This is a genomic window from Marinobacter sp. es.048, from assembly GCF_900188435.1.
Classification (GTDB): domain Bacteria; phylum Pseudomonadota; class Gammaproteobacteria; order Pseudomonadales; family Oleiphilaceae; genus Marinobacter.
On record NZ_FYFA01000002.1, the window covers coordinates 1610304 to 1667974 of the forward strand.

Annotated in this window: 53 protein-coding genes (1 of these 53 only partly in view); 27 read left to right on the forward strand and 26 right to left on the reverse strand. The window is 59.5% G+C overall.

Features of this window, described 5'->3' with window-relative positions:
• Window positions 1–106 precede the first annotated feature (106 nt).
• The gene (gene tcdA / locus CFT65_RS18555) at window positions 107–898 is read left to right on the forward strand and encodes a tRNA cyclic N6-threonylcarbamoyladenosine(37) synthase TcdA (RefSeq protein WP_088829485.1); all 792 of its coding nucleotides are present in this window, start codon (window positions 107–109) and stop codon (window positions 896–898) included.
• 21 nt (window positions 899–919) lie between these two features.
• On the forward strand, window positions 920–2797 hold the full coding sequence (locus CFT65_RS18560; protein ID WP_088829486.1) for a cation:proton antiporter: 1878 nt from the start codon (window positions 920–922) through the stop codon (window positions 2795–2797).
• Here CFT65_RS18560 and CFT65_RS18565 read toward each other — a convergent pair.
• The 4 genes from CFT65_RS18565 to CFT65_RS18580 all read right to left on the reverse strand — a co-directional run bounded on the left by CFT65_RS18565 (window position 2783) and on the right by CFT65_RS18580 (window position 6292).
• On the reverse strand, window positions 2783–3766 hold the full coding sequence (locus CFT65_RS18565) for an NADP-dependent oxidoreductase (protein WP_088829487.1): 984 nt from the start codon (window positions 3764–3766) through the stop codon (window positions 2783–2785). The genes CFT65_RS18560 and CFT65_RS18565 overlap by 15 nt on opposite strands.
• A gap of 81 nt (window positions 3767–3847) precedes the next feature.
• The gene (locus CFT65_RS18570) at window positions 3848–4309 is read right to left on the reverse strand and encodes an acyl-CoA thioesterase (protein ID WP_088829488.1); all 462 of its coding nucleotides are present in this window, start codon (window positions 4307–4309) and stop codon (window positions 3848–3850) included.
• On the reverse strand, window positions 4309–5394 hold the full coding sequence (locus tag CFT65_RS18575) for an SMP-30/gluconolactonase/LRE family protein (RefSeq protein WP_088829489.1): 1086 nt from the start codon (window positions 5392–5394) through the stop codon (window positions 4309–4311). Before CFT65_RS18575 ends, CFT65_RS18570 begins: the two co-directional genes overlap by 1 nt.
• A gap of 100 nt (window positions 5395–5494) precedes the next feature.
• A complete protein-coding gene (locus tag CFT65_RS18580) occupies window positions 5495–6292 on the reverse strand; it encodes an alpha/beta fold hydrolase (RefSeq protein ID WP_088829490.1) in 798 nt (265 codons plus the stop codon).
• A gap of 398 nt (window positions 6293–6690) precedes the next feature.
• Here CFT65_RS18580 and CFT65_RS18585 point away from each other — a divergent pair, with 398 nt between their 5' ends.
• The 3 genes from CFT65_RS18585 to CFT65_RS18595 all read left to right on the forward strand — a co-directional run bounded on the left by CFT65_RS18585 (window position 6691) and on the right by CFT65_RS18595 (window position 9964).
• Window positions 6691–7773 carry an AraC family transcriptional regulator gene (locus CFT65_RS18585; protein ID WP_088829491.1) on the forward strand — a complete coding sequence of 361 codons (1083 nt, stop codon included), beginning with the start codon at window positions 6691–6693 and terminating at the stop codon, window positions 7771–7773.
• Window positions 7773–9203 (forward strand): cardiolipin synthase, encoded by a 1431-nt coding sequence (gene cls / locus CFT65_RS18590; protein WP_088829492.1) that lies wholly within the window; start codon window positions 7773–7775, stop codon window positions 9201–9203. Before CFT65_RS18585 ends, cls begins: the two co-directional genes overlap by 1 nt.
• Before the next feature lie 83 nt (window positions 9204–9286).
• The gene (locus CFT65_RS18595; RefSeq protein ID WP_088829493.1) at window positions 9287–9964 is read left to right on the forward strand and encodes a GntR family transcriptional regulator; all 678 of its coding nucleotides are present in this window, start codon (window positions 9287–9289) and stop codon (window positions 9962–9964) included.
• Between the two features lie 6 nt (window positions 9965–9970).
• Here the strand turns inward: CFT65_RS18595 and CFT65_RS18600 are convergent, their stop codons facing one another.
• Together CFT65_RS18600 and CFT65_RS18605 are read right to left on the reverse strand one after the other, a co-directional pair.
• Window positions 9971–12187 (reverse strand): patatin-like phospholipase family protein, encoded by a 2217-nt coding sequence (locus tag CFT65_RS18600; RefSeq protein ID WP_088829494.1) that lies wholly within the window; start codon window positions 12185–12187, stop codon window positions 9971–9973.
• A 7-nt stretch (window positions 12188–12194) separates the two neighbouring features.
• Window positions 12195–12800 carry a hypothetical protein gene (locus CFT65_RS18605; RefSeq protein WP_088829495.1) on the reverse strand — a complete coding sequence of 202 codons (606 nt, stop codon included), beginning with the start codon at window positions 12798–12800 and terminating at the stop codon, window positions 12195–12197.
• Window positions 12801–13018: 218 nt separating this feature from the next.
• On the opposite strand from CFT65_RS18605, the gene CFT65_RS18610 reads away from it, so the two are divergent.
• Complete coding sequence (locus CFT65_RS18610; protein WP_088829496.1) at window positions 13019–13384, forward strand: hypothetical protein; 366 nt, start codon at window positions 13019–13021, stop codon at window positions 13382–13384.
• A 13-nt stretch (window positions 13385–13397) separates the two neighbouring features.
• On the opposite strand, the gene CFT65_RS18615 is transcribed toward CFT65_RS18610, so the two are convergent.
• Window positions 13398–16199 carry an ATP-binding protein gene (locus CFT65_RS18615; RefSeq protein ID WP_088829497.1) on the reverse strand — a complete coding sequence of 934 codons (2802 nt, stop codon included), beginning with the start codon at window positions 16197–16199 and terminating at the stop codon, window positions 13398–13400.
• Window positions 16200–16288: 89 nt separating this feature from the next.
• Here CFT65_RS18615 and CFT65_RS18620 point away from each other — a divergent pair, with 89 nt between their 5' ends.
• Window positions 16289–16522 carry a DUF2789 domain-containing protein gene (locus CFT65_RS18620; RefSeq protein ID WP_008173223.1) on the forward strand — a complete coding sequence of 78 codons (234 nt, stop codon included), beginning with the start codon at window positions 16289–16291 and terminating at the stop codon, window positions 16520–16522.
• On the opposite strand, the gene CFT65_RS18625 is transcribed toward CFT65_RS18620, so the two are convergent.
• The 7 genes from CFT65_RS18625 to CFT65_RS18655 all read right to left on the reverse strand — a co-directional run bounded on the left by CFT65_RS18625 (window position 16516) and on the right by CFT65_RS18655 (window position 25109).
• Window positions 16516–18009 (reverse strand): GGDEF domain-containing protein, encoded by a 1494-nt coding sequence (locus CFT65_RS18625; protein WP_088829498.1) that lies wholly within the window; start codon window positions 18007–18009, stop codon window positions 16516–16518. The two genes, CFT65_RS18620 and CFT65_RS18625, sit on opposite strands and share 7 nt — an antisense overlap.
• Before the next feature lie 68 nt (window positions 18010–18077).
• Complete coding sequence (gene xerC, locus CFT65_RS18630) at window positions 18078–19010, reverse strand: tyrosine recombinase XerC (RefSeq protein ID WP_088829622.1); 933 nt, start codon at window positions 19008–19010, stop codon at window positions 18078–18080.
• 28 nt (window positions 19011–19038) lie between these two features.
• Window positions 19039–19785, reverse strand: a complete 747-nt coding sequence (locus CFT65_RS18635; RefSeq protein ID WP_088829499.1) for a DUF484 family protein — start codon at window positions 19783–19785, stop codon at window positions 19039–19041.
• Window positions 19786–19801: 16 nt separating this feature from the next.
• A complete protein-coding gene (dapF, locus tag CFT65_RS18640; protein ID WP_088829500.1) occupies window positions 19802–20716 on the reverse strand; it encodes a diaminopimelate epimerase in 915 nt (304 codons plus the stop codon).
• 14 nt (window positions 20717–20730) lie between these two features.
• Complete coding sequence (lysA, locus tag CFT65_RS18645) at window positions 20731–21981, reverse strand: diaminopimelate decarboxylase (protein ID WP_088829501.1); 1251 nt, start codon at window positions 21979–21981, stop codon at window positions 20731–20733.
• Window positions 21982–22022: 41 nt separating this feature from the next.
• Complete coding sequence (gene lptM, locus CFT65_RS18650; RefSeq protein WP_228705891.1) at window positions 22023–22184, reverse strand: LPS translocon maturation chaperone LptM; 162 nt, start codon at window positions 22182–22184, stop codon at window positions 22023–22025.
• A 66-nt stretch (window positions 22185–22250) separates the two neighbouring features.
• Entirely contained in the window at window positions 22251–25109 is a 2859-nt protein-coding gene (locus CFT65_RS18655; protein WP_088829503.1) for a class I adenylate cyclase, read from the reverse strand.
• Window positions 25110–25218: 109 nt separating this feature from the next.
• Here CFT65_RS18655 and CFT65_RS19370 point away from each other — a divergent pair, with 109 nt between their 5' ends.
• The 3 genes from CFT65_RS19370 to CFT65_RS19380 all read left to right on the forward strand — a co-directional run bounded on the left by CFT65_RS19370 (window position 25219) and on the right by CFT65_RS19380 (window position 26239).
• A complete protein-coding gene (locus tag CFT65_RS19370) occupies window positions 25219–25410 on the forward strand; it encodes a hypothetical protein (protein ID WP_228705892.1) in 192 nt (63 codons plus the stop codon).
• A 207-nt stretch (window positions 25411–25617) separates the two neighbouring features.
• Window positions 25618–25788: a hypothetical protein gene (locus tag CFT65_RS19375; protein WP_228705893.1), complete on the forward strand. Its 171-nt coding sequence runs from the start codon at window positions 25618–25620 to the stop codon at window positions 25786–25788.
• A 16-nt stretch (window positions 25789–25804) separates the two neighbouring features.
• On the forward strand, window positions 25805–26239 hold the full coding sequence (locus CFT65_RS19380) for an EAL domain-containing protein (protein WP_416376659.1): 435 nt from the start codon (window positions 25805–25807) through the stop codon (window positions 26237–26239).
• A 27-nt stretch (window positions 26240–26266) separates the two neighbouring features.
• Here the strand turns inward: CFT65_RS19380 and argH are convergent, their stop codons facing one another.
• The gene (gene argH, locus CFT65_RS18665) at window positions 26267–27676 is read right to left on the reverse strand and encodes an argininosuccinate lyase (RefSeq protein WP_088829504.1); all 1410 of its coding nucleotides are present in this window, start codon (window positions 27674–27676) and stop codon (window positions 26267–26269) included.
• A 119-nt stretch (window positions 27677–27795) separates the two neighbouring features.
• On the opposite strand from argH, the gene CFT65_RS18670 reads away from it, so the two are divergent.
• The 6 genes from CFT65_RS18670 (at window position 27796) to CFT65_RS18695 (ending at window position 33805) form a co-directional block, all read left to right on the forward strand.
• On the forward strand, window positions 27796–28836 hold the full coding sequence (locus CFT65_RS18670) for a sensor histidine kinase (RefSeq protein ID WP_088829505.1): 1041 nt from the start codon (window positions 27796–27798) through the stop codon (window positions 28834–28836).
• 29 nt (window positions 28837–28865) lie between these two features.
• Window positions 28866–29615 (forward strand): LytR/AlgR family response regulator transcription factor, encoded by a 750-nt coding sequence (locus tag CFT65_RS18675; RefSeq protein ID WP_088829506.1) that lies wholly within the window; start codon window positions 28866–28868, stop codon window positions 29613–29615.
• A 93-nt stretch (window positions 29616–29708) separates the two neighbouring features.
• Window positions 29709–30650, forward strand: coding sequence for a hydroxymethylbilane synthase (gene hemC / locus CFT65_RS18680; protein WP_088829507.1), 942 nt, complete (start codon window positions 29709–29711; stop codon window positions 30648–30650).
• Complete coding sequence (locus CFT65_RS18685; protein ID WP_088829508.1) at window positions 30631–31440, forward strand: uroporphyrinogen-III synthase; 810 nt, start codon at window positions 30631–30633, stop codon at window positions 31438–31440. The genes hemC and CFT65_RS18685 overlap by 20 nt, the downstream gene beginning before the upstream one ends.
• An 8-nt stretch (window positions 31441–31448) precedes the next feature.
• On the forward strand, window positions 31449–32567 hold the full coding sequence (locus tag CFT65_RS18690; RefSeq protein WP_088829509.1) for a uroporphyrinogen-III C-methyltransferase: 1119 nt from the start codon (window positions 31449–31451) through the stop codon (window positions 32565–32567).
• Window positions 32564–33805: a heme biosynthesis HemY N-terminal domain-containing protein gene (locus CFT65_RS18695; protein WP_088829510.1), complete on the forward strand. Its 1242-nt coding sequence runs from the start codon at window positions 32564–32566 to the stop codon at window positions 33803–33805. The genes CFT65_RS18690 and CFT65_RS18695 overlap by 4 nt, the downstream gene beginning before the upstream one ends.
• Window position 33806: 1 nt before the next feature.
• On the opposite strand, the gene CFT65_RS18700 is transcribed toward CFT65_RS18695, so the two are convergent.
• The 3 genes from CFT65_RS18700 to rho form a co-directional block, all read right to left on the reverse strand.
• Window positions 33807–34841, reverse strand: a complete 1035-nt coding sequence (locus CFT65_RS18700) for a 2Fe-2S iron-sulfur cluster-binding protein (RefSeq protein WP_172408511.1) — start codon at window positions 34839–34841, stop codon at window positions 33807–33809.
• Window positions 34813–36300, reverse strand: a complete 1488-nt coding sequence (gene ubiD / locus CFT65_RS18705) for a 4-hydroxy-3-polyprenylbenzoate decarboxylase (RefSeq protein ID WP_088829512.1) — start codon at window positions 36298–36300, stop codon at window positions 34813–34815. Before ubiD ends, CFT65_RS18700 begins: the two co-directional genes overlap by 29 nt.
• Window positions 36301–36546: 246 nt before the next feature.
• Window positions 36547–37809: a transcription termination factor Rho gene (gene rho, locus CFT65_RS18710; RefSeq protein WP_088829513.1), complete on the reverse strand. Its 1263-nt coding sequence runs from the start codon at window positions 37807–37809 to the stop codon at window positions 36547–36549.
• A 364-nt stretch (window positions 37810–38173) separates the two neighbouring features.
• On the opposite strand from rho, the gene moaB reads away from it, so the two are divergent.
• Genes moaB through CFT65_RS18730 form a run of 4 tightly spaced genes read left to right on the forward strand, consistent with a single transcriptional unit; the run spans window position 38174 to window position 40705 of the window.
• Window positions 38174–38746 (forward strand): molybdenum cofactor biosynthesis protein B, encoded by a 573-nt coding sequence (gene moaB / locus CFT65_RS18715; protein ID WP_088829514.1) that lies wholly within the window; start codon window positions 38174–38176, stop codon window positions 38744–38746.
• Window positions 38747–38779: 33 nt separating this feature from the next.
• The gene (gene glp, locus CFT65_RS18720; protein WP_088829515.1) at window positions 38780–39994 is read left to right on the forward strand and encodes a gephyrin-like molybdotransferase Glp; all 1215 of its coding nucleotides are present in this window, start codon (window positions 38780–38782) and stop codon (window positions 39992–39994) included.
• A 2-nt stretch (window positions 39995–39996) separates the two neighbouring features.
• Entirely contained in the window at window positions 39997–40257 is a 261-nt protein-coding gene (locus tag CFT65_RS18725) for a MoaD/ThiS family protein (RefSeq protein WP_088829516.1), read from the forward strand.
• A gap of 1 nt (window position 40258) precedes the next feature.
• Window positions 40259–40705: a molybdenum cofactor biosynthesis protein MoaE gene (locus CFT65_RS18730; RefSeq protein WP_088829517.1), complete on the forward strand. Its 447-nt coding sequence runs from the start codon at window positions 40259–40261 to the stop codon at window positions 40703–40705.
• Between the two features lie 63 nt (window positions 40706–40768).
• On the opposite strand, the gene trxA is transcribed toward CFT65_RS18730, so the two are convergent.
• Window positions 40769–41095, reverse strand: coding sequence for a thioredoxin TrxA (gene trxA / locus CFT65_RS18735; RefSeq protein ID WP_008169901.1), 327 nt, complete (start codon window positions 41093–41095; stop codon window positions 40769–40771).
• A gap of 301 nt (window positions 41096–41396) precedes the next feature.
• On the opposite strand from trxA, the gene ppx reads away from it, so the two are divergent.
• A complete protein-coding gene (gene ppx / locus CFT65_RS18740) occupies window positions 41397–42923 on the forward strand; it encodes an exopolyphosphatase (protein WP_088829518.1) in 1527 nt (508 codons plus the stop codon).
• 6 nt (window positions 42924–42929) lie between these two features.
• Here the strand turns inward: ppx and CFT65_RS18745 are convergent, their stop codons facing one another.
• Window positions 42930–44873, reverse strand: a complete 1944-nt coding sequence (locus CFT65_RS18745; RefSeq protein WP_088829519.1) for an ATP-binding cassette domain-containing protein — start codon at window positions 44871–44873, stop codon at window positions 42930–42932.
• Between the two features lie 46 nt (window positions 44874–44919).
• On the opposite strand from CFT65_RS18745, the gene CFT65_RS18750 reads away from it, so the two are divergent.
• From CFT65_RS18750 to CFT65_RS18760, 3 genes are all read left to right on the forward strand, one after another.
• On the forward strand, window positions 44920–45477 hold the full coding sequence (locus tag CFT65_RS18750) for a TIGR02444 family protein (RefSeq protein WP_088829520.1): 558 nt from the start codon (window positions 44920–44922) through the stop codon (window positions 45475–45477).
• Complete coding sequence (locus tag CFT65_RS18755; protein ID WP_088829521.1) at window positions 45474–45860, forward strand: DUF4124 domain-containing protein; 387 nt, start codon at window positions 45474–45476, stop codon at window positions 45858–45860. The genes CFT65_RS18750 and CFT65_RS18755 overlap by 4 nt, the downstream gene beginning before the upstream one ends.
• A 124-nt stretch (window positions 45861–45984) precedes the next feature.
• Window positions 45985–46701, forward strand: a complete 717-nt coding sequence (locus tag CFT65_RS18760; protein WP_088829522.1) for an FKBP-type peptidyl-prolyl cis-trans isomerase — start codon at window positions 45985–45987, stop codon at window positions 46699–46701.
• 90 nt (window positions 46702–46791) lie between these two features.
• On the opposite strand, the gene rsd is transcribed toward CFT65_RS18760, so the two are convergent.
• Both rsd and CFT65_RS18770 read right to left on the reverse strand, forming a co-directional pair.
• Window positions 46792–47271: a sigma D regulator gene (gene rsd, locus CFT65_RS18765; protein ID WP_088829523.1), complete on the reverse strand. Its 480-nt coding sequence runs from the start codon at window positions 47269–47271 to the stop codon at window positions 46792–46794.
• Between the two features lie 100 nt (window positions 47272–47371).
• The gene (locus tag CFT65_RS18770) at window positions 47372–47878 is read right to left on the reverse strand and encodes a disulfide bond formation protein B (protein ID WP_172408512.1); all 507 of its coding nucleotides are present in this window, start codon (window positions 47876–47878) and stop codon (window positions 47372–47374) included.
• A 93-nt stretch (window positions 47879–47971) separates the two neighbouring features.
• Here CFT65_RS18770 and CFT65_RS18775 point away from each other — a divergent pair, with 93 nt between their 5' ends.
• On the forward strand, window positions 47972–48421 hold the full coding sequence (locus CFT65_RS18775) for a flagellar basal body-associated FliL family protein (RefSeq protein ID WP_088829525.1): 450 nt from the start codon (window positions 47972–47974) through the stop codon (window positions 48419–48421).
• Window positions 48422–48441: 20 nt separating this feature from the next.
• Here CFT65_RS18775 and rmf read toward each other — a convergent pair whose 3' ends face one another.
• The 4 genes from rmf to CFT65_RS18795 form a co-directional block, all read right to left on the reverse strand.
• Window positions 48442–48657: a ribosome modulation factor gene (rmf, locus tag CFT65_RS18780; protein ID WP_088829526.1), complete on the reverse strand. Its 216-nt coding sequence runs from the start codon at window positions 48655–48657 to the stop codon at window positions 48442–48444.
• A 127-nt stretch (window positions 48658–48784) separates the two neighbouring features.
• Window positions 48785–50338 (reverse strand): glutamate--cysteine ligase, encoded by a 1554-nt coding sequence (gene gshA / locus CFT65_RS18785; protein ID WP_088829527.1) that lies wholly within the window; start codon window positions 50336–50338, stop codon window positions 48785–48787.
• A 67-nt stretch (window positions 50339–50405) separates the two neighbouring features.
• Window positions 50406–52745 carry a Tex family protein gene (locus CFT65_RS18790; protein WP_088829528.1) on the reverse strand — a complete coding sequence of 780 codons (2340 nt, stop codon included), beginning with the start codon at window positions 52743–52745 and terminating at the stop codon, window positions 50406–50408.
• Between the two features lie 49 nt (window positions 52746–52794).
• Window positions 52795–54531, reverse strand: coding sequence for a putative bifunctional diguanylate cyclase/phosphodiesterase (locus tag CFT65_RS18795; protein WP_088829529.1), 1737 nt, complete (start codon window positions 54529–54531; stop codon window positions 52795–52797).
• Window positions 54532–54674: 143 nt separating this feature from the next.
• Between CFT65_RS18795 and rep the strand changes: the two genes are divergently transcribed.
• Window positions 54675–56693, forward strand: a complete 2019-nt coding sequence (gene rep / locus CFT65_RS18800) for a DNA helicase Rep (RefSeq protein WP_088829530.1) — start codon at window positions 54675–54677, stop codon at window positions 56691–56693.
• 104 nt (window positions 56694–56797) lie between these two features.
• Window positions 56798–57671, forward strand: the beginning of a protein-coding gene (locus CFT65_RS18805; RefSeq protein WP_088829531.1) for a galactose oxidase-like domain-containing protein. Its footprint extends 1379 nt past the window's final position; only the first 874 of its 2253 coding nucleotides appear in the window; the start codon lies at window positions 56798–56800; the stop codon falls past the right edge of the window.

Consider the following 57671-nt stretch of genomic DNA (forward strand, 5'->3'; position numbering starts at 1 on the left):
TCTGCGTGGCTTTTTTTATGGCCGTTTTTCTGTCTGTGCGGTCACTGGGTTACAATTGCGCTCTTTGATTTTGTACGGCTTTTGAAAGGACCAACACGGGGACACCATGAACGCCGACGATTACGCTTTCCGCTTTGGCGGCATCGAACGACTCTACGGGCGCCGGGCCCTGGAAGCCTTTCGTCACGCCAATATTGCCGTGGTCGGTCTTGGCGGGGTCGGGTCCTGGGCCGCTGAAGCCCTGGCCCGAAGCGGCGTTGGTACCATCACCCTGATCGACATGGACGATGTCTGTGTGTCCAACACCAACCGGCAGCTCCATGCTCTCGAAGGTCAGTACGGGCGCACTAAAACCGACGCCATGGCTGATCGGCTGCGGGCCATCAACCCGGACGCAGACATTCGGGTACATTTCGGTTTTCTGACCACCAAAAATGTCAGCGAACTTATCAACGACGGCATGACCGGCGTCATCGACGCCATCGACAGCGTCAAGGCCAAGGCCGCACTGATTGCCCACTGCCAGCGCCGGAAAATTCCGCTGGTGTCTGCCGGTGGCGCGGGGGGACAGATCGATCCTACCCAGATCCAGGTGGCCGACCTCAGCAAGACCACCCAGGACCCACTATTGGCCAAGGTTCGAAACCTGCTGCGGCGGGAATACAGCTTTTCAAGGAATCCAAAGCGTCGCTTTGGCATTGAGGCCGTATACTCCCTCGAGCAGCTGACGTATCCTGCCGGAGACGGGGAAGTGTGCCATCAAAAACCTGCCACCGACGGCCCGGTGCGCCTGGATTGCGCCTCCGGATTTGGCGCCGCCAGCCCGGTGACCGCCAGCTTCGGTTTATTTGCGGCTTCCCGAGTCCTGAACCGGATTGCCCGGCGCGCCAACCAATAGATCAACGGACCTGAGACCATTATGCCTGTCAGCACTGTCCTGCTTCTTGCCAGCATTGGCGTTTTATCACTGTTCTGTCAGTGGCTTGCCTGGCGCGTGCGTATGCCAGCCATCCTGTTCCTGTTGGCGGGTGGTATTGCAGCCGGGCCTGTCCTGGGTTTTCTGGCCCCGGAAGTGGTGTTTGGTGACCTGTTATTTCCGGTCATATCCCTGGCCGTTGCCATTATACTGTTTGAAGGCAGCTTGACCCTGCGTTATGAGGAAATCCGCGGCCACGGCAAGATGGTCCGCAACCTCATTCCAGTGGGGTCCATTGTCACCTGCATCATCGGCACCCTGGCTGCCCGATGGCTTCTGGACGTCTCCTGGGCAGTCGCCCTGCTGTTCGGCGCTATTTCCATAGTCACCGGCCCGACTGTGATCGCACCGCTGCTACGCTCCGTGCGACCGGATTCAAAACTGGCCAACATACTGCGCTGGGAAGGCATCATCATTGACCCGGTCGGCGCTCTGCTGGCGGTTCTGGTATTCGAAGGGATCGTGTCCTGGGGCCAGGGCAACGTGTTTGGCCACTCGTTGTATATCTTTGGAAAAACCCTGGCCGTGGGTTTTGTGATCGGCGCCGTTGCCGGATATCTCAACGGCATAGTGTTACGCAAGCACTGGATTCCGCAGTACCTGCATAACGCCGGCACACTCACCTTCATGCTCGGCGTCTACGCCATTTCGAACGAACTGGCCCATGAATCCGGCTTGCTAACCGTGACCGTCATGGGGATCTGGATGGCCAACATGAAGCAGGTGCCTATCGAAAGTATTCTGGAGTTCAAGGAATCCCTGAGTGTTCTGCTGATTTCCGCCCTGTTCATCATCCTGGCGGCACGGGTTGAGTTTGCCGCGATTGCGGAACTGGGCTGGGGCCTGGCAGCAGTGCTGGCCCTGCTGATGCTGGTTGCCCGCCCGCTGAGTATTATCCTGTCTGCCATCGGCACTAATCTGAACTGGCGTGAGAAACTCTTCCTGAGCTGGATCGCCCCTCGGGGCATTGTTGCCGCTGCTGTGTCAGCGCTGTTTGCCTTCCAGCTTCAAAAACTGGGCTATGAGAGTGCCGGCGCCCTGGTACCTCTGGTGTTCATGCTCATCATTGCCACGGTTACCCTGCAAAGCCTCACCGCACGGCCGGTCGCGCGCCTGCTGAAGGTCGCGGAACCCGCCGAATACGGCTTCCTGATTCTGGGTGCCAATCCGGTCGCGCGAATGATCGGCAAGGCACTGAAAAAGTACGAGGTTCCGGTTACGCTGGCCGATACCAACTGGGAAAACGTCCGGCAGGCGCGCATGGAGAATCTGCAGGTTTACTTCGGCAACCCGGTATCCGAGCATGCCTCGACCCACCTCGATCTCACAGGCATCGGCAAGCTGCTGGTCATCTCGCCATACAAGCACATGAATTCCCTGGCCACGTACCATTTCCTGGACTGGTTCGGAAACAAGTGTGTGTTCAGCCTGGCAGAGGGTGATCAGGACCAGAAGGCCCGGCACCAGACGGCCGAAAAAATCCAGATGACCCGGGGTCTGTTTGATGGCGTCAGCTACGCCAAGCTGGCCAGCCTGGTGAGCCAGGGCTACACCGTGAAGACCACCCAGTTGAGCGAGGAATTCGGTTACGAGGAGTTCCTTAACAAATACCAGAACCAGGCCCTGGTGCTGTTCACGTTCGACAGCAAGGAGCATGTCGCTCCGGTTTGCAGCATGAAAGACCTGAAACCGGAAGACGACTGGATCCTGGTCAGCCTGGTACCGCCCCAGGCGAGAAAGGAGCGCAAGGAGAAAGAGGGTGGGGAACCATCGGCCAGCCAGGATCAACCGGCCGACCTGGAACCTTCATCGACAATCTAGCACCAGCTTGCCGCGCACGTGCCCGCCTTCCAGCAGTTCGTGGGCCTGCGAGACATCGTCCAGCGCGAACGCCTTTTCGATGTGCACCTTGACGTCGCCGTCCTCAATCAACTCGGCAATCTCATCCAGGTGAAATACATCGGGGCGGACGGTCATGCCATGGGCGCGTAAACCCATTTCCTCGGCGGCACTGATGATTTCGTCAGCGGTAACCGTGGGGATGGTCACAAGGACGCCCTGCTCGCCCAGAGTGTGCAAGGAGCGTTTGCCGGTATCACCGCCAACAAGATCCAGCACCACGTCCAGGCCATAGCACTCTTCGCCGATATCCGTGTTGTGGTAGTCAATCACTTCGTGGACCCCGAGTTCCGCCAGGAAATCCCGGTTACTGGCCGAGGCCGTTGCAATCACATGGGCACCGCGCTCCAGTGCAAACTGCACCGCAAAATGGCCGACGCCACCGGCGCCAGCGTGGATCAGGATTTTCTGCCCCGACTCCAGTTTCGCCATCTCGAACAGGGCCTGCCAGGCAGTCAGCGCCGCCAGGGGCAAAGCACCTGCAGAGACCAGGTTCAGCTCTTCCGGCACAATGGCCAGTTCATCCGCCGCCGCCAGGGCATACTGCGCATAACCGCCACCGCCGGCCGGGAATCCGACCATACCCATGACCCGGTCGCCGGGCGCCAGGGTGGTCACATTGGCGCCAACTCCGACGACCTCTCCGGCCACATCGTAACCCGGCGTCCAGGGCAATGAATTCTCGATCTGCCGGGCCGCGAAACCAAGCCCTTTCCGGGTTTTCCAGTCGATCGGATTGAGCCCGGCACCGTGCACCCTGACCAGCACCTGATCGTCTCCCGGGACGGGTACATCAGCTGTGACCACCTGCAGGACATCACGGTCACCAAAGCGATCGTAGATGACATGGCGCATCGTGGCTTCAGCATTCTGATCGGCAGTATTTTCCATGAGGATCTCCGGACAACAGGTTAAACGGGATTGGCTTTGAACAAGACTAGCTGAAGTAAAGCACAAAAGACCTCGGGTGGCCTACAGCCCTTTGCCTCCGGCTACCACAGCGGAACCGAGTATCTCGGCGAATTCTTTTGGCGCACGGGCGGGCCGCTGGCTTTTCAGATCAACACAGGCGTGGGTGGAAACCGCTCTGGCCAGCGTTTTGCCATCCGAGGGACGCACAAGCTGGAACTGCCGTGCAGACCGGAACCGGCCATCATAATCGGTCAGCCAGGTCCCCAGAACCAGTTGATCGCCGGCGTTCGCCGAGGCCAGGTAATCGATTTCCGTGCGGGTGATGGCCATCGCCTTGCCGGTTTTCTCGTGCAGCTCCCAGGTCATACCCAAACCTTCTATGTGTGCCCAGCTGACGTCTTCCAGCCAGCGTACGTAAACAACGTTGTTGGCGTGCCCCAGCCGATCGGTATCCTCGGCCCGCACCGCTATCTCTATCGTGAAAGGCGCCGGCAGATCCCAGGCAATATCGTGTTGCTGCATCAGTTGATGTCCCCCAGACCCGGAATGGCCTGCAACGGTAGCCGACCAATACGATCATTGTGAAGTGAACCAAAGTAAAGGTTGCCATCGTGAGGATTCACCGAGGTGATTTCCTGCAGATGGGTACCCCGGGTGTCGTGGAGGCTGGTAATAATCTCACCATCCCGATCAAAGGCGATCACAAGGCCATATTCTTGTGGCGCAGGTTTCAGGCTGTTCGGGAGTTTGGCCACCAGATCCTTGAGCCAGGGCCGGGGGTGCATGGCGTCCATCCTCGAATCTCGAAGGGTAGGAAACGCCACCCAGTAGCGCTCTTGATCATCCACCGCGAGGTTGTCGGGAAAACCGGGCAGATTGTCGGCAAACACTTCCGCCTGCCCGGCTTTTGGCCCGTGAATCCAGTATCGGAGAATGCGGTATTTCCAGGTTTCGTTAACCAGCACGTAATCGCCCTCGGGAGATACCGCAACGCCATTTGCAAAATGCAGGTTGGCCAGAAGAACTTCGGCCTTGCCGGTTTTCGGAGAGTAGCGGAGCAAGCGGCCATGGGGACGCATTTCCAGCAGGTCCAGCAGGTAGTCGGGCTGCCGGAACTTGGAACTGGCGTCGGTGAAGTAGGTGCGCCCGTCATCGGCAATGTCGACATCATCGGTGAAGCGGAACAGCGTACCCTCCGCCTCGCGGGCCAGCACGGTAATCTCGCCATCAGGACTGATGGACAGCAGCCCCCGCCAGGAATCTGCAACAATCAGGTTGCCCTGGCCATCAAACACCATGCCCAGGGGCCGGCCATCGGTGGACAGCCAGTTTTCAACCCGGCCATCCGGGAACACCCGCACAATGTAGCCATCCTGGGTGCCGGTATACAGCACTCCGTCCTGGTTTACGGCGGTGTCCTCGGGGCCGTAAACCTGGCCCCGTGCGATCAGCTCCGCAAGCCTCAGGCGCTCATTTGGTGCAACCTCGCCGGTCAGCGGGGGGGGCGACGGCGGGTTCCAGGCTTTGCTGTCGACGGGCGAGGGAGTCAGCAGAAAGCTGCCAAGCAGCAGGAAGACAACCAGCAAACCCACCATCAGCCATTTCATACGCTCTGCCCGCCTGTTGTTGTGTCTATTCCGTGTGTCCGCGATTGATTCACCTTAGCAGACGGGCCGGTGAGCAGGAAAATGCCTGACAAGGCCCCTGTCATTCATCGGCGCTGAGGAAACGGCGGCAAAGGGCAGCAAAGGAGTCGGCCTTTTCGACATGCAACCAGTGGCCAGTACCCTGGATAATCCGCAACTGAGCCTGCGGAAACAGTCGCTGGATATCATCCCGGTGTTTCTCCTGGATGTAGGCCGACGCCTCACCCTTGAGAAACAGCACAGGCCCCTCGAAAGGGCCATCGCCCTCAGGCGCCCTGGCGAGGTTTTCATAGCAGGCATCGATAACCGGCAAGTTAAGCCGCCAACGGAACATTGGTCCGGCCTCCTGCTGCTCTTCCCGCGGAACCCGCTCGAGATTCTTCAGAAGGAACTGGCGCACACCCGGCTCTTCGACAAAATCAGCCATCAGCCTGTCTGCATCCTGACGGGAACGCACACTCGACAGGTCAATGCCGGTCAACCCCTCCAGAATGGCATCGTGCCGAGGTTTGTAGTTTACCGGGGCAATGTCGGCCACGATCAGTTTATCCACCCGCTCCGGCGCCTGGAGGGCAACCTGCATCGCCACCTTGCCACCCATGGAATGGCCCAGCAGACTGACCTTTTCCAGGCCCTGGGCGTCCATGTAGGCAATGACATCTCCGGCCATGCCCGGATAATCCATGGTGTCGGAGTGGGGCGAGCTGCCGTGGTTGCGCTCATCCAGCGCATGAATCTGCCACTGATCTTCGAGACGGCGGGCGATACCCCCCAGGTTGTCCAGGGAGCCGAACAGCCCGTGCAGCAGTATCAGGGGTGGGCCTTCGCCGGTAATGCGATGATTCAGCGCAACAGTCATGGGCAGTCAGTCTCCGGATTGGTCTGTGTTTTCAGATCGGATACATTACCACTGCCAGTCTTTCGAGCAAGTGCAGGTATTGGCGGTCATTTTCTAGAGACGAAAAAAAGCCGGGCAGAGCCCGGCATGAAGGTCATAGACGTTACGCCTGAGAAATCAGCAATAGAAGATGCTGTTCAGGTACTCGGCGAGCTCAATCACGTTTTTGCGCTCAAGCTCGGTATGGGGTACGAAGATTTCCTGTTCCATAAAACACCTCCTGATTGCTTTTCCATTGCTTCAACCTGATACCCTGATGCTATCGTTAAAGCCACGGGTAACCGTTGACAGGCGGTTGCATACACTTGACATTTTGTATCAGTCATCATGACAGGTCGTTAACTATCAGGCCGTATAACGTGACATCTGCCCAACCAGATTCCACCAGCGCTCCCCTGGTTGCTGCCTCCAGCACGCTGGCACTGGTTCATTACCTTGAGCGCCAGGGCGTGCTCAATACACCGCGTGTTGAACAGCTGACAGGGCTGGCAATGTCGGAACTCATCGACCCGGACCGTCGCGTACCCGCTGATGCCCATTACCGGCTCTGGGAGCATGCAGAGCTGGTCACAGGCGATCCGGGAGTCGGGCTGCATGCCGGACAGGTCGTGGACCCGGAACGAATGGGTCTGGTCGGGCATGTATTTTTCAACTGCGACACGCTGGGAGAGGCTGTTACCCAATATGTGCGCCTGCACCGGCTGATCAACGAGTCGGTATTCCTGAGTTTCGAGCAGACCGCCGATCAGGCCATTCTTTGCTGGCAGCCAGACATGGCCGAACATTACTGCCGGCAGGATATGGACCGAACCCTTGCGGCGGCGATCACCCGCACCCGGCACTTCATCCACCCGGGTATCCGGGCCGAGTGGGTGGTAATTGCCCACGCTGCGCCGGTCTATGCAGACGAGTATGAAAAACTCCTCGGTGGGCCGGTCCGGTTTGACTGCGGTGTCACCAGGCTGGCGTTCAACAGCCGGCATCTCGGGCATCCGATACCCCGCCGCAACCCATATGTTTACTCAGCAGTGCTGAAACAGGTCAATTCACTGTTGGCAAGACTGCAGACCCGTCGCTCCTTCGGGCGCAAGATTCGCCGGCTGATTTCAAAGCAGATGGCCACCGAGAGGATCGACGCCGACAGCCTCGCCCGCCAGTGCCACATGAGCCGCCAGACGCTTTACCGAAAACTCAAGAAGGAGGGCCTTGGCTTCCACGGGTTGGTGGAGCAGGTTCGGCAGGACAAGGCGCTCAGGTATGTGGCCGGGGATCAGTACGCCCTGGGCGAGATTGCCTTCCTGCTTGGATTTTCTGAACTCAGTGCCTTCAGCCGGGCGTTTAAACGTTGGACCGGCAGCTCGCCGGCCGATTACCGCGCGCGGCATCTGGCAACGTCAGGGTCAAAGAATCAGGAGCCGGGTTCCGGCGACGGAGAGCGATGATGGACGAACTGTCTCTGGTTGCGATCGCGGTAGGGGTTGTTTACCTGGGCGCATTCGCCTGTATTTATCGCATTCTGCTGACCTACCGGACCACCCAGGGCGCCATCGCCTGGGTCATTGCCCTGATCGGGCTGCCCTACCTGGCCGTGCCAGTGTTCGTGCTGTTCGGACGCCATCGGTTTGGCGGGTACGTGAGGGCCCGACGGCTGGGAGACGAATCCCTGACCAATCTGCTGAATCGGTTCGAACGGCAGACCACCTCCATACCGATCCCAATCAGCGACCGCTTCAAAGACGAGCTCCAGGTGCTGTGCCGACTGGGACGCCAGCCGTTCACCGACGGCAACCGGTGCACGCTGTTACGAGACGGCGAAGCCACCTTCGACGCCCTGTTCGAAGCCATGGAAGACGCCGAGCACTATATCCTGCTGGAATTCTACATCGTGCGGTCAGACCGGGTGGGCCGTCGGATCAAGTCGATTCTCGAGCGCAAGCTCGCCCAAGGTGTGGAAGTCTGGTTTCTCTATGACGACATCGGCAGCGTCTGGCTGCCGCGCAAGTACCTGAACCAGCTTGCCGCCGCCGGCGCTCGCGTGGCCTCGTTTGGCGACGGCAACATCCGCCGGCGGCGGTTCCAGATCAATTTCCGGAACCACCGCAAGCTGCTGGTCTGCGACGGTAAAGTCGGTTTTGTGGGTGGCATCAATCTGGGCGACGAATACCTGGGCACCGCCATGGACCAGGAACCCTGGCGCGATACCCACTGCCGGATTGAGGGCCCGGCAGTCACCGGCCTGCAGCTGGCCTGGCTGGAAGACTGGAACTGGGCCAGCAACGATTTTCCCAGTCTTGACTGGGCGCCGGCCAACAACCAGCCGGGCGACGACGAGGTGCTGATGCTGCCAACAGGGCCAGCCGACACCTGGGAAACCTGCACCCTGTTTTTCCTGAACTGCATCAATAACGCCCGCACGCGGCTCTGGATCGCCTCGCCCTATTTTGTTCCGGATTTCCAGATCATGAACTCCCTGCAGCTGGCGGCGCTTCGGGGCGTGGACGTACGGATCCTGATTCCGGAGAAATCAGACAGCCGCCTGATCGGGCTGGCCGCATACTCCTACCTGGTCCAGGCCTGCAAGACCGGCATCGGGATCTATCGCTACCAGCCAGGCTTCATGCACCAGAAAGTAATTCTGGTGGATGATCGGTATGCGGCAGTGGGAACAGCCAACATGGACAACCGCTCGATGCGACTGAATTTCGAGATCACCGCCATAACCACCGCCAAGCATTTCATTTGCAGCGTGGAATCCATGCTGGAACAGGATCTGGACAATTCCCGGCTGATGACCGAGAGCGATTACAAGGATCGGTCGATCCTGTTTCGCCTGGGTTGCCGGGCGGTCCGTCTGCTGGCACCGTTGCTGTAGGCCTTCCGGCCACTGGCTCCGGAATACCCGATGTGCGACTATGCCTACACGATTCAGCCAGTATGCAGTAGCGACAAATCACCATGAATGCCTTCAAGCCCAGAGAAACACTGACCGAGCAGGTCGCGCGCCATATCGAAAACCTGATTGCCTTTGGCCAGCTTCGGTCTGGAGAACGGATCTACGAGGGTGCCATGGCCAAGCAGATGGACGTCAGCCACGGATCCATCCGGGAAGGGCTGTTACTGCTCGAAAAGCGGCACCTGGTCCGCAACGTCGCCCGCAAAGGTGCGTTCGTGACGCCACTGGATGAACATTTCGTTCGCAGCCTATACGAAACCCTGGAGCTTTACCTCACCCATACCGGGCGAAAGCTGGTGCGCAACTGGCAGCCTGATGACATGGCGCGGCTGCAAACCCTCTATGACCAGATGCAGGCCTGCTACGAGAAAAATGACCTGATGGCCTTTCTGGAGCTGGGTATTGAGTACACCAAGGCATCGCTGGCCTATGCCGATAACTACTTCATTGTCTCCGCCATTGATGACCTCTGGCCGTCGGCAAAGCGCTGTGCTTTCGTCGCCTTCCAGCAAGGAGGCAACCAGGTGATCGAAGACAACCTGTCGCACATGGAGCAATCCATCAGCGCCATCAATGATCGGGATGAAGACCGCCTGGCAGAGATCCTGCACCGTTATGCCCTGCAACAATGCCAGCAGGTTCTGGCCGCCATTGAAAAGACCGGCAACAAGACTGCCTGAGGGCCTTCAGTAGAAGAGCTGAGTGAACGAGAAACCGATATTGAGATAAGCCGTCCAGTTGTCCTCGTTGTTGTAGGCTGCTGCCAACTGAACAGGGCCCAGGAATGTATCCACGCCGGCGAACACACTGGAGGATTTCACCGAGCTGTCCCAGCTTGCCTCATCCAGCGAGGGCCAGGCATTGCCCGCCTCGAACCCGGCGCCGACGAACCAGGGCAACAGTGGTCCACCAAAGCTCTGGCTGGCGTAGGCGGAGATCATCAACGCGTTGTCCCCGGTGATCTCACCCGGCGCATAAGCCGATAACCGTCGAAACCCGCCCAGGCGGACCGCATTCTCAATGCCCGGCGTGCCCCGAGTTACGGCATGGGCATACACTAGTCCGGTCAATGTCAGGCCCTTCCAGCTCTCGGTACCTAGCCCCAGGCCTGTTACCGAATCGAACTCCCGGTCTGATCCCAACCCCTCACGCTCGAAACGGCCCCGAAGGCCGGCAAAACCACCGGCGCGGGGGAAAAACGTATCATCCAGCGAATCATGAACCACTTGCAGGGCTATTCCACCCTGATGCACGGAACCCTCAGGGGCCACCGGCTGGCCGATCTGCTCATCCACTGTGGCATAGCCCCGGGCATAGATCAGGCGGATCTCGGCATTGCCGCCAATCTCCATACCCAGAGCCAGATCCACGTTTCGGAAGGTCACGTCTACCTCCGCGATGCGAGTGCCCGACGTGTCAAACAGGCTGAACGTATCCCGGGAATATTCGCCACCCAGCACCAGGAATCGCTCATAGCCGTAATCCAGGGGCTGATACCACTGGCTCCGCAGCCAGGGCTCGGTGCCAAGCTGAACACCGGTCTGCCACTCACCACCCAGCTCGTTCAACTCGGTCATTCGCAGAGATGAGGCCAGATTGAAACGGGTTTCCCCGTCGAAGTTATCCTCATAATTGAGCCCGAAAGACAGGTAGTTCGGCCCCCAGCTCTTCTCCTGTACACGTATGGTCAAAACCGTACCTTCGGGCGACGACGACGTGGAGTACGACACGATTTCGTAGTAACCGAGGCCATAGATCCGTTTGAGATCTTCTTCCAGCTGCTCGGTATTCAGAGACTCGCCGGTTTTCTGCCGGATTCGCTCTTTGAGGAAGTCGCGGGCCAGTCGCCGGCTGTCTTCAATCTCGATACGTGAAACAATGTTTGACCCGCCGTCACGTGCGGCCACATTCTCCCGCCAGGCGGTCCACGCCTCAGGGGATACCGACAGCGGCCGCAGCTCGACACCGTGCTCCCTCGCGGCACTGGCCCCCAGTTCAAACAGTACTGGTGCATCGTAAAAATCGGCGGAGCTGTAGCCTTCAAGATCGGGACGTATCAGCACATCACCATCGGCCAGCAGGCCCAATTGCTGATCGGTATTTCGTCGGGTCATGATGGTTGTAAGCTGACCGACCACGGAAAACGCGCCTCGCAGTTCGTCGGTCTGCATCAGGCTGTCAGTAATATCTATGGCGATGATAACGTCAGCACCCAATTTCCGAGCAACGCTGATTGGCAGGTTATTGGCGACGCCGCCATCCACCAGCAAACGGTCATAGCGTTCCACCGGCGCGTAAACCCCTGGAATGCTCATGCTGGCCCGAATGGCCTCAGACAGGTTGCCGTCACCGATTACCACCTGCTCACCGGTCTCCAGATCCGTGGCAACCGCCCGAAATGGAATGGGAAGCTGATCGAAGTCTTCAACCAGAGCGGCGTTACGGGTCAATTCGTTTAGGATAAAACCAAGATTCTGGCCGGCAATCAGCCCACCACCGACATGCAGACCATCGGCGCGAACACCGATTCCCGGAACCACCGGAAAGCGCCAGTCATCCTGCTTTCGCCGAACCGGCTTGTAGACCCGGCCGGGATCGTCGCGAAAGCTGGAAAGCCAGTCCATTTCGATAAAGCGCTGCTCAATGTCGCTGACCGGCATGCCACTGGCGTATAGTGCACCAACTGCAGAACCGGCGCTGGTGCCCACCACCAGGTCAACCGGCACCCGCATTTCTTCCAATACCCTCAGCACGCCAACATGGGCCATACCCTTGGCACCGCCGCCACTGAGAACCAGCCCCACCCGGGGGCGCTCCTCTGCCGGAGCCAGAGGTGGGAGGAAAAACAGGGTAGCTGTCAGCAGCCAGGACGCAATCCGAGCCCAACGGTTGCGCTGATTCACAACTGGCTCATTTCCGCTCGGAGGAGTCGTCGTCCGCCAGCGAGAGGTGGGACACATCAGGTATCACCGGTGGCGGCAGATCGCGTTCCACGCCCAGGTCACTGCCGGCCGGAGCGAGGCTCCATTCATCCAGGTGCTGGAACATCGGCGGCTCCACTTCGGTCTTCTCTGTCAGGCTGACTCCGACCGGATCCAGACTCAGACCGGAGCCGGAAAGTATCGTGTCCACCTTCTCGCCCGCCACCGGCAGACGATCGCCGGGCTCGGTTTCAGGAACCCCACTCCGCTTCTCTTCCGCAGGCGGGGCTGACGGCGTCGGCTGCTGACGGGGCTGACTTGCGGGGGCCGACGGTGCTAGTTGTGGTGCCGCACTGGCAGCAGGCCGGGCATCAGCCATCGGCTGGACATAAGCCAACATGCCGTGCTTTTTCAGCACCGCCCGGTATTTTTCAGCCTGAACCTCCTCCAGCTTGTTGCGAATAACCACCGGCTGGCCACTGAACATGCGGTCAACCTGCTCAAGAGAGGCCTTGAACAGGGTGCGGGCATTGTTGCGCGCTGTTTCCAGATCCGTTCCGGGAACGCATTCCCCTTTAAAGACAAGCTGAAACATGCGTCTTCCTCTTAACGTCCGTTTTTCTTACATCATAGTTGATCGTATCGCGCACCGGGAGCCCGAGACCCCGCCCGTTACTGTATCGAGACTGCAAACAATTGAAAAATTAATGTCACATATCGCGCAAAATGCGACAGACTCTGCAATAATCTCTCGTAACTAAACTTTACACTTGGTTACAGACTAACCGGATTGTCACCAGGGAGTGGCCTCCAATGACCTTGAAACATTCGCTCAGCGTCTCTGTCGCAGCTCTGTTGCTGTCGGCGCAGGCTGCCCATGGTGAAAACCTCGACGTTCTTATGAGCCAGGTGTTCCCGGAAGCCCAGGCAACCTATATCGGTTTCGAGAGCGTTGAACGGCAGGATATTCCTGCCAGCGCAGCGGTCGACCGCAAGTACCTGATCGTGGATTTCCGCCTGGCCTCGAATCAGATGGCATCTGAACAGCTTCAGGCCAGCGTGCACAAAGTCTGCATGGCCCTGCTGAAAGACCGTGACCTGATCCGCCAGCTTTCGGATTCCGGCTACGACATGGTCTCGGTCGCCTTCGATCGACGCTCGCAGTTCGATTGCCTCTGAAGCACCTGACACCTTACTCATCGCGGCCAAGCAGTTTCGGGAACGCCTCAAGGACGCTGTTGACCGCATCCAGATTGAACGCCTCGACATCAGCAAGCAGCCTTTCCCCGTAGCGTGTCACGGACCGTGAGCGGAACCGCTGACCCCAGGCCAGCACCCGACGGGCAAAGTCTTTCATCTGCTCCGGATCGCCACTCTCTCTTACGGCTTCCCATTCATCACCGAAGTCCGCCGCAAGCTGCTCCCTGAGCCAGCCCCGTTCCTGGATGCTGAGGGTCTGGGCCAGCAGCCGATCTGATTCTTTCGGCGCTCCTTCGTCTTCCGCCTTCTCCACCGTCGCTTCCACCCGAGGCAGCGTTACCGTAAAGACCGAACCTGTGCCGGGCTCACTCTCCACTTCCAGCTCGCCGCCCATCATACGGGCCAGTTTCCTGCTGATAGCCAATCCGAGGCCGGTACCCCCATAACGCCGGGTGTTCTGCCCCTCCTGCTGCTCAAAGGCATCAAAGATTCGCTCCACCTGGTCCTGCGGGATTCCGATCCCACTATCGCTAACCGTGACGATCAACTTGTAATACTGGCGCTCCGGCGCTTCTGTAGCTGGCTCCCCGTTTGCGGACAAGTTCTTCAGGGGCTTGGCTGTGGCCCGAACCGTCACACCACCGTCATGGGTAAACTTGATGGCATTGCCGACCAGATTGAACAGGACCTGCCGCAGGCGGGTCTCGTCCAGCATCATGGCAGCGGGCATGCGTGAGTCGACACTCACTTCCAGAGTGATGCCCTGCTCCCGGGCCCGCAGATCAAAGATGTGGCGAACATCATCCAGAAGCCTGCGCACCGACACGGCAGAGAAATCGAGCCTCATCTTTCCTGCTTCGATGCGGGACAGGTCCAGAATGTCGTTGATCAGCATCAGCAGACTTCGACTTCCCGCCCGGATGGCGTCCAGGTAATTGCGCTGCTGCGGGTCGGTAACACTGTTGCTGAGCAGATCGCTGTAGCCGATCACCGCGTTCATCGGCGTTCGTATTTCGTGGGACATATTGGCCAGGAACTCACTCTTGGCAAGGCTGGCGGCCTCCGCCTCCCGGGCCAACCTCTCGGCTTCGAGCTTGGCAGCCCGCAACTCGTCTTCACTCCGGCGCAGGGCATTCTCCGACCGGATACGCTCATCCACCTCCCGCGACAACTTGCGGTTCCAGTACAGGAAGATCAGCACGACCAGGATGGCGATCAACACTACCCGCCGCACCACGGTGTAATCGGTCTCCTGCTCGATATCGAGGTGAATCCACCTGTTGTAGATGGATTCTGTCTCGCTGGCTTCGAGGCTGCCCAGCGCCTTGTTCAGCACCCGGTGCAGCTCAGGGTTGTCCTTGCGCACGGCCAATCGCAGATCGTACTGGTAGGGAGTGATGCTGGTGATCCTGAGATTCGACAGCCCCAGCCGGGCCACTGTGTAACTGACCGCCGGAATATGGGTAACCATGACATCCAGGTCGCCGTTGGATAGCGCCAGAAGCCCCTCCTCCACCGTGTCCATCGGGTAAAGATCCAGGTTCGGATGATTGATCAGCAGGTAATCGTGGGCCGCATGCCGGTTCACCACACCCACCCGTTCCGTGCGGAGTTCGCGGAGATCTCCGATAAAGCGACCGTCGTCCCGGATGGCAAGGGCGATGGGCACGGTCAGATAGGCCCGGGTAAACAGAAATGCCTCTTCGGTGCGCGGCGTCCGGGACAACCCGGGAAGAATATCCACCTCGCCCGAACGCAGTTTCTCTTCAGCATCTATGCGGCTTCCAGCTACAGAGCGCGTAAACCGCACGTTCAGCTCGGTTTCCAACCGGGTCAGCAAATCCGGAACCAGGCCGGTGGGCCGGCCATCCTGAGTGTATTCAAACGGCGGCCAGTCCGCGCGAAAGGCGACTTTCAGATCCGGATGCTGCTTGAGCCACTCCATATCCGACCCGGACAGTTCCAGGCCACTTCGTTCGAGGGACGGCTGATCAGCCTGCAGCCACGACTGGCGGATGGTACGGTGCTCGTTATGGCCGATTGCGGCAACGGCCTTGTTCAGCACCTGGTAAAGAAGGTCCCGATCGGTATCCACCCGCAACACCACATCCACCTGGCTGTTATCGAGTAATACCGACAGGCCGATACCATTCACCATCGCCGACTGGAGGTAATCGGAAACCACTGGCACCGGCGCCAGAAACGCATCGGCCTGCCCCGAGAGAATCTGGCCGACGGCTTCGCTGACGTTGCTGACCGGCACCGGCGTAAACTCTTCGACGGGGTCCAACATGGGATACTGGTTGGGATCACCGGCAATAACCGCAATCCGGCTGCCCTCAAGATCCGCGAGGGTCCGGATGGCCGCGTCGCCGGCGCTGACGAACACGCCATAGGTAAGAGACATCAGGGGATCGGTGAAACGCTTGCCGGGCACCACCGGCATCCCCGGCATTCGAGTGGTCAGAACCGCATCGGTTGCCAGCTCACTCCTGACCGGGCCGCTATCCTGCCCGGTTTCCAGGACGATGGGCTCCATGGCGACGCCCAGCTTGTCCGAGAGCCGGGCAAGGTAGTCAATGTAGGTGCCGGCAAGCACTCCATTGCCGGTATCGAAAACCAGCGGCACCTGATCACTGCGAAGACCGATGCGAAATCGGTCCTGCGCTTCCAGCCAGGTCAGCTCCTCTTTGCCCAGCACGGGGGCCGGCGATGCTTGCGGCGGCTCCGCCCGCAGGGGGGATTGAAACAACGCCAACAGATAGCATAGTAAAAAGGCAAGGGTAACCTTCACTGGATATCCTTAAGGGTTCCGCTACATTTCAGGGAACAATACCTGCAAACGCCATTGATTTCATTCAGACCAAAGGGAGACAAATGCCCATGGACACCAGCAAACACACCCTCAGTACTCTGTTCGAGCAACTAGGCCTGGCGTCCGACGCCAAAAGCATTGAGGATTTTGTCGCCAGGTACTCGCCTCTGCCAAGCGAGGTTGCCATCCAGGATGCTCCCATCTGGTCCGAAAGCCAGTCTCACTTCCTGGAAGAAGGCCTGGAGGAAGACAGCGACTGGGCGGAGGTGATCGACGAGCTGGACGCAATGATGCGTCACTGAACGTCGGCACTGTCGCTGATCATCACCTGATCCCGGCCGGCGTCCTTGGCCTGATAGAGGGCCCGGTCGGCGCGGTCAAACACCGATTCCTCGGTGTCGCCGGCAATGAATCCCGCCAGGCCGGCTGAGAAGGTCACAGTGACCGGCTCGCCCCGGAAGTGGAACGGGAGCTTGCCCACATGTTCCCGCAACTTGTCCACAACTGCCCGCGCATCTGAAGGTTCGGTTTCCGGGAACAGCACCACGAATTCCTCGCCGCCAAAACGAGCCACAAAATCGGTGGTGCGCAAGCGATCCCTGAATCCCCTCGCAACCAACTGCAGCACCCTGTCGCCGGCCTTGTGACCGTAGGAGTCGTTGATCCGTTTGAAAAGATCGATATCCAGCACACCGACAGTCAGCGGATGGCTGTAGCGTTGCCAGCGGTTGTACTCGAATGACAGTCGCTCCTGCCAGGCTTCACGATTGGGCAACTCGGTAAGCAGGTCGGTCATGGCCCGGAGCCGTTCCTTACGGACCTGCTCCTGCATCTGTTCTGAATGGGCCTCCATGGCCGCCACTTTCTCCTGCATGGCCTCAAGCTGCTCAGAGAGCGCACGCTCACGCTCGGATTCCTGGGTACGGAAACGGCCTACCGCCTGACCAATGGACTCAAGGTGACGACTGACCGACTGTTTGAGATCCTGAAGATCACCGCTCTCCTGCAAACGTTGCCCGACCCGCTCAATCTCCTCGCGGATCTCCCGATCGAGGTGCTCTGAGGCATCCAGTCGGCCGGACTGGGCCGAGGACTGGGCCGAGAAGTGTTCCCTCAACAGCTCCAGACGTTCATCGAGACGCTTGAGAAAGGCTTCGAACTCGCGTTTGCTTCGGGTAACCGCAGCGATTACCAACTCAGCCACGTGGTTCAGGCCTTCGCGCAATTCGTCCCAGTCGTTACTGGCCAGCAGAGATTGCTGCAATGCCCGGGCCCGGGCCTCGGCGGCGGGCTCAAGGGAGACCTGGGTAAGCATCTGACCCAACAGTTGGCCCACACGGCGGGCAATGCGCAAACGCTGGACGTTGTCCTCGATATCCTGTTCATTATCCGGGAGAGACTCCGGCTGCTCGCTGCTTTCGGGTAAAGGTTCCGGGCTGGCCTGTTGCTGCTGTTGCTGGGGCTCTTGCTCTGGCTCTCGCGCCAGACGGGAGAAAAAGGAAGGCTTCCTGTCGTTGGCAGACTGGCGTTCATCGAGCAGGGCGACCTGACGATCAATCTGATCCTGCAAGTCCTTCCAGGCGTCCACATCTACCCGGTTCTTACGCAGGTCCTTGCGGATGCGAGCCAGCAAACGATCCAGCTCCGGGGTCTGGCCTTCGGAGGCGAGACTGGTGCGCACCAGCATACGTTCAAGGGTATTCCGCTCCGCCTTCCACTGCTTTTCCCGATTGTCTGCAGACTCGAGTTCCTGAAGGTATTTTTCCTTCCAGGACTGATCCGATGCCATGGAGCGCCCCCGCCTATCCTTGCCGTACTGTTGATGTGTAAAAAGCCCCTGAACGACCCTTGCTGGTCTCAGGAACTCTCGTCACTGGTTTTACCATGATACCGATCGCGTCGTGCCCTGGGGTGACTCTGGTCATAAACCCGGGCCAAATGTTGAAAATCAAGATGAGTATAGACCTGGGTCGTGGCAATGTCGGCATGCCCCAGCAGTTCCTGTACGGCACGCAGGTCACCACTGGATTCAAGCATGTGGCTGGCAAACGAGTGTCGCAGCAGGTGTGGATGGAGTTTCTGGTCGGCACCGCGGCTGATTCCCCAGCGGCTGAGGCGGGCCTGGATACTTCGGTGGCTGAGTCGTTCGCCCCGTTGGCTGACAAACAGCGCGGCCTCACCGTCATTGGCCAGCGCCACTCTGTACGGTAGCCAGACCCGTATGGCTGCAATGGCTTTTCGTCCGACGGGCAGCAGGCGCTCCTTGCCACCCTTACCCACCACGCGGACCTCACCATTGCGCAGATCGACGGTATCCAGATCAAGACTCGCCAGCTCCGCCAGTCGCAGCCCGGATGAGTACATCAGTTCGAACATGCACAGGTCGCGGGTTTCCAGGGGGTCACCCGGCTGGCCATCAAGCAGATGATTCAGTTGATCCACGTCTGCGACGCGGGGCAGCCGACGGCCACTCTTGGGGGCCCGGATATCCAGCGCCGGATTATCCGACGCCAGCTTCTCCCTGAGCAGGAACTGATAGAAACGGCGGGTCGCCGAGAGATGTCTGGCAATGCTCCGGCCTGACAAGCCCTCCCGGCTGAGCGTCGCCACGTAGCGTCGCAGATCATGGTTGCTCACCCGTTGCCAGGCAATGAACCCACTGCGTCCCAGCCAGTCCGCCAGACGCAGCAGATCGCGCTGGTAGCTGTCGCAGGTTCTTGGAGAATGGCGTTTTTCAGAAGCCAGGTGCCGGATAAACTCCGTCAGCGGCCCGGTCAGCTCATTGGGCACTGCCGGACTCTCCGGGACCTCTGACACCCTAGCGGGACTCCGTGGCCATATCGGTGACCGGAGCAGCCGCGGTATGGCGTTGCACCATGGGGGGCAACAGGCGGCTGAGAGTATCGCTGATGTAGCTCAGGAACAGTGACCCCATACTCTGGTCAAAATAGCCTGGCTGGCAGCTGCCGACCGCGAACACGCCCACCAGCTCATCATGCCTCAGCGGAACCAGAGCCACAGAGGCTATCGGTTCTTCACGGTCCGGGAAGAGAAACTCCCGCTCGCTCTCCCGGAACTGGCCGCATACGGCCCTCTCACCTTCCAGCAAGCTACCAAGCCGCTCGCGGGCCACGTACGGGCTCACCACATGCAACGCGCCCTGGGAGGCCTCGGGCAACTCGACATCAGTGAACAACAGCACGGAGGCGGCGTCGAGCCCGAAATCACCACGGATACTGTCATCAATGGCCGCGGCCATGTCATTGAGGGTCCGAGCCTCAATCACCTGCATCAACAGACGCTTGCTCTTTTCGAACAGCCGGTCGTTGTGGCGGGCGATGGACACCAACTCCACCAGTTCCCTGCGCAGGGTGTCCCGCTGCTCCCGGAACAGGTGCACCTGGCGCTCCACAAGGGAAATCGCCCGACCGCTGTCATGGGGCAGGGTCAGACTGCGCAGCAGCTCGTCCTGGTCGATGAAGAAATCGGGGTTGGCGCGCAGGTAGTCCGCCACCTCTTCCCGGGTGAGCTCACCGGCCTTCTGTCGGGCCGTTTGTTCTGTCATGGAGTACTCCTGGCTGTCAGGATCGTTGTTTATGGGGGCGACCGCTCCTGCGGCGACGACCACCAGAATCACCCGGCAGCCTTAACTGCCCCTCAAATACGCTGGTTGCAGGTCCTTCCATCATAACAGGGGTCCCTTCACCCTGCCATTCGACGACCAGCTTGCCACCCCGCAGCTCGACTTCCACACGGGAATCCAGCAGGCCTCGCAAGCAGCCCGCAACAACCGCGGCACAGGCGCCACTGCCGCAGGCCAGGGTCTCGCCGGAGCCTCGCTCAAACACTCGAAGGCGAATATGGGTACGATCCAGAATCTGTAAAAATCCGATATTGGCCCGGGCCGGGAACCGGGGGTGCCGCTCCAGCTTGGGCCCCAGGATTTCCACTGGCGCCTGGTCCACATTCTCAACCAGCAAAACACCGTGAGGATTGCCCATGGACAGGGCACTCAGCTCCACTGTCTGGCCGTCGACATCCACGGTATAGACATCCTTGCGGCGGTCGGCGGCAAAAGGAATAGCCGGCGGATTGAACTCGGGCACGCCCATGTTGACCATGACCATGCCTTCGCGACCGATGCGAAGCTCGATCACGCCCTTGGCGGTCTGAACCCGGATTACTTTTTTGTTGGTCAGGCGCTGGTCACGGACAAACCGGGCAAAGCAGCGGGCACCATTGCCGCACTGCTCCACCTCGGAACCGTCCGCGTTGAAAATGCGGTAGCGGAAATCGACATCCGGCAGCCCGGGCGGCTCCACCACCAAAAGCTGATCGAAGCCGATTCCGAAATTCCGGTTGGCCAGATCCCGGATCATCTCCGGACGCAGGCGAAACGGCTGGCTGATGGCATCCACCACCATGAAATCGTTACCCAGCCCGTGCATCTTGGTAAATCGAAGCATCGGGCCCTGACTCCGGCGTTGCTGTGTCATCTCCTCGCCTCCGCTCATTCCGGAAGGCAGCTCTCGGGTGCGAGCTGGTCTTCGAGAGTTTCACGGCGACGAACCACGTGCACCTGGTCACCATCGACCATCAGTTCCGGCGGCCGGTTCCGCGTGTTGTAATTGGAACTCATGACAAAGCCGTAGGCACCGGCAGATCGAACCGCCAGCAAATCGCCCGCCTGAAGGCGCAGATGACGTTCCTTGCCCAGGAAGTCGCCGGTTTCGCACACCGGACCGACCAGATCCCAGGCTTTTTCCTCGCCTTCCTGGTGCGGCGTAACCGGAATGATTGCCTGCCAGGCGCTATACAGGGCCGGTCGGATCAGATCGTTCATGGCCGCATCAATGATGGCAAAGTTCCGGTGTTCGGTGCACTTCAGGAACTCGACTCTGGTGACCAGGATGCCAGCATTGGCAGCAATGGATCGGCCGGGCTCCAGAATCAGCTCCAGCTTGCGGTCACCCAGGCGTTCGGCCAGCGCCTTCACGTAATCCGACGGCTGTGGTGGCTGCTCCTGGTTGTAGGTGACACCCAGGCCGCCGCCCATATCCAGGTGATGGATGTGGATGCCCTGGTCCGCCAGGGTGTCGATAAGCGCCAGCACCCGATCCAGGGCGTCGAGGAACGGGGACACACTGGTCAGCTGGGAGCCAATATGGCAATCCACACCTTTCACCTCAAGGTTCGGCAGGCCGGCAGCGCGAGCATAAACACCCGGTGCTTCGGCAATATCGATCCCGAACTTGTTCTCTTTCAGCCCCGTCGAAATGTAGGGATGGGTGCCGGCGTCAACATCCGGGTTCACCCGCAGAGAGATGGGCGCCTTTACGCCGAGTTCTCCCGCCACCGCATTGAGCCGGTCCAGCTCGGTATCAGATTCCACATTGAAGCAGCGCACGCCCACCTCAAGCGCCCGGTTCATTTCCCACTCCTGCTTGCCGACGCCGGAGAACACCACACGGGACGGGTCGCCGCCGGCCCGCAACACTCGCTCAAGTTCACCAGCCGAAACAATGTCGAAACCGGCACCGAGCCGCGCCAGAACGTTCAGCACCGCCAGATTGCTGTTGGCTTTGACGGCGTAGCACACCAGATGCGGGTGATCCCGCAGGGCGTCGTCATAGGCCCGGTAATGCCGCTCAAGCGTGGCGCGCGAATACACGTAGGCCGGCGTACCAAATCGATCGGCGATGGCAGAGACAGGGATATCCTCGGCGTACAGCTCGCCGTCGCGGTAGTTGAAATGATCCATGAGTTTCCTGATTCGTTTAACGGGGCCGGGAGGCCAGAGCGCTAGTCGCGGGTTTCTTTGCGGTCGGGCTGTTCCTGAGCCGATTCCGCCCCGGACGTCGTCGACGCGGCCTGACTGTCACGGTACAGCGGACCTTTCTGGCCACAACCGCTCACAAACAGAGCCAGCATCAGCGCCATTATCGGCAGAGTCCACGCTCGCATATAGGCTACCTACCCCTGAGTTCACTATGAGCGCAGTATACCTGACACCCGCCCCGGGCCGCGAGGTCAGCGCGTCTTTGCAAGGTGCCGATTCAGGGAATTCTCCAGCACAGACCGGTAATAGAGGTACTGGCTGGTCTGGATATCCTGCTGATACACCCGGGGATCGAGGTCGTGGGGCAGATGAACATCGGTCAGGTACACCGGGTAAACCTCGTCACTCTGGCGCAGGGACCGAATGTAGTGGGCCACCGCCGGAATCAGCTGATCGCCATACTCCTGGACGCTGAACTCCTGGTCACCGCAGAAGATATCGAAGCGCAGACGACTGTCGCCCTCGTGAATGCCCACGGCCTGAACCTCAAACCCGGGCAGGGGCACACCCGAATCCGATTCGGGCCGGTATTCCGCACGCCAGGCGCCGTCGCGCCGAACAACCTCGTAACACTGAACGCCCGCCACAACGCCGGCCGAATCGGTATGGCGCAGCAACCGCCGTTCGATCAGGTTATCCAGGAAGCGCAGCACCGGCACCAGCAAATGTCGGCGACTGGTCACCGCCTGCTCCCAGCTGAACACCGAGCCCAGTTCGTCAACCACCCAGAGCCGGGCCCGGTCGCCGAGAATATGGTAGAACACCTGGATGTTATCCGGTTCGCTGGCGAGGCAAACCGCCCGCAAGGCCGGCTCATCCTGCAGCGCGTAACGATCGAACACCACTGGCAGATAACGTTCCTGGGGCAATGCCAGGTGTTCCATCAGCGCCGCGAAACTCTCCAGGGCAACAAATCCCGGCTCAAAGCCATTGAACTGAAGCAGGAAGTAGCGTCGATCCATCTCAATCACATAGCGCAGCGGATGCGGTCCGCTACCACCGGCAAAAAAGGGCCGAAGCACATCGGCAAACAGTTCCTGAACCCGTCGGGCAATAGCAGAGCCGTGCCCCCGATTGTGGCAGTGCACATGAATCTCGGGCAGTTCGGCAGGGTTTGCTGCAACCGAGGCGAGGACATTCTTGAGGCATTGGATAAGGGTATCGCCGGCGGCGTAGTGCTGCAGGCTCACCTCGTGCCAGCTATTGAAGGTAATCTGGTCAATACTGATAACCAGATTCTCCCGACCGCCGCTGAATCCCAGCGAATCGTGACGCGAACTGAGCTTGTGAAGCCCCTTTTCCGTGAGGTGCGCCTGGGGATCGACGCCCACGTTTACCAGTAGCAGATTCCTCAACGGCCGGACACCCCGCGACAATGCTTCCCGTTCCGCCGGCGCAATCGGAAATGGCAGGAACGCGGACAGGGCATCCAGCATTTCACGCAACTCGCTGACGGAAGCAATACTGGTGCCGGACCGCACATTCAGTCGCGTCGAACGGGTCAGCAGGCCATTGCAATAGCACCAGACCATCAGTTCCGCCAGATTGCCGGAGCGACGGATAACCGGTTGCCAGAAAGCGTCCGCCGGGTCTTCGAGGTCCCGGTACAGCAGCCAGCCGTCGGCGTCGCCGCCCTGCTCCGACTGATGATGAAATGCCAGGTTTTCCTCCGCCAGCGACGGGGCAAGCCCGGGATTGATCTGCTCGATCTTGCCGGCCTTGCGTTGAAACGCCGCATAAAGCTTGCGGCCCAGCAGGTTGATATCGTTGGCGCTGATGGCGGCGCGTTGGCCATGCTCCCTGGCCATTTTCGACAGCAGGCGGTAACCGTGGGTCAATTCGTTGACGATGCTGCGACGCAGGGTGGTGACATCCTCTGCCCGCCAGCGTTGACGATCATCCAGCTCCGCCAGCGTGTTTTCGTTCCAACCCCAACGTGTAACCAGCTGGCGCAGCAGGCGGGCACGCCACTGTTCTCCGGAGGCCTCGGACCGGGTCAATGGCAAACCGGCTTTCAGATACAGACTCCGGCGGATCAGATCCAGCCTCGACGCCACTTCCGGCCCGGCCAGCCAACCCTCCAGACGATGGTAGAGCATGACGTAAGGGTCGAGGCTGTCGGCATCGGTTTCGCCCCGGAAAACGGCCCGCTTGAACTGGCTGGACAATAAAGCCTCACCGGTGGTCCGCGCATAGCATTCAATCAGAAGCAGTTTCAGAATGGACTTCCAGGGCGCATCAATCCCCTTGTACAACTGCCAGACCCCGGCACCGAGGAATTCTTCCTCAGGAATCACCGGCACCGGGCCAAAGTCGATATAGTCCTCGGCGCGCACAAACCTGTAATCCACCAGCTTGCGCATGCAGTCATCGTAGCTTTCCTCCCGCTCCGCAGGAATCAGCCACCACATGGGCCAGGCTCCGGCCAGATGGATGCTGGTCCGGTAGAACTCGTCCAGCAGCAGGAAATGCTGGGCACTGCCACAGTTCTCGCCGGTCACCTCCACCCGCTGCCGGCCGGCCCGCCAGTCCGAGGCACAGAAGACGAACACATGAAGTTCGACACCGAAAGATTCCGCCCAGCGGGCCAGCTTCACGGCTTTGCGCTCAAGACAGCGGATGCCCCGCTCGGGCAGGTCACTGCGGTGACAGAGCCAGACGTCGAGGTCACTGGCCACGGAATGACCAAGGGTTCCCGGGCTGCCCATCAGGAACATGGCGTCCAGATCCGGTTTGCGCTTGCCTTCATCCTTCAGCGAAAAGGTCCGGGCCAGCCGACGAGCCGCATTGATGGTGGCCGGTGACGGCTGGTAATTGCTCAGGCCATAGGGGCAATCGCTGTCCAGGTAACCGGGCAGGGCCGGATGGTTGAGATGAAAAACCAGGGGCAGAATCTCCAGCACCATTTGCTGGCGATAGGACAGGGCCGAGTGGGCACGATTCCAGCGCTGCTGATTGACCAGCAGAAACCGGTCCCTCAGGCGACGGAGGGTTTTGCGATCTATTCCCTCCTCAAAGTCGAGGGAAATCGGGGCAACGTGGGCGGTCAAGGCAGCTCCGCAGAGAGGTTCTTTTCAGCATCAGTATGAGTATGATGTCGGCATCGTGGCAAAACCTTTAAAAAAATAAAAGCTGCAGGACACGCGAGGCTCACCCGCTGTGAAAGAATTCATCATTCGCCGCTACCGTTCGGACCAGTCCGCGACCTCCGGGCGCCAGACCGTTTTACGCATCGACGATGAAGGAAAAGTACTGTTCGCTGACCACCAGGCCGAGGCGGTGCTTGGCTATGAGAGCAGCCGAGAGCAGTGCCGGTTTCGGGATCTGGGAACTGGATACCCGCACGAATGAAATGACCTGGACCGAGGGAATGTTCCAGCTTCTCGAGCTGAGACCGGGCGCCGAAATCACTCCCGAACAGGCGCTTTTCTACTGCCAGACCGGCCAGGCCAGGGTCCGGGCCATGTTCCGCCGCTGCCTCCGAACCGGAGAAGCATTTTCCCTCAATCTCGATATCGTTACCTCGCAGCGATCACCAGCGCCACCTCCGATCTGGTTGTGGCGGTCGATCTCTCGTTCAACCTGCTCCACTTCAATGACGCCTGGGCCAGACAGTTTGCCGAAACCTTTGGCGGGCGCCCTGAGGCAGGCGACAACCTGAGCGACCTGCTTAAGGAGTTCCCGAACGAACGCAGGCTGATGGAACGGCTCTGGCAGCGGCACCTGTGACCGCTACCTCAGGGAGCTGGCCGGCAACCTCGGCGTGCGCGTCCGGCAGCGTGATGCCCTCGCCACCCAGTATCCCGACGACGTGGCCGTGCTGTGCGATGCCCTGCATCGGGCAGGCTTCCGCGGCGCCCTGGACGGTGCCGGCGCATCGGTGGAAAGCTATAGTCTGGCGGCGAGATTACCAGTGGATATCATCAAACTGGACCGGAGAATGGTTCAGCAGCTGGAGGAGGACCCGGTGCAGCAGGTGATGCTGGAAGCACTGCATCGGATTGCCGAGGCCGCCGGCAAAGTGACGGTGGCCACATTTATCGAAAGCGATGATGCCCTTCGCAAGGTCCGGACTCTGGGCATTCATTACGGACAGGGCTACCGGCTATGCCGACCTGAGCCACTGGACGAACTTACGCCGGCGGCGGTGGACCTAGCTACGGGGCGAATCGGCGGTTAACCGTTTCGCCCCGCTGAGTGCGCCTGCTCAACCCAGCTGGTTGCGGGCCCGACCGACCGCCGCACGCACCTGATCCGGCGCTGTGCCACCAAGATGATCACGGGCCTGGACCGAACCTTCCAGGGTCAGCACATCGAAAACATCGGCGCCGATATGATCGGAGAACTGCTGCAGCTCTTCGAGGGTCATATCAGACAGGTCACGACCTTCAGCCACACCGAACGCCACGGACTTGCCCACGATCTCGTGGGCGTCCCGGAAAGGCACGCCTTTCTTGACCAGGTAATCCGCCAGATCGGTAGCGGTCGAGAAACCGCGCTTGGCTGCCACTCTCATATTATCGGCCTTGGAGCGAATGGCCGGAATCATGTCGGCATAGGCCTTCAGACAGCCCTTGATGGTATCGACCGTGTCGAACAGTGGTTCCTTGTCTTCCTGGTTGTCCTTGTTGTAGGCCAGCGGCTGGCTTTTCATCAGGGTCAGCAGGCTGATCAGGTGGCCATTGACACGACCGGTCTTGCCCCGGACCAGTTCCGGCACGTCGGGGTTCTTTTTCTGGGGCATGATGGACGAGCCGGTGCAGAACCGGTCCGGCAGATCAATGAAGTCGAACTGGGCGGAGGTCCAGAGCACAAGCTCCTCGCTGAACCGTGACAGATGCGTCATCAGCAGCGCCGCAAAGCTGCAGAACTCGATGGCAAAATCCCGGTCGCTGACGGAGTCCAGACTGTTCTCACTGGGCCGGTCGAAGCCCAGCAGTCGGGCGGTCATTGCCCGATCAATGGGATAGGTAGTGCCGGCCAGCGCAGCCGCGCCCAGGGGCATCACGTTCACCCGCTTGCGGCAATCCTGCAGACGTTCGGCATCCCGGACCAGCATTTCGTACCAGGCCAGCAAGTGGTGCCCGAAGGTGACCGGCTGGGCGGTTTGGAGATGGGTGAAGCCGGGCATGATGGTATCCGCCTCGCGCTCGGCCAGGTCCAGCAGGCCTGCTTGCAGGCGCTTCAGTTCCTCGGCAATGACATCGATTTCGTCCCGCAGGTACAGACGGATATCGGTAGCCACTTGGTCATTGCGGCTACGGCCGGTGTGCAGTTTCTTGCCGGTGATGCCGATACGGTCGGTCAGACGCGCCTCGATGTTCATGTGCACGTCTTCAAGGCTGACAGACCACTGGAAATTGCCGGCCTCGATGTCCGCCTTGACCTCTTTCAGGCCTTCGATGATCTGGTCCCGCTCTTCGTTGGTAAGCACGCCAACCTCGCTCAGCATGGTGGCATGGGCAATGGAACCGGTGATGTCGTGATGGTACAGGCGCTGGTCAAATCCCACAGATGCGGTAAATTTTTCAACAAAGGCATCGGTGGGTTCACTGAAGCGCCCGCCCCAGGGTTTTTCAGAGCTTGTGGTCTGGTCAGACTTTTTCTGATCCGTCATGGTCTATCTTTCCTGCTGACAGCCCGGCATCATCTGGCGGGAACTGGGTACATTGAACGTGGCGGGAGTATACCATTCTGACCCGGGTAAAGGAGACACCCCGTAACGGGGACAAAAGTGTGACAGAGAGCGAGTTCTTCGTTCCGGACCTGTGCCGGGTGAGGGCCGTGTTCCTGTTGCTGGTCACCAGTGAACTGCTGGTTCTGGTGCTTGCCATAGTGCAGGCGGAGCGGGGCTGGATCGACTGGAATTACTTCGGGCTACTGTCGCTGTTCGTGCAGTGGACCACCCTCACCAGTGCCGCCCTGATCTGCCTTTTGCGCACCCGGCTTGCACGGATGTCCGTCTCCGATGCGACAACCACCATCGTCGCCATTGTGCTGCTGGATGTGCTCGCCTTCAGCCTGTTTGCAGATAGCGTTCTGCACCCCCAGGACGGCGTGGCTGTCTGGCAGGGCGTGGCCAAGAAAATGCTGCTGGCATTGCTGATCGTACTGATGGTGCTGCGCTATTTTTACCTGCAGCACCAGTGGCAACAGCAGCGGGAAGCGGAAATGCAGGCGCATCTGGCATCACTCCAGGCCCGCATTCAGCCGCACTTCCTGTTCAACAGCATGAACACCATTGCCAGCCTGATTGCCATCAATCCGGAACGGGCCGAGGAGGCCGTTCTGGATCTTTCGGAACTGTTTCGCGCCAGCCTTCGCACCGGCGACCAGCTGATCCCGCTGTCCCGGGAACTGGAACTGTGCCAGCGCTACCTGGCCATAGAAGCACTGCGCCTGGGCGATCGTCTGCAGCTGGAATGGCAGATTGAAGAAGGCCTCCAGCAACAGGCAATCCCGCCACTCACGCTGCAGCCCCTGGTGGAGAATGCCATTTACCACGGCATCCAGCCACGCCCGGAAGGCGGCACGGTAAGGATCGAGGCCCAGGCCAAAGGCGAGTTCGTCTACCTGCTGGTACAGAACCCGAAGCCGGACCAGAATAACCAGCAACACGACGGCAACCGAATGGCGCTAGCCAACATTCAGTCACGGCTACGGGCGCTTTTCGGTGAGCCGGCGGTGCTCAAACACAGCCACCAGCACAATGTATACACGGTCACCCTGCGACTGCCGCGACGGAAGGCCGGCGAGCAGAGAGCCCGGAAACGATAAATCCCTGACCAACGGAACCGAGACAAGACATGACTGATACCCGCAGTGTCCTGATCGCCGATGACGAACCCCTGGCGCGGGAACGCATCCGCCGGTTGGTGGAGGCGCTTCCGGGGTATCTGGTTTGTGGCGAGGCTGCAGACGGAGACAGCTCTTTGCAACAGGTGGCGGAACTCGAGCCAGACATCCTGCTACTGGATATCCGCATGCCGGGCATGGACGGCATGGAGGCTGCCAGCCGACTGAGCCAGCTGGCCAATCCGCCCGCCCTGATTTTCTGTACCGCCTACGACCATTACGCCATCCAGGCATTCGACGTGCAGGCCATCGCCTACTTGCTCAAGCCGGTACGCAAGGAGGCACTGGCTGACGCCCTGGCACGGGCGGGCAGGGTAAACCGGGTACAGTTGCAGACTCTGAACGGACAGACCGGCCAGAGCCAGGAGCAACTGGCCGTGCGCACCCATCGCGGCACCGAGCTCATCGATCTGTCGGAAATCCTCTACTGCGAGGCGGATCAGAAATACGTCACCATCCATCACGCTCGGGGCGAAACCGTGTGTGACTATACCCTGAAGGAACTGGAGAACAGCTACCCGACCATCCTGCTCAGGATCCATCGGAACACCCTGGCGGGTGTGCGTTTTATCCAGGGACTGAAACGGACGCCGGATGGCCACAATCTGGTCGTTCTGAAGGACGGTCGGGGCGAGCTTCCGGTTAGCCGCCGCCATGCCAGCAACGTTCGCCAGTGGCTTCACGAGCACCAGCCAGGCTGAGTCCGTAGCGCTCCCAAACTTGGTAGCCGCGGGACTTTTTTGCCGCCACAAGGTAACCTTGGCGGACATTTTTTTGAACCGACAGTGAGTGTCATGTCCAAACGTACCCTTCGCATTGCAACCCGCAGCAGCGCACTGGCGCTGTGGCAGGCGGAATTTATCAAGGCCGAACTGGAAAGGCTGCACGACAACATCACCGTGGAACTGGTCAAGATCAAGACCCAGGGTGACAAGATCCTGGACGTGCCTCTGGCCAAAATCGGCGGCAAGGGCCTGTTCGTCAAGGAACTGGAAGAAGCCATGCTGGACGGCCGGGCCGACCTGGCCGTCCACTCCATGAAAGACGTGCCCATGGAATTCCCGGAAGGACTGGGACTGGTGGCGATCTGCGAGCGGGAGGACCCGACCGATGCCTTCGTCAGCAATCATTACGACAACGTTGACGCCCTCCCCCACGGTGCCGTGGTCGGCACTGCCAGCCTGCGCCGGGAGGCCCAGCTGAGGGCCTACCGCCCGGACCTCGAAATCCGCGTGCTGCGCGGCAACGTCAACACACGACTGGCCAAGCTCGACGCCGGCGAATACGAAGCCATAGTGCTGGCCAGCTCCGGCTTGAAGCGCCTGGGCTTTCACGAACGCATCCGCTACTGCCTGCCGGATAAAATTTCGCTTCCGGCGGTCGGCCAGGGCGCCCTGGGTATCGAGTGCCGGGTGGATGACCACGATCTCCTGGCCATGCTGGAACCTCTGGACCACAAGGACTCCTCGGATCGCGTCAAGGCCGAACGGGCGCTGAACCGTCGTCTCGAGGGTGGCTGCCAAGTGCCGATCGCGGCCTATGCCCTGCTTGAGGATGATGACATGCTCTGGCTGAGAGGCCTGGTGGGCGCTGTCGATGGCACCCGGATCTTTCGGGTGGAAGGCCGCGCGCCAAGGGCTGAAGGCGAACGCCTGGGCCGGGAACTTGCCGAGGATCTGCTGGCTCTCGGTGCCGACAAGGTGCTGGCTGAAATCTATGGCCACACACCAACCTGAGCCTGACCTGAACGGCCGGCGGATCCTGATCTGCCGGCCCGAACCCGAGGCCTCCCGGCTTGCCAGCCGGTTTCGTTCAGCCGGTGCCGATGTCTATATTCTGCCACTGATTGACCGGGAACCTCTGCCGGAAACGCCCGAGCGCCGCACGCTCATCCTGAGTCTGGATGAATTCTCCCATGTGATCGCGGTCAGTCCATTCGCCGCCCGCCTTCTGTTGGAGGAAGTAGACACCTGGTGGCCCCAGGTTCCGATGGGTATCCGCTGGTATGGCGTTGGCGCCGGCACAACAGCAGTGCTTGCGGAACACGGTCTCAGCCCACGCAGACCGCCCGAAGGCTGGACCAGCGAGGCACTCCTGGCGCTGCCCTCATTACAACAGCTGGAAGGCGAACGGGTTCTGCTCGCCCGTGGTGAAACCGGACGCGAACTGATCCGGGAAACACTCGAATCCCGGGGCGCCCGTGTCACCCTCCTGCCCCTGTATCGCCGCTTTCGCCCGGACCACGCCCCAGAGCAGATCCAGGCCACCCTCGACACCTTTGCTCCGGAGGCCATCGTCGCCCTGTCTGGAGAAACCTTGAACAATCTCATCGCACTATGTGCGAATAGCGGCCATAATCTATACGATAGGTTATTGATTGTTCCCGCAGATCGGGTTGCCGAACAGGCCCGGGCAGCGGGATTCAAAAATCCGTGTATACCAGGAAGCCTTGCCGATAACGACATCGTGGCCACGGTTGCAGCGCAACTTGCCGGCCGGGACGGTGGCTCCGGAAAAGCCAAGTAAGGACGCCCGTGACAGACACTACGAATCAACTGCCCGCAACCGTTTCCAAGGAACCGTCGGCCCGCCAGAAGCTCTGGCCGGTATGGCTGGTCGCCATTCTAGCCCTGATCATCGCGCTTGCCCTGGCCCTCTGGAGCTGGCAACAGTGGAACAACCACCAGGCCGTCATGCAGACGCTCGAGGGTCTGCAACAGGACACCGCCCAGCTGGAAGATCTTTATGGTGACCGCGGCAGCCAACAGAGCCAGCGCCTGCAATCCCTGGAGCAGAAGCTGGCGAGCCAGCGTGAGCTGATTGCCACCCAACAGCGCCAGATCGACCACAATGCCCGTGAACTGTTGGAAGCCGGAAATCGCACACGTACCGACTGGTTGCTGGCAGAGGCGGAATACCTGCTGCGCATTGCCAACCAGCGGCTGATGATCGAAAAAGACATTCGCGGCGCCATGTCGGCCCTGGAAGCGGCCGATGAAGTATTGGCCGAATCCGACGACATCGGCGTTTACCCGGTTCGCCAGCAGCTGGCCCGCGAAATTCTGGCGCTCAAGGGTCTTACCGGCGTGGACCGCACCGGCCTCTACCTGAAACTGGAAGCGGCGATCGACAGCATTCATCAGCTCACCGACCAGGCCCTGATCAGCGAAAACGCGCCCGGTTTTGTCGTAAATACCGGGGCAGAGGAAGACGCCGACAGCGAGCCTGGCGCCATTGCACAGGCCTGGAACAAGGTGAAATCAACCCTGATGCAGGTGGTGGTTGTGCGTCGCATGGACGAGCCTGTAAAGCCGCTGCTGTCCCCCGACCAGAGCGCCTATGCCCGACTCAACCTCCAGCTGATGCTGGAAGAGGCCGAGATGGCGGTATTGCGGGGCAATCAGCCTCTGTATGAGCGAGCCCTTACCAAGGCCCGAACCACCATTGACGACTGGTACAACGCAAGCAACCCCCGGGTCACCGCCCTGAGCGACACCCTGGCCGAGCTGGCACAGAAAAACGTGGATCCGGAGCTGCCGGATATCAGTCAGTCTCTGGGCCTGCTCAAGGAACGGCTGGCCGGACGCCTCAATGCCAACAATGGAAATGGCGAGGATAACGCCGGTGGCGGTAATGGGGGCGACGATTCATGATTCGTCTGTTACTGATCATCCTGCTGGCACTGCTGATTGGCACCGGTCTGTCCCTCGGGTTGCAATATGATCTGGGCTACATCCGGATCAGCCTTGGCCATTACCTGATTGAAACCAACTTCTGGGTGGGCCTGGGCGTTATCCTTGCCCTGATCATCCTGACAGTCCTGACCATCAACCTTATCCGCAGACTCAGAACCAGCACCGGCCTGGTGGCGGGCTGGATTGCCCGGGGCAATGAACGCCGCGCCCGGCGTCGGACCACACAGGGTTTGCTGTCGCTGGCCGAGGGCAACTGGCCCAGAGCCCGCAAACTGCTGACATCCTCCGCCAGCCATGCCGACACGCCCCTGATCAATTATCTCGCTGCGGCCCAGGCATCGTTCGAGTCCGGTGATCATGAGGCTGTGGACGAATTGCTGCGCAAGGCCTTCGACAGCACCCCGGGCTCTGACATGGCGGTGGGCATAACCCAGGCGCAGCTGCAACTGGCCGGCAACCGACTGGAGCAGGCTCTGGCCACCCTGATTCGCCTGCGCAAGCAGTCGCCTCACCATCCTTTTGTACTAAAGCTTTTGAAAAGCACCTACCTGCGGCTGGAAGACTGGCGGGAATTGTCCAGACTGTTGCCCGAGCTGCGCAAGCGCAGCGTGCTGCCCGAAGCGGAACTCAACGATCTTGAACGGCAGGTCTGGCATAACCTGTTGGAGCGGGCCGCAGAAGACTGCCGACGCCAGCAGAAACAGGATCCCGAAGCGTCGCTGGAACCGCTCACCCGGCTCTGGGATGAACTCCCGGGATTCCTGCGCCGCGACGAATACACCATTCGCGATTACGCCCGCCTGCTCGCAGGCCTTGGCGACGAGGTACAGACCGAAACCCTGTTGCGCAAGGTACTGCGCAACCACTGGAGTGATGAGCTGATCAACCTCTACGGACGGGTGAAGGGCCAGAAGCCGGATGAACAATTGCTGCTGGCCGAACAGTGGCTCAAGGACCGGCCGAATAACCCCGAGCTCCTGCTGGCCCTGGGCCGACTGAGCCTTCGCAACGAACTCTGGGGCAAGGCCCGGGAATATTTCGAAACCAGCCTCCGGCTGAAACGCAGCCGGGAGGCATTGGCAGAGCTGAGCCGCCTGAATGCCCATATGGGCGAGGAAGAGGCCAGCGTCAAACTGCTGATGCAGGGGCTGGCCAAGGATAACGGGCTGCCGGAACTGCCGATGCCGAGGGCCTGATTCAGGTCCTTGGTGCGTACTCCAGCACGTCGGAGAAGAACGCCTGCTCGGGCAGGCCCGCATCTACCAGGGCATCCATCAGGGTATACACCATGGTGGGCGAACCGCTGGCATGGACTTCCACATTGTTCCAGTCCATACCGGAAGCAAGAACCGCACGAACCAGCTGGTCGTGATGGCCAGCCCAGTCATTATCCTCGTCATCCCCCACCACCGGCAGGAACGTGAAACGCGGCCATTCGTCCTGCCACTGCTGTGCCAGGGCGCGAAGGTACATGTCCTCGTGCCGACGCACCCCCCAGTACAACTTCACCGCCTGATCATAGGACGTTTCCCGGAGGTAATCCACCAGGCTTTTCATCTGGGCAAAGCCGGTGCCGGCAGCCACCAGCAACAGCGGTTTCGTTGGTGCTGATGCCAGACACGCCTTGCCATGGGGCAGCTCCAGCGTCACTTCCCCACCGGACGTCAGGGCATCAATGACTTTCTGCGCAGAGACCCACTCGGGGGTCGCCTGGATATGCAACTCGATGTTCTGGGCCGATGGGCTGCTGGCGATGGAAAAGTAACAGGGGTCAGCATCAGGCAGATTGACCGACAGATATTGTCCGGCATGAAACGACAGCTCCCGACGCCGCGGAAGCTGCAGCTCAACGCGATAGACATCGTGACTGATGGACCTTACGTCCACGACCTTTGCCTGAAACTTGCCAGGCTGATTGTTTCCAGCTGCCATAACGGCGGATATCTCCAGTTCCAGGTCCGTGAGCGCGATGCTTCGGCACATCATCAAACGCTCGCCGACCCCTATAGTCTGTTGGTTTCGGGTATTAAGCGCGGCCCCCTTGAGTAATCGGGCCTCGCAGATTTCACATACCCCGTTCCGGCAGGCCGCCGGCACAGCAATGCCGGCCCTCGCGGCAGCGCCGAGCAGGTCTGCCTGCGACGCCGCAGTGAAGGCGACACCAGACGGCCAAAGCCACACCGCCCTGGGTTCACTGCCCCTATCAGTCGGGGCGGGATGCCGGACTTTCAATGCCGAGGGTATCCCACATCTCGTCGACACGCTTTTTTACGTCGTCGGTCATGGCGATCGGCTCACCCCATTCCCGGGTGGTCTCACCCGGCCACTTGTTGGTGGCATCCATGCCCATCTTGGACCCAAGGCCGGAGACCGGAGAGGCGAAGTCCAGATAATCAATAGGCGTATTCTCCACCAACGTGGTATCCCGCGTAGGATCCATCCGGGTGGTGATCGCCCATATCACGTCTTCCCAGTTGCGGGCATTCACGTCGTCATCCGTGACAATCACAAACTTTGTGTACATGAATTGCCGCAGGAACGACCATACCCCCATCATTACCCGTTTGGCATGGCCCGGGTACTGTTTCTTCATGGTCACCACTGCAAGGCGATAGGAACAGCCTTCCGGTGGCAGGTAAAAATCCACGATCTCCGGGAACTGCTTCTGCAGAATCGGAATAAAGACTTCGTTAAGAGCCACCCCGAGAATCGCCGGCTCATCAGGCGGACGGCCGGTGTAGGTACTATGATAAATCGGGTCCCGGCGATGAGTGACCCGTTCTACGGTGAACACCGGGAAGTGGTCCACTTCGTTGTAATAGCCGGTGTGATCACCGAACGGCCCTTCCGGTGCCATGTCATCAGGATAGATAAAGCCTTCCAGCACGATCTCGGCGCTCGCCGGCACCTGCAGATCACTAAGGCCTGCCTTGACCAACTCGGTCCGGCTGCCGCGAAGCAGCCCGGCAAAGGCGTATTCCGACAACGTATCAGGCACCGGCGTTACCGCCCCGAGAATGGTCGCCGGATCGGCGCCCAGCGCCACAGCAACCGGATAGGGCTGGCCCGGATTCGCTTTCTGGAACTCCTGGAAATCCAGGGCACCACCGCGATGACTCAGCCAGCGCATGATCAGACGGTTGCGGCCGATAACCTGCTGCCGGTAGATACCCAGGTTCTGGCGCTCTTTATGAGGCCCGCGGGTAATCACCAGTGGCCAGGTTACCAGCGGCCCGGCATCGCCAGGCCAGCAGTGCTGCACCGGAATCTGGTACAGATCCACCTGATCCTTTTCGATCACGACATCCTGGCAGGGCGCGGAACGCAGTACCTTGGGACTCATGCGCATCACCTGCCGGAACAGCGGCAGCTTTTCGATGGCATCCCGGAAACCCTTGGGGGGATCCGGCTCCTTCAGAAACGCCAGCAGCTTACCGATATCCCGGAGCGCAGTGACGTTATCCTGCCCCATACCCAGAGCCACCCGTTTCGGTGTCCCGAACAGGTTGGCCAGCACCGGCATATCGTGGCCCTTGGGGTTTTCAAACAACAACGCAGGACCACCTGCCCGCAGTGTACGGTCGCAGATTTCGGTCATTTCGAGATCGGGGTCGACTTCTACGCTGATTCGTTTTAGCTCACCCAGCTTCTCCAGCTGGTCAATGAAGTCTCGCAGGTCGTTGTATTTCATCGGTTACTCCGTTCAGATATGCCAGTACTACGGAGATCGGTGGTCGCTGGACTGCTTTCAAGGCAGTTGGAACAGGATGCGCGCACTTGGCCAGAACGGCGGAGCCGTGGAGAACCTCCCAGAACCGTGCATTGCCAGGGATGGCAATGCCGAGCCCCCAGGGATGGGTTCACGGCGTGTCCGGGGAGGTTCTCCCCGGCTCTGCCCGCCCCCAAACCAGAGGCGCTAGTCCTGGCTAGAGATAGATCAACGACGCTTCATGGACTGGAAGAACTCGTCGTTGGTCTTGGTGTCCCTGAGCTTGTCCAGCAGAAACTCGATGGCGGCGGTGTCGTCGTCCATGGAATGCAGGAGCTTGCGCAGGATCCAGACCCGCTGGATATCCGCCTCGCTCATCAGCAGATCCTCACGACGCGTGCCGGAGCTTCGGATGTTGATGGCCGGATAGGTCCGCTTCTCGGCAATCTTGCGATCCAGATGGATCTCCATGTTGCCGGTGCCCTTGAACTCCTCGTAGATAACCTCGTCCATCTTGGAACCGGTGTTGACCAGCGCCGTGGCAAGGATGGTCAGGCTTCCGCCTTCTTCCACGTTACGGGCGGCACCGAAGAAGCGCTTGGGTTTTTCCAGGGCGTGGGCGTCAACACCACCGGTCAGGACCTTGCCGGAGGACGGAATCACAGTGTTGTAGGCGCGAGCAAGACGGGTGATGGAATCCAGCAGGATAACCACGTCCTTCTTGTGCTCGACCAGACGCTTGGCCTTTTCAATCACCATTTCGGCCACTTGGACGTGACGGGCCGGCGGCTCGTCAAAGGTGGAGGCGATGACTTCGCCGCGCACGGTGCGCTGCATCTCGGTCACTTCCTCTGGCCGCTCGTCAATCAGCAGTACCATGACATGGCACTCTGGATTATTACGGGTGATGGACTGGGCGATGCTCTGCATCAGCAGTGTCTTACCGGCCTTGGGCGGGGAAACGATAAGCCCACGCTGGCCTTTGCCGATGGGCGCCACCAGGTCCAGGACCCGGGAGGAGAGGTCCTCGGTACTGCCGTTACCGGCCTCGAGCATCAGACGCTCGTCCGGGAACAGCGGTGTGAGGTTCTCGAAGAGAATCTTGTTTCGGGCGTTATCCGGCTTGTCGAAATTGATCTCGCTGACCTTCAACAAGGCAAAGTAGCGCTCACCGTCTTTGGGCGGGCGAATCTTGCCGGCAACCGTGTCGCCCGTGCGCAGGTTGAAACGGCGGATCTGACTCGGAGAGACATAGATGTCGTCAGGCCCTGCCAGGTAGGAGGCGTCAGCGGAACGGAGGAAGCCGAAGCCGTCCTGCAGAATTTCCAGTACGCCGTCGCCGTAGATGTCTTCGCCGCTTTTTGCGTGTCTCTTCAGGATGGTGAAGATCACATCCTGTTTGCGCGAACGAGCCAGGTTATCGAGGCCCATCTCTTGCGCAATATCGAGCAATTCGGGCACGGATTTCTGCTTGAGTTCAGTAAGATTCATAGTTTGTTGGATTTTCAGGAATGGAAGTAAACGAGTATTGGAATGACAGGGGTGCCCCTGAACGTATTGATCGTAAAAAAACGCTGAACTTGGTGCTGGCCAGTTGGAGCAACCGGTGTAGATGGAGTCCGGAATTAAGGTACTGAAGCCAGAGAGTGGGAACAACCGTTCGCCGGGCAAGAGCGATCATCGGCCACCTGACTGGCGAATGTCAAGTGCACTGCACAAATTAACAGCAATTTCACGCCAAATCGGCCACAACCGGCCTTTGGCGCCTCCCCCTGATGGGTTACTCCCTTCCATTAAAAGCCCGTGATGGCGATACTGGCGTATAACAACTTTTCAACGATTCTGGAGCCCATCCATGAGCAGTGTACCCAGTACCGAAATGAAACCCCTGAACCTTGCCCTGCTGACCGTCTCCGATACCCGTGGGCCTGAACAGGACACGTCCGGGCAGTTTCTGGAGGACAGCGTGGTCGAAGCCGGCCACAACCTGGTCGCCCGCCGGATCCTGCCTGACGATGTCTATCTGGTGCGGGCGCTGATGTCCAACTGGATCGCCGACTCGGAAGTGCACGCAGTGATCATTACCGGTGGTACCGGCCTGCTTGAACGGGACAGCACACCGGAGGCAATCAGGCCTTTGCTGGATAAAACCATTGAAGGCTTTGGTGAGGAATTCCGTCGCCTGTCCGCCGCTGAGATTGGATCCTCCACGGTCCAGTCGCGGGCGATGGCGGGCATGGCGAACCATACCGTGATTTTCTGCCTGCCCGGCTCGACCGGCGCCTGTCGTACCGGCTGGAACGGCATCCTCCTCAGTCAGTTGGACAGCCGGCATACGCCGTGCAATTTCTCGGGGCTGGTCTTGCGCAAACCCGAGAAGCCTATGCCGCGGCTTAACGAAGTCATTGGACAGCGCGCCAAGCGCTGAGGCAGAAGACATACCGATCGGAGTTCAGATTTCATGGCCAAGCCAAACCTCATGCCCCTGGAAGAGGCCCTGGATCACCTGTTGTCGGAAGCGCCGGTGGTCACCAGGGTTGAAACCCTAGCCCTGGCCGATTCCCTGGGCCGCGTCCTCGCTGAGAATCACTATGTACCGGCTGACGTACCGCCGGCAGATAACAGTGCAGTGGACGGATACGCCCTGCGCAAACAGGATCTGCATGGCGACCAGCCCATACCGGTCTCGGCGCGGATTCCGGCCGGTGAGGCGCCAAAGCCCCTGGAGCCCGGCACTGCCGCGCGCATTTTTACCGGCTCGGAGATTCCCGAGGGTGCCGACTCGGTGGTCATGCAGGAGCGGATTGAGCTGACGGACGCCGGCATTCTTGTCCAGGCAGAGGTGGACGAAGGTCAGAATGTTCGCCGCCGGGGCCAGGATCTGACCCGGGGCGACCTGGCTTTGTCAAAAGGCACACAGGTGCGCCCCAACGAAATGGGATTACTGGCTTCCATGGGCGTTGCCCGGGTTGCCGTTCTGGCGCGGCTTAAAGTCGCCATCCTTTCAACAGGCGACGAGTTGGTAGACCCCGGCGCGCCCCTCGGGCCGGGACAGATCTATAACAGCAATCGTTTTACCCTGATGGGGCTACTCACCGAGGCCGGCTGCGACGTCGTGCTGTGCGAGACGCTGAGGGACAAACGCGAGGCTACCCGCGAAACGCTGCTACGTGCGGCGGAGTCCGCCGATCTGGTTATCACCAGCGGGGGCGTATCCGTGGGTGAGGAAGACCACGTGCGCGCGGTGCTGGAGGAATCCGGCGGTCTGTCGCTCTGGAAAATGGCGATCAAACCCGGGAAGCCCGTTGCTTTTGGCTCGATCGGCGGCACGCCTGTGCTGGGATTACCCGGTAACCCGGGGTCTGTACTGGTCACTCTTATGATGGTGGGCATGCCGTATATCCGGAAACGCCAGGGGCGGAACCCTAAAACGCTTTCCGGCGAGCGGATACCGGCAGACTTTGCCATTGCCTCGCCGTCGATACGCCGGGAGTTTGTCAGGGCCCGGAAAGAAACTCGGGGATCAGAGCCGGTGGTAGCCGCATACCCCAATCAGAGCTCCGGCATCCTGAGCTCTACTTGTTGGGCGGACGGTCTGGCCGTGGTACCCGAAAATACCACGGTAAACCCCGGCGACCTGCTAACCTACTATTCGTTTGCGGAACTGTTGAGCTGACCATGAGTGATAACACGATTACGGTACGTTTCTTTGCCCGGCTTCGCGAGGAGCTGAAAACCGACCTGCTGGCTATCGACGCCAGGCCCGGTCTGACTGCAGGCGATGTGCTGGCAGAACTGGCTCAGCAGGGCGGGCCCTGGAGCCAGCTGCAGGGCGATCAGCCCGTGATGATCGCGATCAACCAGGCCATGGCGAAACCGGGTTCCGAGGTAAAAGCCGGCGATGAGCTGGCTTTTTTCCCACCGGTAACCGGAGGTTGAGATGATTTCGGTCCAGTCTGATGATTTTGATGTTGCCACCGAATACGCCGCTCTCCGTGACAGCGATGCTGGCACAGGTGCCATTGCGACGTTTACCGGTCTGGTAAGGGACAGTGGTGATCTGCAGGGTGTTACGGGGCTTTACCTGGAACATTATCCCGGGATGACGGAACAGGTAATCCAGGGGCTTATTGACGACGCCTCAATGCGCTGGGATGTGCGCAAGGCCCGGGTGATTCACCGGGTGGGGCGGCTGGCACTGTGCGACCAGATTGTATTCGTGGGGATTTGCAGTGCCCACCGTGGAGATGCCTTTGCGGCATGCGAGTTCATCATGGATGCTCTGAAGACCTCAGCACCCTTCTGGAAGAAGGAAATTGCGTCGGATGGAGAGCACTGGGTAGAGCAGAAAGAATCGGATCTGACGCGATCCCAAGGCTGGAAGTAACCGGCCATAAAAAACCGCCCGTGAACCTCGGTTCAGGGGCGGCTTCTGGTGACCCGTCAGCGATCAAAGATTGCTGTCCAGGAAGGCCGCCAGCTGGGATTTGGAGAGTGCGCCGACTTTGGTGGCGTCCACATTGCCGTTCTTGAACAGCATCAGAGTGGGGATGCCACGGATGTTGAACTTCGGCGGGGTCTGCTCGTTTTCGTCAATGTTGAGCTTGCAGACTTTCAGTTTGCCGTCGTATTCGTCGGCAATCTCTTCAAGCACCGGCGCAATCATCTTGCAGGGACCGCACCACTCGGCCCAGTAGTCCACCAGTACGGGGACGTCGGACTGCAGAACATCCTGCTCAAAAGAAGCGTCGGTTACATTTACGATATTTCCGCTCATTACCTTTTCCTGATTCATGCACTACTGCTGCACAACGGCATATCCCGGGGAATTACCCGACCGGGCACAGGTGCTGTTGACTGTTGCTGAAGGTTGCCCAAGTTTGCAGACAACCTTTCACCCAAATCACTGTAAGACATACTTTACGCGATTGATCAGCCGGATGTGAAGCGGTAGATCCACTACCATGGGTCGATCCATGCCTGACCCCGGCCAGATACCGGGTTTTCCGGTTACTGACAGGCCTGAGGGATTTCGCTTATAGTACCCCGCACGTTCACATCAAAAGGATTCCGACCACGTGACGGCCGCATCCACCGCCGAAAAAGCTGTATCCGCACCCGAGGTGCTGGCAGCCATCGACATGGGCTCGAACAGCTTCCACATGGTGGTTGCCCGACTAGTGCATGGGGAAATCCGGACCCTCGAGAAGATGGGAGAAAAAGTTCAGCTTGGTGCCGGACTGGATCAGTACAATCGACTGACCGAAGATGCCCAGGAACGCGCCCTGGCCTGCTTGGGCCGGTTCGCCCAGCGGCTGAAGGGGATGCCTCCGGAGGCGGTGCAAATTGTCGGCACCAACGCGCTTCGGGTCGCCCGCAACGCCCATCAGTTCATGGCGCGGGCCGAGGAGGTTCTGGGCTATCCGGTGGAGATCATTGCCGGTCGGGAGGAAGCTCGCCTGATCTACCTGGGTGTCTCCCACACCCTGTCTGACGACATCGGCCGTCGGCTGGTAATCGATATCGGCGGGGGCAGCACCGAGTTCATCATCGGCCAGCGGTTCGAACCCCAGGAGCTTGAGAGCCTGCACATGGGCTGCGTATCGTTCCGGAACCGGTATTTCCCGGACGGCAAGATCACCAAGCGGCAGATGGACAAGGCTGTGACGCACGCCGAGCAGGAACTGCTTAATATCCGCCAGCACTACCGTTCTGTGGGCTGGCAGAGCGCGGTTGGCTCATCCGGCTCGATCAAGGCCATCGCCAGCATACTGGCGACCCTGAAAATCACCGACGGCACCATTACCCTCGCCGCCATGCAGGAGCTTCGCAAGCGCCTGGTGGATATGGGCAAAACGGAGAAACTGGGGGACCTGGGTGTACGTTCGGATCGCCAGAGCATCTTCCCGGCGGGGTTTGCCATCCTGATGGGGGCATTCCAGTCTCTGGGCATCCGGGATATGTCGTTCGCCGACGGCGCCCTCCGCGAAGGCCTGCTTTACGACATTGTCGGGCGTATCCAGCACGAGGATGTGCGCGAGCGAACCATATCCGCCCTGCAGGAGCGTTACCATGTAGATCAGGAACACGGTGCCGCCGTAGAGGAAACTGCCGTGGCCGCCTGGCAGCAGGTGGCCGATGCATGGGGCCTGAACACAGCAACTGATGAAGAAGTCCTGCGCTGGGCCTGCCGGCTGCACGAGATCGGCCTGACCATTTCCCATAGCCAGTATCACAAGCACGGTGCCTACCTGTTGCGCTACTCGGACCTGCCCGGCTTCTCCCAACAGTTCCAGCGGGACCTTGCCACACTGGTGCGTGGCCACCGACGCAAGTTTGCCTCTGCGATCTTTGAAGGGCTGGACCCGGAAGACATCGCAAGGCTTCGTTACCTTTGTGTACTGGTGCGCCTGGCCGTTCTGATTCAACACCCCCGCAATATGGAAACACCTCCGGCCTTCACGCTGACTGCGCACAAGGACAAGCTGAGGCTGGAGTTTCCATCAGGCTGGCTGGATGACAGGCCACTGACCCTGGCCGACCTGGAAAACGAGCGGGACTATCTCGCCAAACAGGATTTTGTTCTGGAGCTGAACGCGGGCTGACCGCGTTCAGCCGGCCAGCTCTGCCTCCAGCGATTCCACTTCTTCACTGACCTCAAGCCACTGTGCCTCCACCTCTCCGAGGCGGGCGGTTGCAGTAGCCTGCTCACCCAACAGCTCTTTAAGGCGCGCCTTGCCACTGTCGTCGTAAAGGCCCGGGTCGGACAGCTGCTCTTCCAGAGCTGACAGCTTCTGTTGAAGCTGATCCATTTCCTTTTCCAGCGCACTCTGCCTCTTACGATAGGGACTGAGCTTCTGACGAAGTGCGGCCTCGACCCGCTTGCGCGCCTTCCGATCCTCGGCACTCTCACCCACCGCCTCGGCAATCTCTTCGACAGCCTGCTGCCCGGCTGGCATTCGTTTTGGTGCTTCCGTGTCGTCTTTCCGACGGTCCGCCAGCCAACGCTCGTAATCCTCCAGGTCGCCCTGATATTCCGTTACCCGGCCGTCATTGACCAGCCAGAACTCGTCCACCGTATTTCTCAGCAGATGCCGGTCGTGTGAGACCACCACAATGGCACCTTCAAAGTTCTGCAGCGCCATAGTCAGAGCCTGGCGCATTTCCAGGTCCAGATGGTTAGTCGGTTCGTCCAGCAGGAGCAGGTTCGGTTTTTGCCAGGCAATCACAGCCAACGCCACCCGGGCCTTTTCGCCACCGGAAAACGATCGGATAGCGCTCAGGGCTTCATCACCATGAAAATCAAAGCCACCCAGGAAGTTCCGGATACTCTGTTCTGAAGCCTTTGGGGACAGACGCTGAAGATGCAGGAAAGGGCTGGCATCCAGATCCAGCGACTCCAGCTGATGCTGGGCAAAATAGCCGATAGCCAGATGCTCGCCACAGGTGCGATCCCCGGACAACAAAGTGCCCTCGCCCCTAAGCGCATCCATCAGCGTGGACTTGCCGGCGCCATTGGGGCCCAGCAGGCCAATCCGGCTGCCGGGCAGCAGGGTCAGGTTAATTCCTTCGAGGATTGGGGTACTGCCGTGGCCGGCCTTGCCATTGCGGATCGATAACAGGGGATTGGAGACCTTTTCAGCCACCGGGAATTCAAAACTGAAGGGCGAATCAATATGGGCCGGAGCAATGCGCTCCATTCGCTCCAGCGCCTTGACGCGGCTCTGGGCCTGCCGGGCCTTGGTGGCCTTGGCCTTGAATCGGTCGATGAAGCGCTGGATTTCGGCGATCCTGGCCTGCTGGCGCTCGAAACCGGCCTGCTGCTGGGCCAGACGCTCACTCCGCTGCCCTTCAAAGGCTGAGTAATTACCCGTATACAGCTCCAGATTTCGCCGGTCGAAGTGCACCACATGGGTGGCGACCCGATCCATGAAATCACGGTCGTGAGAGATAAACAGCAGAGTCCCGGGGTAGCGGCGCAGCCAGTTCTCGAGCCACAGACAGGCATCCAGATCCAGGTGATTGGTGGGTTCATCCAGAAGCAGCAGATCGGAAGGTCGCATCAGAGCCTGGGCCAGGTTCAGCCGGATCCGCCAGCCACCGGAAAACGCCGACACCGGGCGGTCGGCATCTTCGTCAGTGAATCCCAGCCCCCGCAGCAAAGCCTCGGCCCTGCGGGCTGCAGACCAGGCCTCGTGCACATCCAGTTCCCCGTGTATTCGGGCAATAGCATGGTCATCACCGGCGCTTTCCGCCGTTGCAAGCTCCGCTTCCAGGCGACGCAAATCCAGATCGCCATCAAGGACAAAATCCCGGGCGCTACGGTTGGTCGCTTCGATTTCCTGCGCCATATGGGCAATCCGGCAACCACCGGGCAGGGAGACCGCGCCCTGCTCCGGCGCCAACTGGCCCAGCAAGAGCTGGAAAAGACTGGATTTGCCGGCACCATTGGCACCCACGATAGCGACACGCTGACCGGGTTGCACCGTCAGGCTGACGGATTCTAGCAACCAGAGGCCGCCCCGTTGTAAACTGAGATCGGTTATCGTTAACATGTTTTCATTTTATCAACGTAAAGTGTTCAGGGAAGGCACAGCGCCTATGTCGGTCGGCTCGGCTACCATCCCGGATTTTTCGACACCGCCGCTGGAATTGCCAGCCGATATGGAACCGGAGAACCCGCTCTGGCGTTTTGCATTGGCGTTCTGGAAACGTCCGGGCGTTCAGAACAGCTGCCTGGCGCTGCAGAATCAGGGCTGGAGCGTGACACGGATTCTCAGTGCCGCCTGGCTTGCACTCTCTGGCAGGGTCTTCGCAGGGGTCGAGGACGCTACCGTAACAGAGTGGCGCAACCGTGTAACCGTTGCGCTGCGCAGTGCGAGAAAATCGCTGCCCGGCAACGCCGACAACTGTCAAAAGCTTCGCTCCGGCATCGCGGGCCTGGAGCTTGAAGCCGAACAGATCGAACTGGCCCTGAGCTGGCGAACGCTAATGACCAACAACCCGGAACACGCTGACATGCAGGGACGCGACACGCTGATCATCAACAATCTGTTTGCGGCGGCACCGACCTCATCGATTGAGGACAGTGCCAGGCCCCTGCTGAATACACTGGCCGATACCCTGGCCCACTTTCCAAAGGGAGACCACCAGCCATGATGATGAAATGGCTAATACGGCTCTCATTTCCGGCTCTCGGATTGCTGTTATTGCTCATCTTCTTCGGTCTGAACGATCCCGAGCAGGTATCCGAACCAGTGGCAGAAGAGGAACAACCGGAAATTCCCGCTTTCGAAGGGCTGGTGCCCTCACCCATTCCCACCGAGGGGCCCGAGATTGTGTTCAAATGGCAAGATACCGACGGCAACTGGCACTATGCTGACCAGCCGCCCGAACAGGGCCGCTGGAACACCCTTGCCATAGAACGGCGTGACAAGGCCTTTCCGCGCCTTCAGCCCCAGGAACCGGAAACAGATTGGCGATCACCCTACAATGCCCCTTTCTCTCTGGGACCGTCCTCTGCCGGCACCAACGGCAGCTGAGTTAACGCGTCCGTTTTCTTAACACATGTTCAGTGGCATCTGACGCCAGAACCCGTTACCTTCTGCGTTCTGACAAACACATCGCGGGGCCCTGCCCCGAGCACCGACGTTAAAGGACAATGCAATGAAGAAAACGCTCCTTGCACTGGCAGTGACTGGCCTCGTTGCCGGCTGTTCCACACCGCCCGAAGCCCCGGAACAACCGAAACTGGAATCTACCGACCAGAAGGTCAGCTATGGCATGGGCCTGGTTCTGGGTGAGCGCATGGGTAACGACCTGCCGAACCTGCAAATGGACCAGTTCCTCCAGGGCATCCAGCATGGCCACGCCGGCGATGATGAAGCCAAGCGCATGAGCCGCGAAGAAATCCAGCAGGCCCTGATGACATATCAGCAGCAGCTGCAGGAAGAGCAGGGCAAGCAGATGGAAGAACTGGCCCAGAAGAACCTGGATGCCGGCGAAGCCTTCCTTGCAGAGAACGCAGAGCGTGAAGGTGTGGAAACCACCGAATCCGGCCTGCAGTACGAAGTGCTTGAGCAAGGTGACGGCGAAAAGCCGGCAGCAACCGACACCGTTCAGGTGCATTACACCGGTGAACTGCTGTCAGGTGAGGTATTTGACAGCTCCCGCGAGCGCGGCGAGCCGGTAACCTTCGCCCTGAACCAGGTGATTCCCGGCTGGACCGAAGGCCTGCAGCTGATGAGTGAGGGTGCCCGTTACAAGCTCTACATTCCATCCGACCTGGCTTATGGCCCGGGTGGTAACCGGGCGATCGGACCAAACGAGACCCTGGTGTTTGATGTCGAACTGCTCAAAATCAACCCTGGCTCTGGCGACTGAGCCCGAGCCGGCCGCAGCGAGTTTTGGCGCGGCCACAAAAAAGCCCCAGTCCGGCGTTACCGGCTGGGGCTTTTTTTATTCAGGCGATTCTCAGGCAGAGGCCACTTTGCCGGCATGGGCATTGTGAAGGTGTTCGATCAGGAAATCCTCCATCTCGAACCTGGTCTCCAGAGTTTCACCCAGCTTCGACAACTCGCCGAACAGTTCTTTGACATCCTCTTCCGACAATTCCCGGCCATCCAGACGGTCATTGAAGTTGAGGGCAACTTCAGTGGTCTGCTCAATCCGGGGGTAAACCTTGGCAGCCAATTCCAGGCCGCCGTCGTTGAATTCCCTGGCTTCACGGACCAGTTGCTCGTAGATTTCGAAGTGGCCGGTAGAGACATAATCCACCAGCACCTCACACAGGCGCACAAACTTTTCTTTCAATGCTTCCGTCTGCGAGAAGTCATTCTCCCCGGACAGGTCGCAGTAATGCACCAGTAGCTCCTGACGTTCCTTGAGCCAACGATCTATCAGTTCGCTGACGCCGCCCCAGCGCTCCCTGGCATTCCGGCAATTTTCCAACATGACGCCTGTTCCCCGCTTGTCTTCGGTACTTCTGTTTCGGTTTTGATTTTTATTGGGTTTGGATCAAGTTACCCCATGGCTAAGGTCCCCCGCAACCGTTTCAGCTCCGAATCCATTCCCGGGGTTTTTGCCGACGAAACATCACAACCAGGCCGGTAATGACCAGCACCGAGAAAAACACAGCGGTCCAGCCTGGGATGCTCAATCCGAGGAATCGCCACACCACTTCGGCGCAGTCTCCGGTGCCCTTGAGTGCAGTAGACAGAACCTCAAACCAGGGCAGGACATCCAGCATATAGTCAACCGACGGCCCACACGCAGGCACCTGGTCTGCCGGCAGACTCTGCAGCCACAGTTGCCGACCGGCGACACCCAATCCTGCTCCGGCAGTCAGCACAAGCAGGAAACCATAGATACGAACGCCGAATCCGGTGGGGCCCTGAAGGAAGGCCAGGAAACTCACCAGACCAGCTCCCATGAAGCCAAAACGCTGTAACCAGCAAAGCGGGCAGGGCTCCAGACCCATCACATGCTCCATATAAAAAGCCACACCCAGAAGCGCGGCACATACAAGGAAAATAAGCCCGAAAACCCATCTGCTGGTCAAAAGAACACCTCGAATAGTGAATTGAAACTGCAAGCGGCCACGGGGCCTGCTATTCTCGTCACTTAACCCTAAACCACGATCAACTTCAAGCCTATGACACGCCAGCCAAAATCCGTTCTGACGCTCCTGTTGCTGTTGTTTGCAATGATCCCCTTACCCGCCATTTCCCAGGATGAGGAAAATACCGAAGAGGAAGTGGCTGAAGAGGACCGCGGCGTAACCGACTACATCAGTATGGATCCGCCTTTTGTGACCCACGTAGGCACTTCTGGCAACAAGCCGACCTACCTGAAAGCCGCCGTGACACTGCGAGCCCGGAGCACAAGCACCCGGCCGGCGCTGGAAGCCCACATGCCTCGCCTGAGACACGAACTGGTGATGCTGTTTGGCGAGCAGACCGACACCGGGCGCCTCACGTCCATGGAAGGCCAGGAGGTCTTGCGCGAGGAAGCCAGGCGGCGAATAAACGCGGTATTGGAGGAACAGCAGACCGACGAGAGCATTGCCGGCGTCCTGTTTACAGAATTTGTGGTGCAAAAATAAGGCTGGAACCCGCCGACGAATCAGGCGATCCGTGAAAAAACATCGTTTGCCTGGCCGCGGTCATCCCGGGCCACCTGATCGGCATCCTCCCAGCCAGCCTCCCACGCCGCAATAACGACCTCACCGCGATAGGGGCAGCGGGTTTTATCCATGCCCATATTGGCAGCCATGAAGCCCTGACGGTAGGCCTTGTTAAGCGCTTCCACATCCCAGCCGAGTTTGATATCCCTTGCCATAACCGCCTCTCCCGATCCCGATGTTACAAAAATTAACAGCCGGACCGGGGGGGGGGGAGACAAATCTTTAGTTCGGTTTCTGTGCGTCAGGTCCGCAGACTTCTGCGACGGTACCCCAACACCCTGCTCAGGAAGCCAGGTATTGCTCCAGAAACTCACTGAACGGCAGGGTATCGGCACGCTCCATCTGCGCCTGCTCGGCCAGGGAGTCTGCCGTCATGGCTTCAAACGCCTGGCGCACACTGGCATCAAGGCCTTCCTGCCTCAGGGTTTGCTGATGCTGTTGCGCCATTTCCATACCCCATTCCCGGTGCCCCAGGCCTGAAGAACGCATGGCATCGAGGACCCGGGCAGACGGCACCGTCCATTCACCAGTCAACACTTCACGCTGGGCAGCCAGGGCGCGGCGGTAGGTGTCACCCCCCTGCCAGCTGTCGAGCAACTCGGCCAACGGCTCCAGTTGCGCCAGAATATCAGTCGCGGCCTCTGACACAGGGGTGCGCGCCCCACCACGGCAAAGCTTCAACTCACGGTAACGTCCGTTGGCCACCACATCCTTGTAGTTGTCGTCCAGGCGCTCACACTCTTCATCGCCGATACGGGGCGAGTCCGACAACAGGCAGTCGAGCAGGAACAAATCCAGGAAATCGATCTGGGCCTCATTCACGCCAACCGGGGAAAAGGGATCAAGATCCAGACACCGCACCTCGATGTATTCCACACCCCGGGCTTCGAGTGCCTGGATGGGCTTTTCTTCCCGCTGTGTCGTGCGTTTGGGGCGCATCGCACTGTAATACTCGTTTTCGATCTGCAGGACGCTGGTATTGATCTGGATAAACTGATCACCCCGGCGGATGCCGATGTCCTCATAGGCCGGCCAGGTGGTATGGATGGCACGGTCCAGCGTCTGGGTGTAGGTACTGAGCTCATTAAAACAGATATTCAGGGAAGCCTGAGCATTGTTGTGGTAACCCAGATCCCCCATGCGCAGGGAGGTGGCGTACTCACCGTACCAGGTGCGTTCGTCAAACCGGCTGAGGTCGTGGCTGACACCGGCAACGAAGCTGGCATCCAGCGCCGGCGAGGCACCAAACAGCAACATCAGCAGCCAGCTACGGCGGCGGAAGTTTCGGATCAGCCAGAAATACTGGTCCGATTTGAAGTCTTTCAGGTTTTGCTCATTGCCGAGCAATTCCTGCCACTTTTGCCAGAAACTGTCAGGCAGCGAGAGGTTATAGTGAGCGCCAGCGATGCTCTGCATCATACGGCCGTAACGCACCGCCAGACCCTGCCGGTAAACATGCTTGAGCTGGCCGATGTTGGAACTGCCGTACTCAGCGATGGGAATACTCGGATCGCCATCCAGTTCACAGGGCATGCTCGCCGCCCAAAAGACCTCGTCGCCAAGGTTCTGCTGCACGAAAGTGTGGATATCACGCAGCGATTTCAGCATGCCCCCGGTGCTGTTGAACACCGGCGTGATCAGCTCCAGCAAGGCCTCTGAATAATCGGTGGTGATCCTCGGGTGGGTCAGTGCCGAACCCAGGACTTCGGGGTGCGGGGTCTGGGCGATGAAGCCGTTGCGATCCACCCGCAGCCCTTCTTTTTCAACACCCTTGAGAAAACCATCCCAGTCGCTGGCAGCGAACTGACGAAATACGGAATGGCGGGATTCAGCCATGGTCGGACTCCTGCTGCGGCCGGCTCTGTCTTGTCAGCAACCGGCCGGTGAAAAGATTGTAAACCCGTCAGCTGTCCTTGCGCGCCGAGGCAAGTGCCTGGGCCAGCGCACCAGCCATGGCGCCCTGTGGGGATTTCTGACCGGAACCGCCATTACCGGCGTTCCGGTTACCGCCCTTGCGACTGGCTCCGGTGCGATTGGCAGCCATCGGCTTGCCTTCATTTTTCTCGCCTGGCTGATCATCCATACGCATGGTCAGGGCAATTCGCTTGCGCGGGATATCCACGTCCATCACCTTGACCTTGACGATATCTCCGGCCTTGACCACTTCCCGGGGATCCTTGACAAAGGTGTGGGACAGCGCGGAAATGTGCACCAGGCCATCCTGATGCACACCAATATCCACAAACGCGCCAAAGTTGGTCACGTTGGTCACCGAGCCTTCCAGCACCATCCCGGGCTTGAGATCATTAAGGGTCTCAACGCCTTCCTCGAAGCTGGCAAACCGGAATTCAGGGCGAGGATCACGCCCCGGCTTCTCCAGTTCAGAGATAATGTCTTTGATAGTCGGCAAACCGAACTGTTCTGTTACGTAATCCTGGGGGTTCAGACCACGCAGGAAAAAAGAATCGCCGATGATATCACCCACCTTGCAATTATTTTTCCTGGCGATGGCCTCGACAACCCCATAGGCTTCAGGGTGAACGGACGACCGGTCCAGGGGATTCTCGCCACTGGCGATACGCAGAAAGCCCGCCGCCTGCTCGAATGTGCGGTCACCGAGCCGGGTGACCTTGAGCAGCTGTTTCCGGTTGCGGAACATGCCGTTCTGGTTGCGGAACTCAATGATGTTCTGGGCGATGGTCTGGTTCAGGCCCGAGACCCTTGCCAGCAATGGCGCTGACGCCGTGTTCAGATCCACGCCCACGCCGTTTACACAGTCTTCCACCACGGCATCCAGGCTTCGGGACAGCTGCACCTGGGAGACATCGTGCTGGTACTGCCCTACCCCTATGGATTTCGGCTCAATCTTGACCAGCTCCGCCAGCGGATCCTGCAGCCGGCGGGCAATGGATACCGCGCCACGGATGGTGACATCCAGATCGGGCAGTTCTTTGGAGGCGAACTCGGATGCTGAATAGACCGAGGCGCCGGACTCACTGACCACGATCCGGGCCAGCTTCAGTTCGGGGTAACGCTTGCTGAGGTCGGCAACCAGCTTCTCCGTCTCGCGGGAGGCAGTGCCGTTGCCGATGGCCACCAGCTCGATCTTGTATTCCCGACACCAGGCCGCCAGCTGCTCGATGGAACGATCCCACTGGTTCTGGGGGGCGTGGGGGAAAATGGCACCGTGACCGGCCACCTGACCAGTGCCATCAATAACAGCTACTTTTACCCCGGTTCGCAGCCCGGGATCCAGGCCCAGGGTCGGGCGCGGACCGGCCGGCGCCAATAGCAGAAGATCCTTGAGATTGGCAGCAAAGACGTTAATGGCTTCAGTTTCAGCTGCTTCGCGCACCTGCGCCATGAGATCGGTTTCAATCTGGGTGGAGAGTTTCACCCGCCAGGTCCAGCGCACCACGTCCGAGAGCCATTTGTCGGCGGCACGGCCGTTGTCCCGGATATTCCAGCGGGCGGCGATGCGCTGCTCGGCCGGATGGGGTGCGCGGCGGTCGTCATCGGCATCGCCAATTACAATGGTGTAGCCAAGAACGCCCTCGTTCCGGCCCCGCAGGATGGCCAGGGCACGATGAGATGGTACTTTTTTCAGGGGCTCGACGTGGTCGAAATAATCCCGGAACTTCGCACCCTCGTTCTCCTTGCCTTCCACCACCGTCACTTTCAGCTGACCTTCCTGCCAGATGAAGTCACGCAGGCTGCCCAGCAGCTCGGCATCCTCGGCAAAACGCTCCATCAGAATGTACCGGGCGCCATCCAGGGCAGCCTTGGTATCGTCCACGCCTACTTCTTTGTTCAGGTAGCCCTGGGCGGTGGTTTCAGGATCCAGCGTCGGATCGTCGTAGAGGGCGTCGGCGAGGGGCTCCAAGCCAGCCTCGCGGGCAATCTGGGCCTTGGTCCGGCGCTTGGGCTTGTACGGCAGGTAAAGATCTTCCAGGCGGTTCTTGGCATCTGCTTCGTTGATGCTGGCCTTGAGTTCATCGGTCAGCTTGCCCTGCTCCTCGATACTCTTGAGGATGGTGGCACGACGGTCTTCCAGTTCCCGCAGATAGCGCAGACGTTCTTCCAGGTTCCTCAGCTGGCTGTCGTCCAGTGAGCCTGTGATCTCTTTCCGGTAACGGGCAATAAACGGGACGGTCGCTCCCTCGTCGAGCAGAGCGACAGTGGCATTAACCTGTTGCTCGCGGACACCGAGTTCGTCGGCGATACGCCTGGAGATACTGTTCATGCAACCTCTGTCTGATGCTTTGCCAATAAACCAGCAAAGGTACAGCGGCTTACTGCTGCAGGCAAGCGGCCTGACCCCGCTTGTTCAGGAATTGCACAAGATCGGCCCAGGGCATGGGCCGGGCGTAATAGTAGCCCTGAATTTCATCGCAATGCTGCTGGCGCAGAAACTCCAGTTGCCCCTCGGTTTCCACACCTTCGGCGACCACGCTGATCTGAAGGCTATGGGCCAGACTGATGATGGCCCGGATAATGTGTTCGGCGTCTGCCGAATTACCCAGTTCCTGCACGAACGACTTGTCAATTTTCACCAGCGAGATAGGAAGATGCTGAAGATTGCTCAGAGAGGAAAAGCCGGTTCCGAAATCGTCAAGGGCGAAGCTGATACCCAACTGATTTAACTCCCTCAGGCAGCGCTGGGCATACTCCGGGTCGTGCATCATGGCACTCTCGGTCAGCTCCAGCTCCAGCAGGCTGGTATCCACGTTGGCGTTGAAGATGATGCGGAAAATGGTCTCGGTCATCTTGCGATCGTGAAACTGCCGGAACGACAGATTGACGGCAAACACCAGGCCGGGGAAGCCGAGTTCGGCGGATTCCTGCAGGCGCTTACAGGCCTGCTCGATGACCCAGTAACCAATGGGCACGATCAACCCGCTGCGCTCGGCCACCGGGATGAATTCGTCCGGCCCCACAAGCCCACGCTCCGGATGATTCCAGCGCAGCAGGCATTCCACGCCCCGAACTTCCTCGGTGGCCAGATCAATCCGGGGCTGATAGTAAAGCTCCAGCTCCTTGCCCCGAAGGGCGTTACGCAGGTCTGCCTCCAGGCGAAGCTGGTAACCGGCGGAAATGTGCAACTGACGGTCGTAGAAGCGGTAGCTGGTACCCGGGTCCCGTTTCGCTTCAAACATGGCCCGGTTTGCCCGGCGCAACAGATTTTCGGCGCTGTCGCCGGCTTCCGGGTAAGTTGCAACGCCAAGGCTGACACTGACGACTACCGTCTGGCCATCTATGGTAACCGGCTCATCAAGGGCGTTGACCACCTTGCGAATAATCTGGGTAATATCCAGAGAGTCCTCGACCTTCTCAACAATAATAGCCAACTCGTCGCCCCCGATACGCATCAGCGAATCGACGCGCCGGAGAGAATGCCGAAGCCGCTCTGCCAGCTTCATCATCAACTGGTCGCTTTTCTGGTAGCCGAACGACTCGTTGATACTTCGGAAATCATCAATATTGAGATGCAGCAAAGCCAAACGGTGGCCCGCGCGCTCGGCCCGCAAAAGCGCTTGCTGAAGACGATCGAAGAACAGGTCCCGGTTGATAAATCCGGTAGCCACTTCCCGGCCCAGTTGGCCGTGAGCAGATTCGGACAGCTGATCCCGGTACCAGAGGCATTTCACAGCCCGCCGGAAATTCCAGTGGTCCAGGTTCTGGCGACAGAGATAATCGGCGGCACCGGCAGCAAGTAATTCGGGCGCCCGCTCCCCGGGAGGCTCGGCACTCAGGGCCAGCACGGGCTTTTCATTGCTGGCAACAGCAAGATACTGCAGGAAGGCGGCTTCAGACCCGCCGTGGAACACGCAATCCCAGACAATGACATCAAAACTGGCGTTGCGGATCAGATCATCGCAATCCACCAGATCCGGGCACCAGGTCGCGTCCGCAATGATTTCGACGTCGCCCGCCAGAAGCGCATTCAGCCAGAGAAAATCAGCGTAATCTGGTGTCAGAACCAAAAGGCGCAATTGTCCGGGCCTCATGGTTTCCAGTGGCAGTGTCATCAAGCAGGATCCATTTATGCGTGAACAACCGAGTCCGTTCTATTAATCATAGTCGATAGATCCCCAAGGTACAGTAACTCCGTCTGGTGTAGAATAGGCCCACGTCCGTTATCCCCATTTCGTTCCATTCTGGCCATTTATTTGTGAACAAGCTCAACCCCAGACAAAGCGAAGCAGTCCGCTATGCGGATGGCCCCATGCTGGTGCTTGCCGGTGCCGGCAGTGGCAAGACCAGTGTGATCACCCGCAAGGTTGCTTACCTGATCGAGCAACTTGGAATCCCGGGGCGTCATATTGCCGCAGTCACCTTCACCAACAAGGCCGCCCGGGAAATGAAAGAGCGGGTTGGCCGGATCGTTGAGCGGAAGCTCACCCGGGGCCTGATTGTATCCACTTTTCATAATCTTGGCCTCAATATGATCCGGGAAGAGCACACTCATCTCGGCTACCACCCGGGTTTTTCCATTTTTGATGCCGAGGATGCCAAGGCACTGTTGCAGGACCTCATGTTACAGGAAGCCAGTGCCGAGGCCGGGGACGAACTCAACGATATCCAGATGACGATTTCATCCTGGAAGAACGCCATGCGGGGACCGGCCGAAGTCCTGAGCAAGGCCGCGGATGATCGGGAACAGCGCATCGCCATCATCTACAAGAAATACAACGAGTACCTGAAGGCCTACAACGCAGTGGATTTCGACGACCTGATCCTGCTGCCGGTGATGCTGTTCCGCTCGCACCCGGACGTTCTCGCCAAATGGCGCCGGAAGATCCGCTACATGCTGGTGGATGAATACCAGGACACCAACGTGTGCCAGTACGAACTGGTCAAACTGCTGGTGGCCGAGCGGGCCGCATTCACCGTGGTTGGTGACGACGATCAGTCGATCTACGCCTGGCGCGGCGCCCGACCGGAAAACCTGGCCCAGCTCAAGGAAGACTTCCCGAGCCTGAAAATCGTCAAGCTTGAGCAGAATTACCGGTCCACCGCCCGGATCCTGCGCGGTGCCAACACCGTGATCGCCAACAACCCCCACGTGTTTGAAAAAGCTCTGTGGAGCGATCACACCATCGGCGAGGAAATCCGGATTGTCCGTTGCCGCAACGAAGACGCGGAGACCGACCGGGTTGCCACCGAGATTCTCGATCAGAAGCTGAAAAAAGGCCTCGATTTCCGGGACTTTGCCGTGCTGTATCGGGGTAACCACCAGGCTCGACTGCTGGAAATGAAGCTGCAGGCCTACCAGATCCCCTACCGCATCTCCGGCGGCCAGTCCTTTTTCTCGAAGAACGAGATCAAGGACGCCATGTCCTACCTGCGGCTGTTGATCAACCCGGACGACGACGCCGCGTTCCTGCGGGTGGTCAACGTGCCCCGCCGGGAAATCGGTCCACGCACCCTGGAGCAGCTCAGCCACTATGCCCGTTCCCGCAATGTCAGTCTGTTCAAGGCCCTGGGCGACATGGGGGCAGAGACCCATGTGACCGAGAAGGGGCTGGATCGTCTCCGGCGCTTTGCTCACTGGGTAGATGCCACCTGCGAGCGGCTTCACAGCGAGAATCCGATACCCGTCATCAAGCAGCTGTTCACGGACATAGAGTACGAGGAGTGGCTGCACCAGCACTCAGGTACGCCCAAGCAGGCCGAGCGAAAGATGGAAAACATCTGGTACCTGGTGGAATCGATCCAGCGCATGCTCGATGACGGCAAGGGGACGGCGGATGAGCTCGGTATCGAAGATGCCATTACCAAGCTGATCCTGCGGGACATGATGGAACAGCGGGAAGAAGACGACGACAGCGACAAGGTTCAGTTGCTCACCCTCCATGCGTCGAAAGGCCTGGAGTTTCCCCACGTGTTCATCATGGGGCTTGAAGAAGAAATCCTGCCCCACCGCAGCAGTATTGAGGAAGGCAACATCGAGGAGGAACGGCGGCTGATGTACGTGGGTATTACCCGGGCCCGTGAAACATTGACCCTGACCTATGCGGCAACCCGGAAACAGTACGGAGAAAAGCTGGAAACCATCCCGAGCCGATTTCTGGATGAACTGCCCGAGGAAGACCTGAAGTGGGAAGGCACCGGCGACCTGGATGTGGAAGCCAATCAGAAAAAAGGAAAAGCCACTCTCAGTGCTCTTCTGGGCGATCTCGGCCTGTAGAATTCACTTTTTTCACAATTACTGCAACTTTTGAAGCCCCTGATCCGTTTCTGCAAGCGGGATACCAGATCCCACTTCGACAACAACAAGATCAGGAGAGCTTTATGTCCACACATCGCAATCGATTGTGTCAGCTTACCGGTTCGTTTCTCCTCATTGCGGGGTCCACGACCGCCAGCGCGGGTCTGCTGGGCGGCCTCCTCGGGACCTCTAACGAGGAGTCATCAAGCCAGACGACTCTGGCAGAGGAGCACTCCGAAAAGGGGCGTTTCAGCGAACCTTTTGCGGAACCCACCATCATCGTCGACGGTGGGGCTGTTGAAACCGACGAAAAATGCATCACCCGGGCCGATGGCATGGATGAATGCAAGCCAGCCGCAGGCACCATGGCGCTGCTGAAAGACGGTCGCCTGCTCTATTTGAACGCGCTGGAAGGCACTGAGAATGTTGAGCTATCGATCGTCGCCGAATTTGGCGAAGTTTCAGTCAATGACCAGACCCGGGTACTGTCCCTGGATGAAAACGACACCCCGTCCTGGATCAAACCCTCGCCCCTGGATGCCGGCGCCAACCCGGACGGCAATGACAGCGAAACCCTACTCAACGGCACCGAACTCGACGGCTTGATTGATACTGCAGATAACACCAGTAAAAACGACGGTGCCCTGTTCTGCTCCGATGTTATCGGCCTCGCCAATGGTGATGTCATGGCCGTCGGCGGTACGGACTATTACTCGGAGCCCGGCATTGACGGCCTGCCCCTGGGTGTCGCGGAACTGGAGGGGATCAAGAATTCCCGGATTTTCGATGAGGCCACCAACACCTGGCGACAGAGTGGCGACATGACCTACGGCCGCTGGTACCCGTCGCTGGTCACCCTCGGCAATGGCGACGTTTTTGTTGCCAGTGGCGTCACCAAGCTCCTGAAGCCTGTCTACCCGGATGAACCGCTGAATAGCGGTCGTAACGTGGTTCAAA

What these genes read in the sequence shown, in the direction of transcription:
- tcdA (WP_088829485.1), top strand. Translation starts at nt 107, where the DNA reads ATGAACGCCGACGATTACGCTTTCCGCTTTGGCGGCATCGAACGACTC.
- CFT65_RS18560 (WP_088829486.1), top strand. Translation starts at nt 920, where the DNA reads ATGCCTGTCAGCACTGTCCTGCTTCTTGCCAGCATTGGCGTTTTATCA.
- CFT65_RS18565 (WP_088829487.1), bottom strand. Translation starts at nt 3,766, where the DNA reads ATGGAAAATACTGCCGATCAGAATGCTGAAGCCACGATGCGCCATGTC.
- CFT65_RS18570 (WP_088829488.1), bottom strand. Translation starts at nt 4,309, where the DNA reads ATGCAGCAACACGATATTGCCTGGGATCTGCCGGCGCCTTTCACGATA.
- CFT65_RS18575 (WP_088829489.1), bottom strand. Translation starts at nt 5,394, where the DNA reads ATGAAATGGCTGATGGTGGGTTTGCTGGTTGTCTTCCTGCTGCTTGGC.
- CFT65_RS18580 (WP_088829490.1), bottom strand. Translation starts at nt 6,292, where the DNA reads ATGACTGTTGCGCTGAATCATCGCATTACCGGCGAAGGCCCACCCCTG.
- cls (WP_088829492.1), top strand. Translation starts at nt 7,773, where the DNA reads ATGGACGAACTGTCTCTGGTTGCGATCGCGGTAGGGGTTGTTTACCTG.
- CFT65_RS18595 (WP_088829493.1), top strand. Translation starts at nt 9,287, where the DNA reads ATGAATGCCTTCAAGCCCAGAGAAACACTGACCGAGCAGGTCGCGCGC.
- CFT65_RS18605 (WP_088829495.1), bottom strand. Translation starts at nt 12,800, where the DNA reads ATGTTTCAGCTTGTCTTTAAAGGGGAATGCGTTCCCGGAACGGATCTG.
- CFT65_RS18610 (WP_088829496.1), top strand. Translation starts at nt 13,019, where the DNA reads ATGACCTTGAAACATTCGCTCAGCGTCTCTGTCGCAGCTCTGTTGCTG.
- CFT65_RS18620 (WP_008173223.1), top strand. Translation starts at nt 16,289, where the DNA reads ATGGACACCAGCAAACACACCCTCAGTACTCTGTTCGAGCAACTAGGC.
- CFT65_RS18625 (WP_088829498.1), bottom strand. Translation starts at nt 18,009, where the DNA reads ATGGCATCGGATCAGTCCTGGAAGGAAAAATACCTTCAGGAACTCGAG.
- CFT65_RS18635 (WP_088829499.1), bottom strand. Translation starts at nt 19,785, where the DNA reads ATGACAGAACAAACGGCCCGACAGAAGGCCGGTGAGCTCACCCGGGAA.
- dapF (WP_088829500.1), bottom strand. Translation starts at nt 20,716, where the DNA reads ATGACACAGCAACGCCGGAGTCAGGGCCCGATGCTTCGATTTACCAAG.
- lysA (WP_088829501.1), bottom strand. Translation starts at nt 21,981, where the DNA reads ATGGATCATTTCAACTACCGCGACGGCGAGCTGTACGCCGAGGATATC.
- lptM (WP_228705891.1), bottom strand. Translation starts at nt 22,184, where the DNA reads ATGCGAGCGTGGACTCTGCCGATAATGGCGCTGATGCTGGCTCTGTTT.
- argH (WP_088829504.1), bottom strand. Translation starts at nt 27,676, where the DNA reads ATGACGGATCAGAAAAAGTCTGACCAGACCACAAGCTCTGAAAAACCC.
- CFT65_RS18675 (WP_088829506.1), top strand. Translation starts at nt 28,866, where the DNA reads ATGACTGATACCCGCAGTGTCCTGATCGCCGATGACGAACCCCTGGCG.
- hemC (WP_088829507.1), top strand. Translation starts at nt 29,709, where the DNA reads ATGTCCAAACGTACCCTTCGCATTGCAACCCGCAGCAGCGCACTGGCG.
- CFT65_RS18685 (WP_088829508.1), top strand. Translation starts at nt 30,631, where the DNA reads ATGGCCACACACCAACCTGAGCCTGACCTGAACGGCCGGCGGATCCTG.
- CFT65_RS18695 (WP_088829510.1), top strand. Translation starts at nt 32,564, where the DNA reads ATGATTCGTCTGTTACTGATCATCCTGCTGGCACTGCTGATTGGCACC.
- ubiD (WP_088829512.1), bottom strand. Translation starts at nt 36,300, where the DNA reads ATGAAATACAACGACCTGCGAGACTTCATTGACCAGCTGGAGAAGCTG.
- rho (WP_088829513.1), bottom strand. Translation starts at nt 37,809, where the DNA reads ATGAATCTTACTGAACTCAAGCAGAAATCCGTGCCCGAATTGCTCGAT.
- moaB (WP_088829514.1), top strand. Translation starts at nt 38,174, where the DNA reads ATGAGCAGTGTACCCAGTACCGAAATGAAACCCCTGAACCTTGCCCTG.
- glp (WP_088829515.1), top strand. Translation starts at nt 38,780, where the DNA reads ATGGCCAAGCCAAACCTCATGCCCCTGGAAGAGGCCCTGGATCACCTG.
- CFT65_RS18725 (WP_088829516.1), top strand. Translation starts at nt 39,997, where the DNA reads ATGAGTGATAACACGATTACGGTACGTTTCTTTGCCCGGCTTCGCGAG.
- CFT65_RS18730 (WP_088829517.1), top strand. Translation starts at nt 40,259, where the DNA reads ATGATTTCGGTCCAGTCTGATGATTTTGATGTTGCCACCGAATACGCC.
- trxA (WP_008169901.1), bottom strand. Translation starts at nt 41,095, where the DNA reads ATGAGCGGAAATATCGTAAATGTAACCGACGCTTCTTTTGAGCAGGAT.
- CFT65_RS18745 (WP_088829519.1), bottom strand. Translation starts at nt 44,873, where the DNA reads ATGTTAACGATAACCGATCTCAGTTTACAACGGGGCGGCCTCTGGTTG.
- CFT65_RS18750 (WP_088829520.1), top strand. Translation starts at nt 44,920, where the DNA reads ATGTCGGTCGGCTCGGCTACCATCCCGGATTTTTCGACACCGCCGCTG.
- CFT65_RS18755 (WP_088829521.1), top strand. Translation starts at nt 45,474, where the DNA reads ATGATGATGAAATGGCTAATACGGCTCTCATTTCCGGCTCTCGGATTG.
- CFT65_RS18760 (WP_088829522.1), top strand. Translation starts at nt 45,985, where the DNA reads ATGAAGAAAACGCTCCTTGCACTGGCAGTGACTGGCCTCGTTGCCGGC.
- rsd (WP_088829523.1), bottom strand. Translation starts at nt 47,271, where the DNA reads ATGTTGGAAAATTGCCGGAATGCCAGGGAGCGCTGGGGCGGCGTCAGC.
- CFT65_RS18775 (WP_088829525.1), top strand. Translation starts at nt 47,972, where the DNA reads ATGACACGCCAGCCAAAATCCGTTCTGACGCTCCTGTTGCTGTTGTTT.
- rmf (WP_088829526.1), bottom strand. Translation starts at nt 48,657, where the DNA reads ATGGCAAGGGATATCAAACTCGGCTGGGATGTGGAAGCGCTTAACAAG.
- gshA (WP_088829527.1), bottom strand. Translation starts at nt 50,338, where the DNA reads ATGGCTGAATCCCGCCATTCCGTATTTCGTCAGTTCGCTGCCAGCGAC.
- CFT65_RS18790 (WP_088829528.1), bottom strand. Translation starts at nt 52,745, where the DNA reads ATGAACAGTATCTCCAGGCGTATCGCCGACGAACTCGGTGTCCGCGAG.
- CFT65_RS18795 (WP_088829529.1), bottom strand. Translation starts at nt 54,531, where the DNA reads ATGACACTGCCACTGGAAACCATGAGGCCCGGACAATTGCGCCTTTTG.